Source organism: Nocardiopsis lambiniae, assembly GCF_031845465.1.
Classification (GTDB): Bacteria; Actinomycetota; Actinomycetes; order Streptosporangiales; family Streptosporangiaceae; genus Nocardiopsis; species Nocardiopsis lambiniae.
This window is the reverse complement of sequence record NZ_JAVREP010000032.1, coordinates 1-44485: the sequence shown is the minus strand read 5'-3', so window position 1 is coordinate 44485 and position 44485 is coordinate 1. Positions and strand designations below refer to the sequence as shown.

36 protein-coding genes are annotated in these 44485 nt (G+C 71.0%); 27 read left to right on the top strand and 9 right to left on the bottom strand.

Annotated features, from left to right (window positions below; translation table 11 throughout):
- Positions 1 to 179 precede the first annotated feature (179 nt).
- On the bottom strand, positions 180 to 3500 hold the full coding sequence (locus tag RM479_RS26670; protein WP_311514451.1) for a type ISP restriction/modification enzyme: 3321 nt from the start codon (positions 3498 to 3500) through the stop codon (positions 180 to 182).
- 705 nt (positions 3501 to 4205) lie between these two features.
- On the opposite strand from RM479_RS26670, the gene RM479_RS26665 reads away from it, so the two are divergent.
- The gene (locus RM479_RS26665; RefSeq protein ID WP_311514450.1) at positions 4206 to 4751 is read left to right on the top strand and encodes an NUDIX hydrolase; all 546 of its coding nucleotides are present in this window, start codon (positions 4206 to 4208) and stop codon (positions 4749 to 4751) included.
- Here the strand turns inward: RM479_RS26665 and RM479_RS26660 are convergent.
- The gene (locus tag RM479_RS26660) at positions 4728 to 5942 is read right to left on the bottom strand and encodes a helix-turn-helix transcriptional regulator (protein WP_311514449.1); all 1215 of its coding nucleotides are present in this window, start codon (positions 5940 to 5942) and stop codon (positions 4728 to 4730) included. The two genes, RM479_RS26665 and RM479_RS26660, sit on opposite strands and share 24 nt — an antisense overlap.
- 154 nt (positions 5943 to 6096) lie before the next feature.
- Here RM479_RS26660 and RM479_RS26655 point away from each other — a divergent pair, with 154 nt between their 5' ends.
- Positions 6097 to 7239: a radical SAM protein gene (locus RM479_RS26655; protein ID WP_311514448.1), complete on the top strand. Its 1143-nt coding sequence runs from the start codon at positions 6097 to 6099 to the stop codon at positions 7237 to 7239.
- A complete protein-coding gene (locus RM479_RS26650) occupies positions 7236 to 7778 on the top strand; it encodes a class IV adenylate cyclase (RefSeq protein ID WP_311514447.1) in 543 nt (180 codons plus the stop codon). Before RM479_RS26655 ends, RM479_RS26650 begins: the two co-directional genes overlap by 4 nt.
- Positions 7779 to 7832: 54 nt before the next feature.
- On the opposite strand, the gene RM479_RS26645 is transcribed toward RM479_RS26650, so the two are convergent.
- On the bottom strand, positions 7833 to 8021 hold the full coding sequence (locus tag RM479_RS26645) for a DUF397 domain-containing protein (protein ID WP_311514446.1): 189 nt from the start codon (positions 8019 to 8021) through the stop codon (positions 7833 to 7835).
- Positions 8018 to 8875: a helix-turn-helix domain-containing protein gene (locus tag RM479_RS26640; RefSeq protein ID WP_311514445.1), complete on the bottom strand. Its 858-nt coding sequence runs from the start codon at positions 8873 to 8875 to the stop codon at positions 8018 to 8020. Before RM479_RS26640 ends, RM479_RS26645 begins: the two co-directional genes overlap by 4 nt.
- A 210-nt stretch (positions 8876 to 9085) precedes the next feature.
- Here RM479_RS26640 and RM479_RS26635 point away from each other — a divergent pair, with 210 nt between their 5' ends.
- Positions 9086 to 9652: an ATP-binding protein gene (locus RM479_RS26635; RefSeq protein ID WP_311514444.1), complete on the top strand. Its 567-nt coding sequence runs from the start codon at positions 9086 to 9088 to the stop codon at positions 9650 to 9652.
- Between the two features lie 122 nt (positions 9653 to 9774).
- Entirely contained in the window at positions 9775 to 10149 is a 375-nt protein-coding gene (locus tag RM479_RS26630) for a hypothetical protein (protein WP_311514443.1), read from the top strand.
- Positions 10150 to 10460: 311 nt separating this feature from the next.
- Here RM479_RS26630 and RM479_RS26625 read toward each other — a convergent pair whose 3' ends face one another.
- Positions 10461 to 12239: a DUF262 domain-containing protein gene (locus tag RM479_RS26625; protein ID WP_311514442.1), complete on the bottom strand. Its 1779-nt coding sequence runs from the start codon at positions 12237 to 12239 to the stop codon at positions 10461 to 10463.
- Positions 12240 to 13138: 899 nt separating this feature from the next.
- Here RM479_RS26625 and RM479_RS26620 point away from each other — a divergent pair.
- Positions 13139 to 13621: a glutathione peroxidase gene (locus RM479_RS26620; protein WP_311514441.1), complete on the top strand. Its 483-nt coding sequence runs from the start codon at positions 13139 to 13141 to the stop codon at positions 13619 to 13621.
- A gap of 105 nt (positions 13622 to 13726) precedes the next feature.
- Here RM479_RS26620 and RM479_RS26615 read toward each other — a convergent pair whose 3' ends face one another.
- Positions 13727 to 15472: a helix-hairpin-helix domain-containing protein gene (locus tag RM479_RS26615; RefSeq protein ID WP_311514440.1), complete on the bottom strand. Its 1746-nt coding sequence runs from the start codon at positions 15470 to 15472 to the stop codon at positions 13727 to 13729.
- Between the two features lie 312 nt (positions 15473 to 15784).
- Positions 15785 to 16738 (bottom strand): aldo/keto reductase, encoded by a 954-nt coding sequence (locus RM479_RS26610; RefSeq protein WP_311514439.1) that lies wholly within the window; start codon positions 16736 to 16738, stop codon positions 15785 to 15787.
- Positions 16739 to 16969: 231 nt separating this feature from the next.
- On the opposite strand from RM479_RS26610, the gene RM479_RS26605 reads away from it, so the two are divergent.
- The 5 genes from RM479_RS26605 (at position 16970) to RM479_RS26585 (ending at position 20987) form a co-directional block, all read left to right on the top strand.
- Entirely contained in the window at positions 16970 to 17809 is an 840-nt protein-coding gene (locus RM479_RS26605; protein WP_311514438.1) for an undecaprenyl-diphosphate phosphatase, read from the top strand.
- Positions 17810 to 17922: 113 nt separating this feature from the next.
- Positions 17923 to 18666: an MSMEG_4193 family putative phosphomutase gene (locus RM479_RS26600; RefSeq protein WP_311514437.1), complete on the top strand. Its 744-nt coding sequence runs from the start codon at positions 17923 to 17925 to the stop codon at positions 18664 to 18666.
- A 10-nt stretch (positions 18667 to 18676) separates the two neighbouring features.
- Positions 18677 to 19255, top strand: a complete 579-nt coding sequence (locus RM479_RS26595) for a DUF3090 domain-containing protein (protein ID WP_311514436.1) — start codon at positions 18677 to 18679, stop codon at positions 19253 to 19255.
- 7 nt (positions 19256 to 19262) lie between these two features.
- Positions 19263 to 20027 carry an SCO1664 family protein gene (locus tag RM479_RS26590; RefSeq protein WP_311514435.1) on the top strand — a complete coding sequence of 255 codons (765 nt, stop codon included), beginning with the start codon at positions 19263 to 19265 and terminating at the stop codon, positions 20025 to 20027.
- 156 nt (positions 20028 to 20183) lie between these two features.
- Positions 20184 to 20987, top strand: coding sequence for an HAD-IIA family hydrolase (locus tag RM479_RS26585; protein ID WP_311514452.1), 804 nt, complete (start codon positions 20184 to 20186; stop codon positions 20985 to 20987).
- 66 nt (positions 20988 to 21053) lie between these two features.
- Here the strand turns inward: RM479_RS26585 and RM479_RS26580 are convergent, their stop codons facing one another.
- Positions 21054 to 21437 (bottom strand): RNA polymerase-binding protein RbpA, encoded by a 384-nt coding sequence (locus RM479_RS26580; RefSeq protein WP_274810931.1) that lies wholly within the window; start codon positions 21435 to 21437, stop codon positions 21054 to 21056.
- A 353-nt stretch (positions 21438 to 21790) separates the two neighbouring features.
- Between RM479_RS26580 and RM479_RS26575 the strand changes: the two genes are divergently transcribed.
- From RM479_RS26575 to RM479_RS26530, 10 genes are all read left to right on the top strand, one after another.
- The gene (locus RM479_RS26575) at positions 21791 to 22825 is read left to right on the top strand and encodes a hypothetical protein (protein ID WP_311514434.1); all 1035 of its coding nucleotides are present in this window, start codon (positions 21791 to 21793) and stop codon (positions 22823 to 22825) included.
- A gap of 328 nt (positions 22826 to 23153) precedes the next feature.
- The gene (locus RM479_RS26570) at positions 23154 to 24515 is read left to right on the top strand and encodes an ATP-binding protein (RefSeq protein WP_311514433.1); all 1362 of its coding nucleotides are present in this window, start codon (positions 23154 to 23156) and stop codon (positions 24513 to 24515) included.
- Positions 24515 to 24919, top strand: a complete 405-nt coding sequence (locus tag RM479_RS26565; RefSeq protein WP_274811056.1) for a roadblock/LC7 domain-containing protein — start codon at positions 24515 to 24517, stop codon at positions 24917 to 24919. Before RM479_RS26570 ends, RM479_RS26565 begins: the two co-directional genes overlap by 1 nt.
- Positions 24916 to 25275: a DUF742 domain-containing protein gene (locus tag RM479_RS26560; RefSeq protein WP_311514432.1), complete on the top strand. Its 360-nt coding sequence runs from the start codon at positions 24916 to 24918 to the stop codon at positions 25273 to 25275. The genes RM479_RS26565 and RM479_RS26560 overlap by 4 nt, the downstream gene beginning before the upstream one ends.
- Positions 25256 to 25864, top strand: a complete 609-nt coding sequence (locus tag RM479_RS26555) for a GTP-binding protein (protein WP_311514431.1) — start codon at positions 25256 to 25258, stop codon at positions 25862 to 25864. Before RM479_RS26560 ends, RM479_RS26555 begins: the two co-directional genes overlap by 20 nt.
- On the top strand, positions 25861 to 27078 hold the full coding sequence (locus tag RM479_RS26550) for a cytochrome P450 (protein ID WP_311514430.1): 1218 nt from the start codon (positions 25861 to 25863) through the stop codon (positions 27076 to 27078). The genes RM479_RS26555 and RM479_RS26550 overlap by 4 nt, the downstream gene beginning before the upstream one ends.
- 64 nt (positions 27079 to 27142) lie before the next feature.
- Positions 27143 to 28387, top strand: a complete 1245-nt coding sequence (locus RM479_RS26545) for a cytochrome P450 family protein (RefSeq protein ID WP_311514429.1) — start codon at positions 27143 to 27145, stop codon at positions 28385 to 28387.
- A 77-nt stretch (positions 28388 to 28464) separates the two neighbouring features.
- Positions 28465 to 29685, top strand: coding sequence for a cytochrome P450 (locus RM479_RS26540; RefSeq protein WP_311514428.1), 1221 nt, complete (start codon positions 28465 to 28467; stop codon positions 29683 to 29685).
- The gene (locus RM479_RS26535; protein WP_311514427.1) at positions 29685 to 30926 is read left to right on the top strand and encodes a cytochrome P450 family protein; all 1242 of its coding nucleotides are present in this window, start codon (positions 29685 to 29687) and stop codon (positions 30924 to 30926) included. The genes RM479_RS26540 and RM479_RS26535 overlap by 1 nt, the downstream gene beginning before the upstream one ends.
- A gap of 128 nt (positions 30927 to 31054) precedes the next feature.
- A complete protein-coding gene (locus tag RM479_RS26530) occupies positions 31055 to 31960 on the top strand; it encodes a hypothetical protein (RefSeq protein ID WP_311514426.1) in 906 nt (301 codons plus the stop codon).
- Between the two features lie 15 nt (positions 31961 to 31975).
- On the opposite strand, the gene RM479_RS26525 is transcribed toward RM479_RS26530, so the two are convergent.
- Positions 31976 to 33661, bottom strand: a complete 1686-nt coding sequence (locus tag RM479_RS26525) for an ATP-binding cassette domain-containing protein (RefSeq protein WP_311514425.1) — start codon at positions 33659 to 33661, stop codon at positions 31976 to 31978.
- A 313-nt stretch (positions 33662 to 33974) separates the two neighbouring features.
- On the opposite strand from RM479_RS26525, the gene RM479_RS26520 reads away from it, so the two are divergent.
- From RM479_RS26520 to RM479_RS26495, 6 genes are all read left to right on the top strand, one after another.
- Complete coding sequence (locus RM479_RS26520; protein WP_311514424.1) at positions 33975 to 35510, top strand: TIGR02677 family protein; 1536 nt, start codon at positions 33975 to 33977, stop codon at positions 35508 to 35510.
- A gap of 205 nt (positions 35511 to 35715) precedes the next feature.
- Positions 35716 to 37083 (top strand): DUF2398 family protein, encoded by a 1368-nt coding sequence (locus tag RM479_RS26515; protein WP_311514423.1) that lies wholly within the window; start codon positions 35716 to 35718, stop codon positions 37081 to 37083.
- Complete coding sequence (locus RM479_RS26510) at positions 37083 to 41315, top strand: TIGR02680 family protein (RefSeq protein WP_311514422.1); 4233 nt, start codon at positions 37083 to 37085, stop codon at positions 41313 to 41315. The genes RM479_RS26515 and RM479_RS26510 overlap by 1 nt, the downstream gene beginning before the upstream one ends.
- Positions 41316 to 41329: 14 nt before the next feature.
- A complete protein-coding gene (locus RM479_RS26505) occupies positions 41330 to 42589 on the top strand; it encodes a TIGR02679 family protein (protein ID WP_311514421.1) in 1260 nt (419 codons plus the stop codon).
- Positions 42590 to 42824: 235 nt separating this feature from the next.
- Positions 42825 to 43217 (top strand): hypothetical protein, encoded by a 393-nt coding sequence (locus tag RM479_RS26500; protein WP_311514420.1) that lies wholly within the window; start codon positions 42825 to 42827, stop codon positions 43215 to 43217.
- A gap of 103 nt (positions 43218 to 43320) precedes the next feature.
- Complete coding sequence (locus RM479_RS26495; RefSeq protein ID WP_311514419.1) at positions 43321 to 44271, top strand: bile acid:sodium symporter family protein; 951 nt, start codon at positions 43321 to 43323, stop codon at positions 44269 to 44271.
- Positions 44272 to 44485 lie beyond the last annotated feature (214 nt).

Below are 44485 nucleotides of genomic sequence, written 5' to 3'. Positions count from 1 at the left end.
ACGCAGATGGGGCAGGAGCGCGCGTAGGGGGACGTAGTCACACGAATCGACATCCTGACAGCCGGAGTCACTCTGTGTGGCGGCTTCACAGAGATTGGATCAGAGCCAAACACACTGGCCATTGACAATGGACCGGATGCCCCTATACGGCACATGGTCCTACCGGGACCGCCCCTGGGTCACATCAGGGTCTCCTGGCCTGCTTGTGTGTTGGGCCTGCTCGTGGCCAGGCTGTAGTTGGGTTTGCGGTCTCTGGTGGTCTGCGGGAACTTGACCCCTGTGGCCGCCAGTTCGCTTGCAGTGATCAGCGGACCGGAGAGTACCCGCTCCAGAAGAGCGGCCTGGGCCTCTTCCAGTTCGGTGACGCGGCGCAATGCGGTGAGCAACTCGTTGAACTCGGTGATCCACTCCCGCGGCCAGGTCTGAAGGTGCAGTTCATCGAGCGGGCTGGTCTTCTTCCCGCCCGGGTTGACCTTGCGGTAGGAGAACCAGTTCCTGATGACGTTCATCCCGCCCACGTCGTAGGCCCACATGCGTGCCGTGACCGGACCGAACGAGCCCTGGCCGACGTGAAGGATGCCTTCGCCGTCCGGGCTTTCGGTATAGGTGAGCTTGTCGGGCAGGCCCTCGCCCAGGGGGGTGAGGCTCCTGGGCCTGCGGGGGTCTGAGACGTCGAAGGTTATGTCTCCCTTGGACCGACCTGCGGCGGGGTCAGTGAAGGCTTCGCCGTAGGTGCAGGCCCAGACCAGCTCGCGCCCGATCCTGACGGCTTCGTGCCACACCTTGCCGTCAGCGGTCAGGGGGATGCGGACGCCGGGGGTGGTGAGCTCATCGGTGAAGCGCTGGGTGAAGGCTGGGTGGGAGCTGACGGCGGCGACGTAGGCGGCCAGGTCCCCAGCGGTAACGGGTGCTCCGAGCCTGTCGGCGAGACAGGCAAGGAGACGGGGGGCTGTGTTGTCTGCTCCGGAGGGATGCAGCAAGGGCAGGACTCGGCCGCCGCGGACGTTGAAGTGGTGCATGTCTGGGATGAGCGTGGAGAAGACCACCGCGGGACCGGAACTGATGGCCTGGGAGTGCTGTTCGTTGAGGAAGAGCTGATCAGGGGCCAGACGACCTCGCCACAGGTCAGGACTAGGCCCATGAAACAGCCGGTTGTCCGGAATGACCCACTGTCGGTCAAAGGAGCGGTAAGCCACACGGACTGGTTCGGCCACAGGCCCTTTCTCCTTCTCGATCGTTGACGAGTGGGCAGGAAAACCAGGAAGGGGGCCCACCACCGTTCCCAGCTTCCTGTCACGGCTTTCCTTGAAGAGCACGCGCTTCCTCTCCCTGTCCTTCTCGTCCACCAGATGCTGCCAGCGCTGTACCAGTAGCTGTGGGGAGGGGGCGTAGACCCAGGTCCGGTTCGGTTTCATCCCGGGCGCGGTCCAGCAGAACAGGTCGCCCAGGGCCGGGTAGTCGTCCCAGGCCGATTCTGCTGCGGGCAGGAAGGGCGCTTCCGCCTCGGTGCGCGTCCAACGCCAGGAGCCGTTCTCCAGGCTCAAGTTCGCGAGTTGGGTGTACTTGTCCTCCCTCCGTCCGGTGACCTCGGTGTAGCGGACCTGGGCCGGCACGTTGGGGTCGGTGTCGGCGCGGCGCACGAAGATCGCTATGGCCAGAGGATGCTGCACGCCTGGGAAAATCCGGGTGGGCACGTCCGGTCGCATCCCCTCGGGGGAGACGTTGATGACCCACCCCTGCGAGCACGTCTTCCTCAGGTAGCGGCGCATGCCCTTGAAACCGGGCCCCTTGAGGTAGCCGCTGGTGGTGATGAAGCAGATCACGCCGTGCCGGTCCTGGTCGTGGGCCTCGAAGACCTTCCAGGCAGCCCAGGCCCAGAAGTAGACGTAGAGGTTCTTCAGCACGTACTCCAGACGCCCGTTGCCCTCCTTGCGGAAGAGCTCCAAAGGGGCGGGGCCGGTGGCGTTCTTGGAGCCCGACTCCACCCAGCCGCCCAGATCTTCGGCGCGTTCACGGTAGGGCGGGTTGCCGATGACCACGGTGACGGGGGTGTCGGACTTGATCCGGTTGGCCTGCTTGTGGGACTTGGACAGTGCGGTCAGCCCCGGCAGAGCCACCGTCTCCTCATAGGGGTCATCCAGGGTGTTGGTCACGTGCAGGCGCAAACCCTCGGGGGGCAGTCGCGCCTGGTGGCTCTTGAGCAGGTCCACCGTGCGCATCTCAGCGACCGTGTAGGGGCCCATCTGCAGCTCGAAACCGATCAGGCGCCGGGCCAGGTCGCTGATGGAGGGGCCTACCGCCCCGGGTCCCTGGTCCTGGGCGGCCCGGCGTGCGGCGTGGTCGATGACGGAGTGCAGGTAAGTGCCGGTCCCCATCGCCGGGTCGACGGTGGTCACCGAGGGGGACAGGTAGCCTTCCGAAGCGCCCAGATGGGCGGTCAGTACCTCGTCGGTGAGGCGGACCATGGTCTGGACGACTTCGACGGGCGTGTAGTAGGAGCCCGATTCCTTACGCAGGTCGGGATCGTAGACGCCCAAGAAGGATTCGTACAGGTGCAGATAGGCATCGTCGCGGTTGTCCCAGATGGGTCCCCAGTCCACCGCGCCGATCACGCGGCGCAGCAGGTCCAGGGTGACCTGGAAGGTCTCCACGGCGCTTTCAGAGAGCAGTTTCAGCGCCTGGCTCATCAGCGAGTGGGCGCTCTTCTTTCCCAGCAAGAGGGCGATCTGGTGGGCGGGCAGCGCAGCGACGTCGATGCCTTCGGTGCGGGCCAGAAGCAGGGCGAAGGTCAGGGTCTGGGCGTAGCCGTCGGCGAAGACCGCGTCGGTGGCGCTGGGAAAGAGCAGGTTGCGCCAGCTCTTGGCGAGCAGGGAGAAGGGCTGGTCGTCGGGGTCGGAACCGGCTTCAACGGCTAGATGTTCGACGGCGAGTTGTTCTAGCACGGATTCGCGCAGAAGACGGCACAGCGGGGCCACGGCGTGAACCAGTTGGTCGGCGGTGGTGATGGGCGGCGGGCTCCAGCGGAGAAACTCGCGCAGGAGTGGTTCGGCGCTCAGGTCTTGGGGAGCCAGGTCTGCTCCGGCCGTATACAGGTCCGGGACGAAGGAAGCGCTGAGGGCCAATTCTCCGTGACGGTAGAGCCGCCAATGAGTGCCGTTGGTGTAGAGCAGGTTGGGCAGGTCCTGGAGCTGCTCCCACTGGCGTTTGTTGTGTCCGGTGAAGCGCTCCGGGGCCAGGCTCTCACCTGGCTTTTTAAGCTCGACGTGGCCGGTGATCGCCCCGTCGACGCGAATCGCGAAGTCGGGACGGGCCCGCGTCTGCTTCATGCGTGCTTCGTCGTGCGCGATGACTGGGAGTCCGAGTTGCCTGCCGACTGTCACCAGGAATCGCTCGCTGGGGCCGCGGATCGCCGCCTCCGGCTGACCTGCGCTTTCTTGCAGCTTCTGAGCACAATGCGTGCCGAACTCTGATACAGCATCCAGCAGCCACTTGGGCCCCACGCGCCACCTCGCTCACACACCATATTTGGTCATGAGCGGTCATTCTCTTATGAAACCAGAATTATGGCCATAGTGTGATTTTTTTGAAGTGGTAGGCATAAGGTCCTGATCTTCGTATTGGGTGTTATTTGTGACTATCTGATGGTGGTGCTCAGAGTGACATTTTGAGACTTGGGGTTATTCTCGCAGCTCATCGGCTGGTATGTCTTCGGTGAGCTTCGTGAACAGGTGGTGGAGGCAGAGCTTGAATCCCGTGACCTTCGGAGCGCCGCAGTAGCGACTGCCCGCCGGGGTCCCGTACTCGGTCTGCTCGTCGCATTGGCCTGGGCGTAGGTATCGGTGGGGTATGTTCCTGTGCTGCACTTCGGGAACAGGACCATCGACGAGTGCCTGTAGTTCCGCTTCGTTCATATCGTCTCTTCGTGTTGGTGTGCCTGGGGTCGGTGTGTACGGGGCAAAGCCTTCACCCGCCGATGTGGTGGGTGGTGCCAACTCTGTGTCGAGCCCGATGGTGGGGCCCGTGAAGGATGGTTGGCCAGGCCCATCCTCTATTTTCGTTCACCAGTACGACAAATGTGCGCTGTAACGTACCAATCGGCGTGTTTCGGTAGAACTTGGCTGTAGGTCACACGTCGCAACGCGCCTTCGCGGAACACCGTGGGCCCAGCCGTAAGCAGAGGTGCGTCATCGCGGTAGTTTCGGGGCATGGACGGGACCGAGGACGGCCGGGGCCACTGGGTAGTGCACGGTGAGTGCACACTTTATGACAGCCCGTGGGTGCGGTTAGGCAAGGCGGACATCACCACGCCCTCCGGGGACAGGTTCGAGCACCACACGGTCACGCTGCCCTCGGCCGCGGTGATCGCCATCCTGGACCGGTCCGGTGAGCACGTCCTGATGAGTTACCGGCACCGGTTCGTGCCCGATGTGTGGGGGTGGGAGTTGCCCGGTGGCCTCCTGGACCCCGAGGAGACACCGGAGCAGACGGCCGTGCGTGAGGCCTTGGAGGAGACCGGCCAGCGGGTCGGCTCGGTGGAGCACGTGGCCACCTTCGAGCCGATGATCGGCACGGTCCGCAGCCCCCACCATGTGTTCGTCGGCCGTTGCGCCGAGCTGGTAGCGGAGCCGACCGAGTTCGATGAGGGCGTCTACGAGTGGGTGCCTTTGGCCAAGGTCCGCAGCCTGATCTCCGAGGGGCGCATCCAGAGCTCAGGCACCCTCATCGCCCTACTCCACATTCTCGCCTCCTGAGGTTCTTCTCTGCGGGAGCAGGCGGGCCAACCGGGTCCGTTGGCGGACGGAGCCGGACTTGTCCGACAGCTCTGCGGCGCGTCGTGCCTGGCGGTGGGCCTGGGTGGTGTCGCCATGGGCGGCGTAGGCCAAGGCCAGATCGGTGCGCAGTCCGGCCTCGGCACGTCCGAGTTCCAGCGGGGCGATGCCGTCGAGCGCGCGGGTGAGGTCCTCGATCGCCTCATCGTGTCCGAGGTGTGCCAGGCAGTGCCCGCGCCAGCGGAGCAGGTGGGTGTGGTCCAGCATGAGGAATGGCAGGGAAGGGTCGTGGGGTTCTGGGGGTAGCAAGGAGAACGCGTGCTCCAGGGCCCGCTGAGTCTCGGCTTCGTGTCCCAGCGCGGCGTGCACCTCGCCTTCGGCGGCCCACAGCCACGAGGACAGCAGGGCGGGCAGTGACGTTCCCGATCTGTTGCGCGCGGCCCTGAGGGTGGCGAGGGCTTCGCGCTCACGTCCGCTGTCCAGGAGAACGTAGACCTGTTCGGCGCTCACATGCGCCAGGACGGTCGCATCGTCACTTTCCCGGGCTGCTGCCTTGGCGATCTCGTAGTAGCGCCAGGCGGTGGAGGCGCGCCCGGAGTCGAGGGCCTGCCACCCGGTCAGGGACGCGGCCTCCGCGAGGGCCTGGGCGAGGCCGCGTCGTACGGGGCCGGGGAGCGAGTGCCGCAGCAGGTCGTGCATCTGCCGGACATGCGCCTGGCTCTGGGCCAAGAGGTAGTGTGCCCCCAGTTTGCGGTCGATCAGGCGCAGGTTCTGCGTCTGGGCCTCGAAGAGCCCGATGAGCGACTGATCGACGGAGGCGATGTCCAAGCGCTCTCGCAGGGGCCCCGACAGATCGGAGTCGGCCGCGCTGGCCGCTGCCGGAGACCGGGGCGCCAGCCCGAACAGGATCCGTGCGTGGTCGGGCATGCCGAGGCCGTCGGCGATCCTTTCGATCAGCTGGAGCGAGCCGACCGTCCGCTTTCCGCTCAGGATCTCGCTCACCCGCCCCTGAGCGATGCCGGTCGCCGAGGCGATCCGGGTCTGACTCGCACCGTGCGCCTGAGCCAGTCGGAGCAGGCCGGGCACATCGCGGTCCCGCAGTAGCCGCTGCGTCTGCGGCCTCTCCCACGCCCATGCCGGAATGTCGATGTCCTCCCAGGATCGACCGGGCACGGCTTCCCCTTTTCCTTCGCGGGGCGGATCGGATGGGACCCCGATTATCCCGGGAGGGGATACCCGCAAGGGATGGGAGAGCCACTATCCGTGACGGAATCGTCGCTTGTGACACACGACCCCGCCCGATCCTGGCACCGTCACAGGAGCCCCCATGGATGCCCTCCCCGCCGCGAACCCGCTGCCGACCTTCATCGACACCGACACCACCCTGCGCGTCAAGATCCTCGACGCCTGCGGGATGACCTGCACGTTCTGCCACAACGAAGGAACCCCCGTCGTGGTCGACAACCGCAACCTCGGGCCCTTCCAGATCACCGGCAGCTCAGGGCGGACGTCGATCTACGCGGCCACCAACGGCGCCGCCTTCTTACCCGCGACCATCCCGCCCGACCGGGAGTTCGCCCGGACCCTGCGGCTCATGAACGAGTGCATGGGCTGTACCGAACTCCACCTCACCGGCGGCGAACCCACCCTCCATTCCCGCCTGCCGGACCTCGTCCGGCTGGCCGTCGACCAGGGATACCGGGTGTGCATGACCTCCAACGGTGAGAACGGCGCCAGGCAGATCCCCGCCTGCGCCGATGCCGGGCTCGACCGGGTCAACTTCTCGATCTTCGGCACCACACCCGAAGAACTCGCCCAGGTCCAGCACTCCCGGTTTCGGGACACCGCCAGGGCCGCGGCCAAGATCGACGCTTTGCGCGTCTCCATCCGGGCCTGCATCGACTACGAGGTCCGGGCCGGCGCCAACATCGTCGTCCTGGACCGGACGCACATCGACCGCGTTCACCGCCTCCTGGACACCTACGCCCCCGAAGTCTCCGTCCGCCTGCTCAACTCCCTCGACCACGGGCAAGCCTCCATCGACGCCATCAACGACGTCCTCGCCCAGCGCGGAGCCGTCGCGGAGTCACATCACCTCACCGCCGGGGCCTCCGGGTCCCGGACCGTCTACCGCATCGACGGCGGGAAACGCCGCGTCCACGTCAAGTGGATCCGCCCCGTACGCCCACCCGCCCTGTGCCGAGGGTGTCGGTTCAACAACGACACCGACTGCCAGGAGGGGTTCTACGGGCTGCGGCTCTACCGCGACCGCCAGGGCGCCTACCTGGTGGGTGTGTGTCTGCAACGCATGGACCTGTGCCAGCCGATCGGGGACTTCCTCGACGGCCCCTTGAGCACCGAGATCCTCCGCTTCCGCCGGACCGATCGTGACAGGCTGGACGCCGATCACCACCGCACCCCCACCGCCTTTGAGACGAACACACACCACGAAGGGAATCCGACGGCATGAGCGCGATCGAGTACGAGGCCAAGGTTCTGGACATCGACCCCGACCGGGTCACTCGGCTCATCCTCGACAAGGGCGGTGAGGACCTAGGTGAGGTGCTCCAGCGGCGCTACGTCTACGACATCGAACCCGGGGACGCCTCCCGGTGGGTGCGACTGCGCGACACCGGTGGCCGGGTGACGCTCGCGGTCAAGGAGATCGGTTCCGACGCCATCGACGGCACCCGGGAGACCGAGACCGAGGTCGGCGACTTCGAGACCGCCAACGCGCTGCTGGGCAAGCTGGGGTACACGCCCAAGGCGTACCAGGAGAACCGCAGGCACAGCTTCGCACTCGACGGGGCCAGGTTGGAGATCGACACCTGGCCGCGCATCCCGGCCTACCTGGAGATCGAGGCCGACAGCCGGGAGGAGGTCGTGCGGGTGGCGACGCTGCTGGGGTACTCCGAGGCGGAGCTGACGGGGGAGAACACCACGAAGGTGTACGCCCGTTACGGCATCGACCTGGCCACGATCACGGATCTCCGCTTTCGGGATGAGTGAGGGGCACAGGCGTGGTGCGCCCCGACGTTCTGGCGGCGGGGCGTGCCACGGTTGTCAGGTGCGCTGGTGGGAGAGCGAGGAGCGGAGGAAGGCGGCCCACTCGGGGGAGGGGAAGGGAAGATGGCCGTCGTCAGGGTTCTTGGAGTCCCGAACGGCGGCACCGGATGGCAGGTCGGCGACCTCGACGCAGTCCTGGTCCCGGCCGCTGTAGCTGCTCTTGCGGAAGTCGAGTCGGTGACTCATGTCTGCTCCTTCAGTGACGCGGCGATCTCGCCGATGAGCTCGGCCGATCGGGCTGTGGACAGGGATATGCCCTGGAGGTTGCCGAACGCCACGTTATATTCCTCTATCTCCTCGGGGCGTTCCAGGAAGAGGCCGGTGGTTGCGGTTCCCACGTACACGATCGGGGTGTCCCTGGGTTCGGGGAAGTCCAGGATGGTGAACGACCCCTCCATGCCCAGGTGTTCGCCCGCCTCGTAGGGCAGCACCTGGATGTCGATGTTGTGCCGCATGGCCAGGTGGCCCAGGTGTTCGAGCTGTTCCAGCATCACCTCACGGCCACCGACCAGGCGTCGCAGGGCGGCCTCGTCGATGACGGCGGTCATGCGCGGCGGCTTGACCCGGTTGAGGATGGCCTGCCGGTTCATGCGGGCCTCGACCGGGCGGGCCACCTCCTCCTCGCCGATGGCACGGCCCCCGCGGAAGACGGCGGCGGCGTAGCGCGGGGTCTGGAACAGGCCGGGGACGAGTTGGGCCTGGAAAGCGCGGATGGTCGCGGCTTCGGCCTCCCAGTCCGGGAGGGCGTGCTCGCCGAACACGTCCTTGTAGCGGGACCACCAGCCGCTCTGCTTGGACTGCCGTGCCAGTTCGTGCATGCCCTCGCGGGTCTGGGTGTCCACCTCGTAGAAGTCGGCGAGCGCGTCCAGGTCGGTGTGGCGCAGACGTCGGGCTTCGGCGGTCTCCATCCGGCCCAGGGTGGAACGGGGGACGCCAGAGCCCTTGGCCGCGGCTTCCAGGGTGAGTCCGGCTTTGTCGCGGAGGCTGCGCAGGACGTGTCCGAGGCGGCGTCGCCGGATGTTGGGGCTGTGCGAGGTCATGGGGGCATCCTAACCGGACATTATGGGAATCTCGTTTGATTCGCTTGACTTGTGGGATTCCCATTCTAGGGTGGATGGTGATCAGCCGAACACCGACTGTTCCTCGAAGCGAACGCTATGTCCCGCCCGCGTCTCCGTGCGCGACTTCGCGAAGGTCGACGGGCGGTCGGGGCCCTGTTCCCTCCACCCTGAGCAAGGAGTTGGTTCGTCATGCCCGAAACCGTCCACGACCCCCGCCTGCACCCGGCCCCGGTGGCCGGGACCGCGACGGTGCCCTTGGCCGCGTTTGTCCGGCCCGGCCACCGCCACTACTTCACCGGCACTTGCGAGCGCGCCCCCTACCGGCTGCGCCGCTACGCCTTCCCCGGCCTGGGCGAGGTGATGCCGCTGGTGCGCGCGTTCCTGGACACCTGCGCCGCCCACCGCGACCCCGACTACCGGTACCTGTTCACCCTGCTGGGGTCGGAACTGGCCGCCAACGCCGTGTGCCACTCGCTGTCCGGACGCCCGGGCGGCCACTACACGCTGCTGGTCCACCGCAACCGCCACGGCCTGCGCCTGACCTGCCGCGACCTGGGCGCCGCCACCGGCGAGGACACCCGCCTGGCTCCCGAGCGGCTCCCGGCGGAGGCCGAGACGGGGCGCGGTCTGGCCCTGGTCGACGCCCTGGCCACGGACTGGGGCGACAACGGCTACGCCCGCTATCGCACCGTGTGGTGCTACCTCGCCTACGACCTCCAGGGAAGCCGCTGGAAGGAGCCCGCCCCCGTGGCCTGACATCTCCACCCGGCCCCCACGACAAGGGGCCCGGTACGAAGACGGGCCCAGAAGGCGCGCCAACGCCTTCTGAGCCCTTGATCCCGAACTCCGATCTGCGACAACCAAGAAACCAGGATCCGATGCGCCACCCTATCCCGCGGCCGCGCCGCTGTGACGACACCCGGCCCGCTCCGCTCCTGCCGCTGCACCGGAGGCGGCCGCTCGTCGGACCGGTCTGCCCGGCCTGCGAGCACCCCTCCTGCCGGGCCCGCCGCGCCCAACGCCTGCCCCGCCTGGGCGGGCACCGCACCGAGTTCGCCCCCGAACACGCACGCGCCGCCGCCGTCCAGGCACGGCACCCCGACCTGATCGCCTACTACGGGGAGGCCACCGGGTCCTTCTGGGCCATCACCCCCACCGGCCTGCTGGAAGCACACGACACCGACGCCCTACTGCTCGCCGTGCGGCGGTACACGGCAGTCTCCGAACGGGTTCGGGTGCTGGTCCTCACCTGAAACGGTCGGTCATCCCGACCGTCGACGGGGCGGTGCCGCGCACGCGCGGTATCGCCCCGTTTGGTCGTGTCTGAAGGCTATTTGAGTACGGTTTGAGAGTCCCGTGAGAGTGATCTGATCACCACGGCCCACCCCCAGGCCCAGGGGGTCTTCGATGTCGCATCCCCGCCCCGCGCCGACTTCTTAAGAGAACAGAAAGCAGGAAGAAGGCAAGACCACTTCGGGAGGGTGTGCACGGGTGACGGGGACGACTACGAGCAGGCGTTGATGCGTTTGCTGCCGCGGATCACCGTCACGTGGCGGAACCGCCTCTACGCGGGAGCCTCCGGGCCCGGGATTGCGGGAGTCGCTCCGAGGGTGGAGATGAGGCGTTCGCGCATCCGCTGCTTGCGCTGCTCGAAGAACGCGGTGAATTCCTCCATGCCGAGCGGCAGACCGTCGAGGTCGTTCTCGGAGAGGTAGGTGGCTCGCTTTTCCTCGCTGGGGAACGCGGCCCCGATCCAGTCCCCGGGGAGGGTGTTCTGCTTCTCGATATTGGCGGTTCCCGCGAGGAGCTGGAGATTGGGCAGCAGGTTCACCGCTGCCAGGTAGTCGTCGATCCTGTCGAGAGGTATCCCGGCCGCGGCGAGCTTCTTCTTCGTGAAGCGGGACTTGGGAAAGATGTGATCCTCGTGGAACACCTTGCTCAGGTCCAGGCCCGGGTACAGCACAGACAACACGGAGAAGGTGCGCTGTCCGGCGTACTTGAGATTGAGCAGTTCGTCGATCTCACTGTTGTCGAAGGTGAGGCTCTTTCCGACCGCGGCCATCGCCTCCTCGACCGCGGCGACCGGGAAGGAGCCTGTGGTATTGGCGCTCAGCACGTCGCGGATACGGGTGAGCAGGGTGTCCAGCCCCGAACCCCAGACGCCGCGCTTGACGAGTGATCTAGTGACCCACCGCTGCAAGGCGAGCCGGTCGGCGGCGTCGGCGGTCGAGTCGAGGTAGGTGTCTTCCGCGCCCCGCAGGTGCAGGTAGTAGGCGATCGGTGTGATGACGCTGTTGGCGGTGAGGTTGCGTTCGTTGTAGCCGAACGTCTGGAGCAGCGTCGCCGCGCGAAGGAGCGCACTCCTGGTCTGGGGCCAGGCCGCCTCCACCTTCGCCATGTTGGCCTGGGTGAAGTTGGTGACCTTGAACTTCACGTCAACGGCGGCGATGGTCAACGCGGTCTTCAACACCGTGTCCTTGGAAAAGGAGAACTGCCGTCCGGCGTTGCCGTTGATCTCACCCACCAGTGAGCGGACCTCCTCGCGGGCGTCGAGCTCCTTCCACTGGTTCGTGGCCATCGACATCAGCAGGTCGGAGTAGGACAGGGTGGTGCCGCCGCTGTTGACCCGGACGAAGATCTCCAGCACCTTGTCGGGGTCCTGGTCGGTGACCAGGAAGTAGTTCATCGGCTTGTGCACTCGCACCGCCTCATAGAGGTCGTACAGCCGCTGGTACGCCTCGCTTGACGGGGGGATGCTCCGCCGCTCCAGTTCCTGCATGATCGCGGGTCCGCCATTGGCGAGGTCGAGCACCGCCCCGACACGGAACCACTTGTGCGGCTCGCCTTGCTCGGGTGCGGCGCCATCATCGGTCAGGAAGCGCAGATCGTACTTGGCCCCGAGCTCCTCGTCCTCGGGAGCGTCGACCAGGTTGAGATAAAGGCGCTTGACCGGGAACGCGTCGGGACTGTTCCACCAGGCGTACTTCTTCTTCTCCGCGAAGCTGCCGTACAGCGCGATGTTCAGGGAGGTGAGGCGCTGTTGCCCGTCGAGAACGGCTGTGGTGCCGCTGCCGTGAGGGAGGGTGGCCCTGTCGGCGTGGGGCTTGTCGCGCTCGTGGTAGTTCGTCAGGAACTCGTAGAAGGTGTACGTCTTCGCTGTCTCGGGGCTGACCTCCCACAGCAAGAATGAGCCGACGGGGTAGCCGCGCATCAAACTGTCGACGAGCTTGGTGATCTGATCGGCGCTCCAAACGAACTCGCGCTGGATCGCGGGCATCAGGTACTCGCGCTTGTGGACGGTGGTGAGCATCTCCTCGACGGTGCGGGCGGTCTGGAAGGACATCGGGACACCTCTTGTCGGCGGGGGGTCGTCCTGGTGGCCGTGGTGGCTGGGACCGGATGGCTGCGGCGTCGGCGGTGAACAAGGAGTTGTCCGGACCGTAGAAGCGTGGTTCCTGGTCGGATTCGTCTCTTGTACGGGCCAGGGGAGTGCTCCTGGCAGCCGAACGCGAAGACGGGCGGGCCCCATGCCTGCCGTAGGCCGCTCTCAGGCCGCGGTGGACAGCGGCTGCCCTGGAAAGATACCAGCGTGATCGGTGCCGCCTCGGCCTTCTTCGGCGCTTTTGCTGCTCTGCCCTGTTCCGGTGCCGAAGCGCTGTTGTTAGCGGCCGTCCTCGAACTCCGCCGACGGGACCGGTCCGATTTCGCTCTGTCGGCGGCGTTGGTCGAACCAGGCCACATACCCGGCCCTGCGACCTCGGTCTCGCCCGGGGCCCTCTACGGGTCGGGGCGCAGGCCGGTGTGGTGATTCCTTGCGAACCACAAGGTCCAGCGGGGGTGCCAACCGGGCGGTGAAGCGTGAGTGACGGGATGGGCGGTGCACACTCACCGGGCGGAGCTTCTGCCCCCGTGCACCCGCCGGTGCACCCCCGGGAACGCGAAAGCCCCTGACCACATTGCGTTTCCGCTGTTCAGGGGCTTTCGCCAGTGGGGTGAGTGACGGGACTTGAACCCGCTCAGCTCCAGCGACGCCGTGAGCAACTCCAGGATGTCGTGTTCGTCCTCGACTATCAGGACCCGGGCCCCTCGACCCCGGTGGGTGGGCGCGCCATCGGCCGCTCCTGCCCCGATCGTGCCGTGCGGCACGGTACGCCTCCCGGGCGAGAGGCCGGTGAGAACGCGCCGACGGGCTCTGACACTCTGGAGGCAGGCGCGAAAGGCAGGCCGACGAGAAGGAGAGACATGACGGTGCTGGACGACATCCCGGTGACATTGATCGACGGACGCGAGACGACGTTCGGGGAGTGGGCGGGCCGGGTCCGCCTGGTGGTGAACGTGGCCTCCCGCTGCGGGCTCACCCCCCAGTACGGGCAGTTGGAGGAGTTGCAGAAGACCTACGGCGAGCGCGGGTTCACCGTCCTGGGCTTCCCCAGCAACCAGTTCCTCCAAGAGTTCGGCGACGATGACAAGATCGCCGAGTACTGCTCGATGACCTGGGGCGTGACCTTCCCGATGATGAGCAAGACCAAGGTCAACGGCAAGGGCCGCCACCCCCTCTACGAAGAGCTCACCCGTACCCCCGACGCCGAGGGCAAGGCGGGCAAGGTCAAGTGGAACTTCGAGAAGTTCCTGGTCATGCCCGACGGCGAGGTCCACCGTTTCCGCCCCACGACGCCGCCCTCCGACCCGGCGATCGTCGACCTCATCGAGAAGCACCTCACCTAGGAGCGGTACCGGGTGTCCTCCCGCGCCCGCTCCTCCGGGTGCGGGAGGACCGGGTGGCCGGCGGTGTCCCGGACCCCGTTGGGGAGCCGCACGGTCGTCCCCGGCTCAGCCCTCGCGCAGGACGCGGACGAGGCGGGTGACGCGTTCGGGGGCGGTGGTCTCGCGCACGCCCGTCTCCAACGCGCCGTCGGTGGCGTCCACCAGGGACACGTGACGGACCGCCCGGGTCAGCACCGTGTACACCTGGGGTCGGGAGACCGGGACCCCGGGAGGGAACACCCCCACCACGGCCGGCCACCGGCCGCCGTGGGCGGCGGCCACGGTGAGCGCCCAGCCCGGGCGCAGCGCCGCCGGGTCGGTGACGGTGACCTTCGCGCCGCCGGTCAGCTCCACCTCGACCCCGCCCTCGACCGGGCCGCGCAGCACACCGGTGTCACCCGGACCGAACCCCGGCCCTTCGGCGACCAGCAGCACCGCGTCCCCCGGGTCGAACCCGCCCAGGGCGCCCGGACCCGGGTTCAGCCGCTCCTTGCAGGCGACGTTGAGCGCGCGGGCCCCGGCCGGCCCGTCCTCGCGGGCCGCGACCACGCGCACCTCCTCGGCCGGGACGCCCAACGCCCGGGGGATGGAGTCGGTCACCAGCTGCACGACCCGGTGGGCGGCCTCCTCCGCCGAGGCGGCCGGGACCCGCACCACCTCGCGGCCGGGCGCGTCCACGTGGGGGACCTCCCCCTCGGACACCGCCAGCGCCAGCGCGGCGATGGGCCCCGGGCCGGCCTCCTCCTCGGGGGAGGCGACCTCGGCGGTGTGCGCGGTACGGGAGCGGACGATGTCCTCCGCGACCCGGCCGGGGGTGGCGGACGGGGCCTGGCGGGGGTCGGCGAGCAGTACCAGGTGCGCGCCGTCGGAGCACAGCGAGGCGAGCGCCGCCGCGCGGGTCACGCCCACCGCCATCGACTCGCACAGCACGACCAGGCCCGAGGTCAGGGGTCCCTCCCGCACGGCGCCGGCGAGGGAGAGCACGCGCGTCCCGGGGTCCCCCTGACCGACCTCGGCCAGGTCGGCCGCCACGGCGGCGGCAGCCTGCGCGGTGGGCGCCACCACCGTGATCCCCACCTGGCTCTCGTCGGCGATCGCGGCCAGGCACGCCAGGGCGCGCGCCGTCTCGGCGCTGTCGCCGGGCCCGTGCCACAGCACCGTCACCGGGCGCAGGGCGACCGTGACCAGCGCCGCCCGGGTGTGCTCCGAGACGGTGAAACCGCCCTTGCCGCAGGCGGCGTCGACGGTCTCGGCCGCCGTGGCCGAGTCCATGATCGGGTCGTTGGCGGAGATCAACCGCACCAGCTGTTCTCCCAGCCGCTGCTCCGCGTGGCCGAGGTCCGTGAGCGCGTAGAACCGGTCGGGGTCGGGCAGGTCCGGCACCCCGTCCTCGGCGAAGTCGAAGTCGTCGTCGGAGTCGTCGGTGCTCTCGAACACCGCCACGGCGCCTCCGGCCACCGCGGCCTCCAAGGCCTGCGCGGGGGCGTTCACCCCCAGCCGCCCCACCAGTGAGGCCAGCCGTTTCTCCTCCACGGCGGTGTGCCCGCGCGCGGCGGCGGTGCGCAGCGTGTGCTCGGTCAGCGCGGCCGTCCGGCGCGGGTCGTCAGGGTGGGCCCGCTCACCCAGGGCCCGACGGGCGCAGAAATCGGTCTGTTCGACGGTCACCTGCGGCAACCGCAGCAGCAGCCACGGGTCGGCGGTGAGGTCGGTGGCGGCGGTCGGGCCCAAGGCGGCCAGCAACCGCGGGGCCAGGGCGCGCGGCGCGCCCATTCCGTCCAGGACGGCACTGACCTGTTCGACTGCCTCGGACACCTCGGCCGGTCCCCCTCGTTCGCGCGTGCGTCGTTCCCCGGCAGCCTATCGAGAGGTGACGACGTCCGGTGGCGGACCGTGGACGAGGTCCGCCAGGGGCGGGGGCGGCGGCGCGGGGCCGACCACCGCGCACGGCGGCGCACCGGTTCCGGCGCGGCCCGTCGGATGGCGCCGGCGGCCTGCCGGGCGGAGGCGCGGAACAGCGCTCGGCCGGCGCCGCCCGGGCGGGCTCCCCGGACCCGGAGCACGCGACGGACACGGGGTGGCCGGCGGGCCCGTCCTCGTCGCTCCGGGCCACGCTCGGCCACGGGGTCAGCGACCGCCCCCGGACGTCGCGTCGTCCAGGGCGTCCCGGATCTCCGAGGGCAGCTCCACGCCCTCCACGCCCAGGACCTCCTCCAACTGTGCCAGGGTGCGCGGCCCCACCACGGCCGCCGCCACCCCCTCCTGGTCGCGCGCCCAGCTCAGCGCCACCGCCAGGGGAGACACGCCCAGGCCCTCCGCGGCGGTGCACACCGACTCCACGACCCGCCGGCTGCGATCGTCCAGGTACGGCTCCACGTACGACGCCATGTGCGGGAAGGCCGCGCGCGAGTTCGCCGGTGTGCCGGTGCGGTACTTGGCGCTGAGCACCCCCCGACCCAATGGCGCCCACGCGATCAGGTGTGCCTCCGCGGCGGTCGCGGCCGGCAACAGATCCCGGTCCGGACCCCGGTTGAGCAGTGAGTACTCCGCGCCCACACTCACCAGCGGCACCCGCCCCGGCCTGGCCCGCTGCCAGGTCGCCAACGTCGCGAACTGCCACGCGTCCAGGTTGCCGGTCCCCACGTAGCGGGCCTTGCCGGCGGTCACCGCGGCCTCCATCGCCGCCAGGGTCTCCTCCGGCGGCGTCACCGGATCGAACACGTGCAGTTGCCACAGGTCCACGTAGTCGGTCTGCAACCTGCGCAGCGACGCGTCCAGGGAGGCCAGCAGGTGCCGGCGCGAGGCGTCCACCGGTCGGTAGCCCTCGGGGGTGTGCCCGCTCTTGGTGGCCACCACCATGTCCTCGCGGCGCACCGAGGAGCGCAGCAGCCGCCCCAGGATCCGCTCGCTCTGCCCGCCGGTGTAGATGTCCGCGGTGTCCACGAGCGTGCCGCCCGCGTCCGCGAACGCGGTGAGCTGCTGCCCGGCCTCCTCCTCGGAGGTGTCCTTGCCCCAGGTCATCGTGCCGAGGGCGGTGCGGGACACCCAGAGTCCCGATCTGCCCACCTGTCGCTGTTCCATGCGGCGGAGAGTACCGTGTTCATGCGAAGTCGTCCCGACGTACATCCTCACGGCGTATCCTCGTCGAAGCCCTGACCGGGGACGTTCACCACGCCGTCAGTGCGGCCCGGACCGGTTCCATCCGGCCGGGACGCGATCCCCGAGGCCCCCGCCCCCGGTCCTCAGAGGGAGATCCCCAGCGGTGCTCCGGCGCCCCCTCCGCGCCGGACCTTCACGAAAGCCCGAAACCGAGTGTCCATCTTCGAGGCGGTCGTTCTCGGCCTCATCCAGGGACTCACCGAGTTCCTGCCCGTGTCCTCCAGCGCCCACCTGCGCGTGTTCGCGGCCTTCTTCCAATGGCCCGACCCCGGCGCGGCCTTCACCGCCGTCAGCCAGATCGGCACCGAACTCGCGGTGGTGGTCTACTTCCGGAAGAGGATCTGGGCGGTCACCTCCACCTGGTCGCGCTCCCTGGTCGACCGCGACCTGCGCGGTGACATCAACGCCCGCATGGGCTGGTACATCATCCTGGCCACCATCCCCATCGGCGTCCTGGGCCTGCTCCTGGAAGACCAGATCGACAGCACCTTCCGGGATCTGCGCCTCATCGCGCTGACCCTCATCGTCTTCGGCCTCATCCTGGGCGCGGTGGACCACTTCGCCCGCCGCGAGCGCGAACTGGAGGACCTCACCCTGGGGCGCGGCATCGCGTTCGGCCTGTTCCAGACGCTGGCCCTGATCCCGGGCGTCTCCCGGTCGGGCGCCACCATCACCGGTGGCCGGCTGCTGGGCTTCACCCGCCCGGCCGCCGCCGAGTTCGCGTTCCTCATCGCCCTGCCCGCGGTGTTCGCCTCCGGCCTGTACAAGATGCTCGACATCGGCGGCGGCGAGTACGCCGGCTGGGGCGCCACCATCGTCGGCACCATCGTGGCGTTCGTGGTCGGCTACGTCGTCATCGCCTGGTTGATGAGGTTCATCTCCACGCACAGCTTCATGCCGTTCGTGTACTACCGCGTCGCGCTCGGTGTCCTGATCCTCGTGCTCGTCTTCTCCGGCGTCCTGGACCCGCAGGGCGGCGCCGGGGTCGGCTGACCCCCTCGCCCCGTCACGGGCCGGCCCCTCCCGGGGGCCGGCCCGTGCGCGTTCCGGCCGCCGCGCGGGAGAGGACGTGGGCGGTGCGGGCGACACCGCTCTAGGCTGGGGCCATGGCGACACCACCATCCCAGGACACCCTTCCACAGGCGGTCACCCTCATCCTCGTCCGGCACGGGATGACCGACGCCACCGGGCCCCGACTGGCCGGTCGCGCCCCGGGGGTCCACCTCAACGACACCGGTCGCGCCCAGGCCGCCCACCTGGCCGTTCGGCTGTCCGGGGTGCGTCCCGCCGCCCTGCTCTCCAGCCCGCTGGAACGCTGCCGGGAGACCGCCGAGGCCGTCGCCGAGGTCCTCGGCGTCCCCATCACCACCGACGACCGGCTCATCGAGTGCGACTACGGCTCATGGACCGGCCGGGCCCTGACCGACCTGGCCCACGAGCCCCTGTGGCGGGTCGTGCAGGACCATCCGGCCGCCGTCCGCTTCCCCGGCGGAGAGGCGCTGGCCGCCGCCTCCGCGCGCGCGGTCGAGGCCGTCCGCGACTGGAACTCCCGGTTGCTGCTCACCCCCGCCGACGCGCCCCCGGTGTACGTGGTGTGCAGCCATGGCGACATCATCAAGGCCATCGTCGCCGACGCCCTGGGCCTGCACCTGGACCTGTTCCAACGACTGCGGGTGGACCCCTGCTCGGTCACCTCCATCACCTACACGCGCACCCGCCCCTTCCTCAACGTCCTCAACGACACGGGGAAGGGCCCCGGCCCCGTCCTGCCCACCTCCGCCGAGGCCACCGGAGACGCGGCGGTGGGCGGTGGAGCCGGTGCCGAACACAGCGTCACCGACATCCCTTAAGGTTCTAGGCATGCCCGTCTTTCAGTTCAATCCGCCGGAGCGGTTCATCACCGGGACCGTGGGCCAGCCGGGAGAGCGCACCTTCTTCCTCCAAGCGGTGGGGGAGGGCCGCATCACCAGCGTCGTCCTTGAGAAGGCACAGGTCGAGGCGCTGGCGACCCGAATCGAGGAGCTACTGGAAGAGGTGCACCGACGCTTCGGCGCGCCCCCGGGGGATACGACCGTCCCCGAGGACGACGGCCCCCTCGAACAGCCCATCGAGCAGGACTTCCGCGTCGGCACCCTGGCCCTGGCCTGGGACGCCGAGGCCGCCCGCGTCATCGTGGAGGCCCAGGAGATCGACGAGGGCGCCGGCGAGGACCTCGTCGACGACGAGAACGAACTCGAAGTGTTCACCGAGGAGGGGCCGCCGCACCGCGACGTCCTGCGCGTCTACCTCACACCCGGGGAGGCCCGGGCCTTCGCCGGCCGGGCCCTGAAGGTGGTCGCCGCCGGTCGGCCCGACTGTCCGCTGTGCGGTCGCCCCCTGGACCCGGCCGGGCACATCTGCGTACGCCAGAACGGCTACCGCCCCGACCGTCTGGTCTGATCCGGCCTTGACGCACGACGACACCGCCATCGAGGGACCCTTCGAGGGGCTGACCCCCGCCGAGGGACTCGACCTGCTGCGCACCGGTGGGATCACCGTCGAGGGGCGGCTCACCGCCGCCTCCAACGCCACCCTGTACTGCACCGTTTCCGACGGATCCCGTTCGGCGGCCTGCGTGTACAAACCCGTGGCCGGGGAGCGGCCCCTGTGGGACTTCCCCGACGGCACCCTGGCCGGCCGGGAGGTCGCCGCCCACGCCGTCTCCGAGGCGCTGGGCTGGGCCGTCGTCCCGCCCACCGTCCACCGCGACGGGCCCTTCGGCGAGGGCATGGCCCAGCTGTGGGTGCACGGCGACACCACCGTGGACCTGGTCGCCCTGTCCCGGGAGACCGACAACGCGGCCCTGCGCCGTATGGCCGTCTTCGACGCGGTCATCAACAACTCCGATCGCAAGATCGGCCACCTGCTGCCCACCCCGCAGGGACATCTGTACGGCTGCGATCACGGGGTGTCCTTCGCCGAGGACTACAAACTGCGCACGGTGCTGTGGCAGTGGCAGGGGTCGCCGCTGCCCGACGAGGCGATGGCCGGGCTGGAGAGGCTGCGCGACCTGATGGCCGACCCGGACAGCACGGTCGCCCGTGAACTGGACCGCCACCTCACCGGCCCGGAGGTCTACGCGGTGCACGCCCGGGTCGACCTGCTCATCGGGCACCGCATCCACCCCTACCCGGCCCCGGACTGGCCGGCGGTGCCCTGGCCGCCCGTGTGACCCCGCCGTCCCGGTCCGGCCACCGGCCGAGTCGCGCAGGCGGCCCGGGAGCGCCTCGGCGCGGTGCCGGTCGGGGAGGGCCCGCAGGTCCCCCGGTGTGAGGAGTATCGACTACCCGGGAGTAGGAATGGCGTGTTCCGCCTCGTTGTGGGCACAATGGGGCACGTGAGCAACGAATGGAACTACCTTTTCGACATGGACGGCGTTCTCGTCCGTGAGGAGCACCTCGTCCCGGGCGCCGACGAGCTCATCTCCGAGCTGCGCGAGCACGGCACCCCGTTCATGGTGTTGACCAACAACTCCATCTACACCCCGCGCGACCTACGGGCCCGGTTGCTCAACACGGGACTGGACATCCCCGAGGAGTCCATCTGGACCTCGGCCCTGGCGACCGCCCAGTTCCTCCAGACCCAGCGCCCCAACGGGTCGGCCTACGTGGTGGGCGAGTCCGGTCTGACCACCGCGCTGCACAACGTCGGCTACGTCATGACCGAGCGGAACCCCGACTACGTGGTGCTGGGGGAGACCCGGACCTACAGCTTCGAGGCCATCACCCGGGCGATCCGCCTGGTCCGCGCCGGGGCCCGGTTCATCGCCACCAACCCGGACGAGACCGGCCCCAGCGCGGAGGGGCCGCTGCCCGCCACCGGCGCGGTCGCGGCGCTCATCGAGAAGGCCACCGGTCGGCGCCCCTACTTCGTGGGCAAGCCCAACCCGCTCATGATGCGCTCGGCCCTGCGCCGGATCGGCGCCCACTCGGAGAACACGCTGATGGTCGGCGACCGGATGGACACCGACGTGCTCAGCGGACTGGAGGCCGGCCTGCAAACGGTCCTGGTGCTGTCGGGCATCTCCGATCGGGACACCGCCGAGCAGTTCCCCTACCGCCCCACGCGGGTCATCGAGTCGGTCAAGGAGCTGGTGGGCTCCACCCACGACCCGTTCGGCCACTTGGGGTAGGGGTCCGGAGACGACGAAGGGGCGGTGGACACGGATCGTGTCCACCGCCCCCCGATGCGCGCGGCGTCAGGCGCTCTGCCGCTGCTTGGCGATCTCCTCCACCTTCGCCGCCTCCTCGCGACGGCGGGCGCGGAGCACTTCCAGACGCTCGGCGAGGACCTCTTCCAGGTCCTCCATGCTCCGGCGCTCCAGCAGCATGTCCCAGTGGGTGCGCGTCGGCTTGGCGGTCTTGGGCTCCTCGCCGGAGCCGTCGCGGCGCAGGGCCCGGTCGCCGCAGAAGCGGCACTCCCACTCCACGGGGATCTCGGCCTCGGTCGCGAAGGTGACCGAGAAGCGGTGACCCCGGGTGCAGTCGTAGGTGACCTCCTGCCGCGGAGCCAGGTCGGTGTTGCGGTCGTTCTCGTAGCTCGTCGCCCCGAGTCGGGTGCCGCGCAGTGCTCGCTCGGCCATCGTGTGGGTGCCTCCCAGGCGCTTGTGCGGTCTCGCGGGGTGTAACACGCGCGTATACGTCAAGATTCCCCTGCGTCCGTGCTCGAACCACGGGACGGATCCCCGCGGGCCCGACGGATCGCCGTGGAGCCGACCGACGCGATGCCGTGCGTGTGACCTGTGGCACTCCTTCCCTCTCTCCTCCGGGCGCACACCCCGGGGTCGGCACGGAGTGTGGAAAAACCTTCCGGTGACGTTCCGTATCCGATCGATGAAGACTGATCCCTTTTTGGGTACATGATCGCTTTTAGCATGTTTCGTTATTGATATGAAAAACGTGAAGAAGGTGGTGTCATGTCCGGTATAACTTCTCTGTGGTTCTACTGAAGCTCCTTGAGAAGAGCGTTGAGAAAATCGCGGAACGCCAGGTCAAGAAGGCGGGTATCACCTTCGGTGACATCTGGCGCGATCAGGATCTGGCCGCGGCGCTGCCCGCCGTCCGCGCGGGCGATCTCGCCAAGGCCCGCGAACTCCTGGACATCGACGACCCCCCTCGGGCGGATCTGCGCCTGCACGTGCTCTCCGACGCGTGCCTCCCCCACCTGTCCGCCCTGGAGGACCGTTACGGCGACGACGACCCCCTCCTTCTCCTGCTGGGCGGGACCACCCGCCTCAAGGCCTCCTGGGAGGCCCGTGGCTCGGGCTGGGCCTCCGGGGTGGGAGAGGACCGCTTCCGTCGCTTCTTCGAACTCCTCGAACCGGCGGTCCGGCCCCTGACCCGGGCGGCCGAACTCGCTCCCGAGGACCCCCGCCCCTGGAACAACCTCCAGTGGTACGGCCTGGGCATGCAGGTCCGTCGAGAGGAGCTCGACCGCGTCTGGCTGGAGCTGTGCGCCCGGGACTCCTGGCATCACCGCGGCCGCTACTCCCGGCTCCAGGTCCTGTGCGAGAAGTGGCAGGGCTCCCACGAGGAGATGTTCGCCTTCGCCCGGGAGAACGCCTCCCTGTCCGGCCCCGGCGACGCGTGCCTGGGGTTGCTGCCCGCGGCCCACAAGGAGCACATCATGCTGCTCATCAGCGGCAGCGACGAGTTCCAGACCTACGGCGACGTCAAGGGTTTCGTCGAGGCGTACCTCTCCGACCCCGGCATCCGCGGCGAACTGACGCAGGCCGCCGACCAGTGGCTGGCGGGGGACGTCACCTCCGACCCCGAACACGCGAACGTCGCGCACCTGTTCGGCGCCTTCCTCTACTACGCGGGCGACATCGAGCGGGCCGCCCGCGCCCTGGCCCACGCCGGACGCGTGATCCCCGAGACCTCGCTCTGGGGGCACGTCTCCGCCTGGCCGGCGTCCGACTACCGTGACGCCCTGAAGAAGTGCGGCCTGCTCGACGGTCCCTCCTCCTGACCCTCCACCGGCGTCCGACCGGCCACCGCCCCCGGTCGGACGCCGCCCGGCCCCGGCAGCGTCACTCGCGGAACACCGTTCCCGCAGTTCAGCGCGGTTCCCCAGGAGGGCGAAAAGCGGATCGGGCTCGGTGCATTCACCTGTTCGCCGTTCCGCAATACCCTTTGTGTGAATCTGGTGATATGTTGACTCGCTGTGCGTCGAAAAGAACGCGTTGCGGAAAAGCGTCCCTTCTCGTATTCGGTGCGCGCCTGACCCCCCACCCCTTCGGTCCGACCGGTGTGGCCACCGGAACGACCAGGGGATATTCCGCAGTCGGACGTGAGACATGACTACCACCACCCCCCGAGACGCGGGCTCCCCGCCGCTCTCATCACCCCGCTGGGCCCACCTCCCGGCGGTGCTGCTCGTCCTCTGGGGCGGGACCCTCCTGGTGTTCCCCGACGCACGGCACCCCTGGGCCCTGGGCGTCGGTGCCCTCGCCCTTCTCCTGGTCCTGGTCCTCGCCCTGTTCCTGGACCGGCGCGACCGCGCGGTCCGCGTCCTGCGCGCCGAACTCGACGAGCTGCGCGTCAGCACCGAGTCCCTGGCCCGCGATCACCTGCCGCGCCTGGTCGAGCGTCTGCGCGAGGGCGACTCCGCCGAGACCGCCCTGCACCGCATCCCGCTGCCCGAGGACACCGCCCGGCGGAACGTCGTCCGTGCCGTCGCCGTCGAGATCGCCACCGCCGAACGCCGCCGGTCGGCCGCCATGGTCGCCTGCGCCACCGCCGCCGGACGCATGCAGGCCCTCACCACCACGATGCTCGCCGACCTGCGGCGCATGCAGGAGCGGTACGGCGACGGGGACACCGACTCCGGGATCCTGGGCGACCTCATGCACCTGGACCACAGCACGGCCCAGGCCGGGCGCATCGCCGACAGCATCGCCGTCCTCACCGGGGCCCGCTCGGGTCGCCGCTGGAGCCGGGCCATCGGCGTCGAGAGCATCCTGCGCGGAGCCATGGCCCGCATCGGCGCCTACCGGCGGGTGCGCCTGCACAACGTGCCCCGTCAGGCCATCGCCGGATTCGCCGCGGAGGGCGTCATCCACGCCGTCGCCGAACTCCTCGACAACGCCGCCAAGTTCTCCCCGCCCACCTCCGAGGTCCACGTCCACGTGGAGGAGGTCCAGGCCGGCATCGCGATCATGATCGAGGACAGCGGCCTGGTCATGGGTGAGGAGGCGCTGCGCCGCGCCCGCGAGGGCGTCTCCGGCGACGCCGACATCACCACCATCTCCGGCAGTCGCCTGGGCCTGTCCGTGGTCGGCCGCATCGCCCGCCGCTACGACCTGTCGGTCTCCTTCCGCTCCTCATCGCGCGGCGGTACCGCCGTCGTCCTGCTGCTCCCGAACAAGCTCATCAAGCCCCTGCCCACGGCACCCGTCCCGGCCGCGCGGCCGGGACCGGTCGCCGCGGCCGACTCGGAACCCGTCCGGGCCGCTGCCCCGGACAACGCTCCGGACAACGCCACCGACCCGGACACCGGCCTGCCCCAACGCCGCCGGGGGCAGACCCTGGCGGCGGCCCAGGCCACCGCGCCCCGCCCCGTCGAGGACAGCGGACCGCCCACCTCGCCCCGCGGCTTCGGGGCGTTCCGTGCGGCGGTGCGCGGCCAGGACCAGAACGGAACACCGAAGGACGCATGATGGACCTCGCACGATCGACCTGGCTGCTCGAAGGACTCCTGGAGCGCACACCGGGCACCCGGCACGCCCTCGTGCTCTCCCGTGACGGCCTCAAGTTGTGCCATACCCCGAGCCTGAAAGCCGACAGCGCCGACCATCTCGCCGCCATCGCCGCCGGGGTGCAGAGCCTGGCCCACAGCGCCTCGGTGGAGTTCGGCAACGGCGGCGGCGGTGTCCGTCAGGCCATGGCCGAGTTCTACGGTGGACTGCTGTTCATCGTCGAGGCCGGTGCCGGCGCCCACCTGGCCGTCATCACCTCCGACGAGGCCGACCCCGGACTGGTCGGCCACAACATGAACGAACTGGTCGAGCAGCTGGGCGAGCACCTGTCCACCCCGCCCCGGGCCACCACCGGAACGGTATGACCCGCTCCCACCGCCACGAGACGCCCGACCGCCTCTACGTCATCACCTCCGGGCGCAGCGACGGTGCCGACGAGTCCCTGGACGCGGTCACCCTCGTCGTCGCCGAGAGCGAACCCACCCCCGACATGCAGTCCGAGCACGCCGCGATCCTGCGGACGTGCCGCGGACCCATGGCGGTGGTGGAGGTCTCCGCGCACCTCGGCCTCCCCTTGACGGTGACCCGCATCCTGCTCACCGACCTGCTGGACACCGGACGGATCACGGCGCGCCACCCCCGGCCCGCCCCCTCGCCCGCCCATCCCCTCGCCTCCCCGGACGTGTTGGAGAAGGTCCTCGTTGCACTCCACAACCTCTGAACCCACCGCGGACCCGGTCCGGCCCCTGCCCCCGACCGTCGACCAGGCCCTGAAGATCGCCGTCGTCGGCGGGTTCGGGGTCGGCAAGACCACCCTGGTGCGCTCGGTCAGCGAGATCCGCCCCCTCAACACCGAGGAGACGATGACCCGGGCCGGCGACGGCATCGACGACCTGAACGGTGTGGAGGACAAGCACACCACCACCGTCGCCTTCGACTTCGGTCGCATCACCCTGGACGCCACCTCGGTCCTGTACCTGTTCGGAGCCCCCGGCCAGCAGCGCTTCTGGTTCCTGTGGGACCGCCTGTTCAGCGGGGCCCTGGGCGCGGTCGTCCTGGTCGACACCCGCCGACTGGGCGACTCCTTCTACGCGATCGACCACCTGGAGGCCCAGCGCACCCCGTTCGTCGTCGCCCACAACGACTTCGGCGAGGGCGACCACCGACTGGAGGACATCCGCGCCGCCCTGGACCTGGACCCCGCGGTGCCCCTGCTGCGCTGCGACGCCCGCGACCGGACCTCCGCCAAGGGCGTCCTCATCGCCCTGATCGAACACGTCCGCTCCCTGGTCGCCGAGGCCGCCCGATGAGCACGGAACCCGTCGTCCTCCACGGCCCCGACATCGGCGCGGGCGGCGGTGGTCTCTACGACCGCCTGCGCTGCGAACACGGTCCCGTCATCCCGGTGCTCCTGGAGGGGGACGTCCCCGCCTGGCTGGTCATCGGCTACCGCGAACTCCAGGACGTGCTCACCCGTCCGGACACGTTCGCCCGCGATTCGCGCCGCTGGAACGCCTGGGACCGGGTCCCCCCGGACTGGCCCCTCATGCCCCTGGTGATGCCGATGCCCACGGTGCTCAACGCCGAGGGTGACGAGCACCGGCGCCGCGCCGGCGCGATCGCCGAGGCCCTGGCCGCCATCGACCAGCACGAACTGCGCACCGTGACCACCCGCTTCGCCGACCGCCTCATCGACGGTTTCTGCGCCGCGGGCTCCGCCGACCTGCGCGCCGCCTACTCCTCCCGCCTGCCCGCCCTGGTCCTGGCCTGGGCGTACGGCCTGGAGGAGGAGCACGGCGGCGCCCTGGCCACGGTCATGACCACCATGCTCGACGGCGGGCCGGACTCCATGGCCGCCCAGGGCACCCTCCTGGCGGAGATGACCGCCCTGGTCGCCGCACGCCGGGCCGCACCCGGGCCGGATGTCGTCTCCCACCTCATCGGCCATCGGGAGGAGTTCACCGACGAGGAGCTGATCCCCGAACTCATCGTGCTGCTGGGCGGCGGCCACCAGCCCACGGGGGAGTGGATCGGCAACGCGCTGCGGCTGATGCTCACCGACGACCGTTTCGGCGCCTCCCTGTCCGGTTCCCGCCTCAGCGTCTCCGAAGCACTCAACGAGGTGCTGTGGGAGGACACCCCCACCCAGATCTACGCGGGCCGGTTCGCCGCCCACGACGTGGACCTGGGCGGGCGCCGCGTCCGTACCGGAGACCTGATCCTGCTCGGCCTGGCCGGGGCCAACCGCGACCCTGCCCTGCACCGCGCCCCCGGCGGACACCAGGCCAACCGTTCCCACCTGTCCTTCTCCCACGGAGACCACCGGTGCCCCCACTCGGCCAGGGAGATGGCCGAGATCATCGCGGTCACCGCCGTCGAGGTCCTCCTGGACCGCCTGCCCGATCTCGAACTGTCCGTCCCGGCCGGAGAACTCCGCTGGCGACCCTCACCGTGGATGCGCGGGGTCACCGGCCTGCCGGTCGTCTTCTCCTCCGCGCCTCCGCTCCACCTCCCTCCCCTCTGAGCCCGGGGCGCCCTCCCCGCGACCGCGGCGCCCCCTACCCCCGCACCCTCGACGAGGAGTCTGCATGCCCTGCCCCGTGCCCCACGGTTCCCCCGCCGCCGTGGTCCTGGACCCCTACGTGACCGACCTGCGCGCCGAACGGGAGACCCTCCACGCCGCGGGTCCCCTGACCCGGGTGGAACTGCCCGGCGGCGTGAACGCCTGGTCGGTCACCCACCACGAAGAGGCCCGCGCCCTGCTCACCGACCCCCGGCTGGTCAAGGACATCGCCCACTGGGCGGACTTCCAGGAGGGCCGGATCCCCCACACCTGGCCGCTGCTGAGCACCATCCCGCCCACCCCCACCAACCTGCTGGGCACCGACGGCGCCGAGCACAGGCGCCTGCGCCTGCTCACCGCGAAGGCGTTCTCCGCCCGCCGCGTCGAGCGGCTGCGCCCCCGCGTCGAGGAGATCACCCGCGGACTCCTCGACTCCCTGGAGCCCCGGGCCGACGCGCCGCTCGACCTCAAGGCCGAGTTCGCCTTCAAGCTCCCCATGAGCGTCATCGGCGAACTGTACGGCGTGCCCGAGGACGAGCACGGCGTTCTGCGCGACCTGTACGTGAAGTTCTTCAGCTCGGTCACCGCGCCCGAGGAGTTCCTGGAGACCTACGCGACCCTGGAGCGCTACTACGACGACATGATCGCCGCCAAGCGCGCGAACCCCGGTGACGACCTCACCACCGCACTGCTCGACACGGGCGAGGACGGCGACTCCCTCAGCGACCTGGAGGTGCGCGGCACCCTCCAGGTGGTGGTGGCCGCCGGCCACGAGACCACCGTCAACCTGCTGTGCAACGCGGTGCGCGCCCTGCTCGCCCACCCCGACCAGTTCGAGCTGGTGAGGAAGGGCGAGGTCGACTGGGACGCCGTGGTGGAGGAGACCCTGCGCTTCGACCCGCCCACCTCCAACTTCATCTTCCGGTTCGCCACCGAGGACGTCGAGGTCGGCGGGGTCGTCATCGCCAAGGGCGAGGCCCTGATGACCTCCTACGGGGCGATCGGCCTCGACCGCGCCGAGCACGGCGAGGACCCCCGCCCCGACACCTTCGACCTCACCCGCTCCCAGGGCCGCCACATGTCCTTCGGATACGGCCCGCACGTGTGCCCCGGAGCGCCGCTGGCCCGCATGGAGGGGCGGATCGCCCTCCCGATGCTCTTCGATCGCTTCCCCGACCTGCGACTGGCCGTCCCCGACGGGGAACTGGGCCATCACCCCTCGATCGTGGTCAACAGCCTCAAGGAACTCCCCGTTCTCCTGCGCCCCTGATCCGGCGATCGGGCCGCCCCGCCGGGGCGGCCCGCCCCGTTCGTCGTAACCGCCCCCCAGAACACGTGAGGTGCCCGGTGGACACCACGACCCCGGTCCGGCTCTACGATCCCGCCTTCAACGCCGACCCCCAAGGCTTCTACCGGAAGATGCGCGCCGCGCACGGACCGGTCGTGCCCGTCCTCATGGACGGGGACGTCCCGGCCTGGCTGGTCATCGGCTACCGCGAACTGCACCGCGTCCTGGGCGACTCCGACACGTTCGCCCGCGACCCCCGCCGCTGGAACTCCTGGGAGAAGGTGCCCCCGGACTGGCCCCTGCTGCCGGTGCTCGCCCCCCTGCCCAACCTCCTCTCCGCGGAGGGGGAGGACCACCGGCGGCGCACCCGCGCCGTCAACGAGGCCATCAACGGAGCGGACCCGCACGAGCTGCGCACGCTCATCTCCCGCATCGCCGACCGCCTCATCGACGGGTTCTGCGGTGCGGGAGAGGTCGACCTGCGCTCCCGGTACTCCGAGCGCATCCCCGCCCTGGTGCTGTGCCGGATGTTCGGCCTGGACGACGCCACCGGCGACGCCGTCACCTCCGACATGAACACCGTGTTCAACGCCGGTGCCGACGCCGTCGCCGCCCACGGGCGCATCGTCGCCGTGTTCACCGGGCTGATCGCCGCCCGACGGGCCGACCCCGGCCCCGACATCGTCTCCCGGATGATCGACCACGCCGTCGGGTACGGCGACGAGGACCTCAACGCCGAACTCATCGCGATCCTGGGCGGCGGCCACCAGACCACTGGTGAGTGGATCGGCAACGCCCTGCGGTCGATGCTCACCGACGACCGTTTCGGCGCCTCCCTGTTCGGTGCCCGCAGCAGTGCCCGCGAGGCCCTCGTGGAGGTCCTGTGGGAGGACTCGCCCTCCCAGATGAACGCGGGCCGCTTCGCCGCCCACGACGTGGAACTGGGCGGGAACCTCATCCGCCGGGGCGACCTGCTCCTGCTCGGCTACGCCGCCGCCAACAACGACCTCCGGCTGCGGGCCGAGGCACCCGAGGCCGGCCACGGCGTCAACCACGCCCACCTGTCCTTCTCCCACGGAGAGCACAGCTGCCCCCACGCCGCCCGCGGACTCGCCGAGACGATGGCGGTCACCGCCATCGAGGTGCTCCTCGACCGGTTGCCCGACATCGAGCTCTCCGTCCCCGCCGAGGAGGTCCGCTGGCGGCCCTCCCCCTGGGTCCGGGGCGTCGTCGCGCTCCCGGTCACCTTCACCCCCGCAACCCCCCAAGGAGTGCTCTGATGTCCTGCCCCCACCAGGCGGCCGACGGCGTCCCCCTCATCCACGCCGTTCCCGACGACGTCCAGGCCGACCGCGAGCGCCTGTACCGGGCGGGCCCCGTCACCCGGGTGGAGCTGCCCGGCGGTGTGCGGGCCTGGGCGACCACCCACCACGAGGTGAGCAAGGCCACGCTCAACGACCCGCGGTTCCGCAAGAGCGTCGACCACTGGGCCGACTACCAGGAGGGCCGGGTCCCCGAGGGGTGGCCGCTGCTGGGCACCATCCCCACCGACAACACCAACATGCTGGCTCTGGACGGCGCGGCCCACCGGCGGCTGCGACAGCTCACCGCCGGCCCGTTCTCCGCGCGCCGGGTCGAGCGGCTGCGCCCGCGCATCGAGCGCATCACCCGCCTGGCGCTGGACGCCCTGGAGCCCAGGGCGTCCGAGACGCTGGACCTGAAGTCGGAGTTCACCTTCCGGGTGCCGATGGCCGTCATCGGTGAGCTGTACGGGGTGTCCGAGGCCGAGTACGAGAACCTGGGCGAGATGTACGCCAAGCTGTTCTCCGGCACCACGGAGGAGGGCGAGCACCTTCGGATCTACGGCACCCTCTTCCAGTACTTCGGCGAGCTGGTCGCCCGCAAGCGCGCGACCCTCGACGAACACGACGACTTCACCGCCGACCTCATCCGTGCGAGCGAGGACGGTGACGGTCTCGACGACACGGAGATCGTCCTCACCCTGCTGACGGTGGTGGCGGCCGGGCACGAGACCACCGTCAACCTCCTCACCAACGTGGTGCGCGCCCTGCTCGCGCACCCCGAGCAGTTGGAGCGGCTGCGCGGGGGCGAGGTCACCTGGGAGGCGGTCGTGGAGGAGACGCTGCGCTACGACCCGCCCAACAACCTCATGATGTTCCGGTTCGCCACCGAGGACGTCGAGATCGGGGGACGGACCATCCAGAAGGGCGAGGCGCTGCTCACCCACTACGGGGCGGCCTCGCGCGACCGCGCGGAGTTCGGCGAGGACCCGGAGGTGTTCGACCCCGACCGGGAGAAGGGGCGGCACATCTCCTTCGGGTACGGCCCGCACATCTGCCCGGGAGCGCCCCTGTCGCGTCTGGAGGCGGGGATCATCCTGCCGATGCTCTTCGAGCGCTTCCCGGACCTCGGGCTCGCCGTACCGGACGAGGAGCTCGAAGTCGCCTCGGCCCTGTCGGTCAACAGCCTCAAGGCGTTCCCGGTCGTGCTGCGTCCGTGAGACGGTGGGGCCGTCCACGTGACGGCCCCATCGCTCCGTGTGAACTCCTTGCCTTCGCAAAAGCCCCTTTTTACGACATAAGGCCATAAGCTCCCCGCGTCGTGTGTTCTCGACGAAGAGGGGCGGACATGGTCGCGACGAGGTTCCTCACCCTGCCCCTCGCCCTCCTCCTCGCCGGCTGCGGCGGCGGTGCCGAGAGCATCGATCCCACCGACGGCGGCACCCGGGAACCCGGGATCACCGATGCCCCGGCCGCTCCGCCGAGCCCGGAGGGGGAGGTCGTCCCGCAGGCCCCCGCGGTCACGCCCTCGCCCACCGGGGAACCCGCGCCGCCGCCCTCCGCTCCGGCCACCGACGCCACCGAGCCCGCCACCGGCGAACCCCCCGCCGAGACCGTCACGGGTTACCTGGAGGCGCTCGCCGCCACCGACGACCCGGACCGCGTGCGCGAAGGGCTCCACCTGACCGTGGAGGGCTCCGCCGCCCACCAACTCCTCCTGCACACCTCCTCCATCGCCCAGGCCTGGAGCGACGGGGGCGTTGCCGCCCCTCCGACCTCGCTCAACCGCACCGACGACGGCGCCGAGCTGTGCCCGGCCCTGGGCAACGACCCCGACTGCGGCGAGTACACCGGATTCACCGGCCGCGACACGCTGATCACCGGTCTGCGCATCAACGGCTCCGACCCCGGGCCGTCCCTCATCGTGGGCGAGGACGTCACCGCCGACTCCGAGGGGGTCAACGCGACCCTCATCACCGCCTACCGCTCCGTCGTCGACCACGTCCTCGTGGTGACGGTGGAGTTCGAGGCCGCCGAGGACCTCTCCCTCGACCTGGAGGGGACCGCCTACCGGGCGGAGGACGGGAGCGAGCAGCGCGTGGAGGACGCGGCGGGCCGACGCGAACTCGACGCCGAGACCGCCACGCACGCCGTCTTCCACCTGCCCGACGCCCTCCCGGGCGGAGAACTGGTCGTCGGCGGCTGCCTGGCGGAGTGCTCCGCCCTCGTCGACCTCCGACTCCCGGTCCGTTGAACCCGAGGGGTTCCCTCACCTGGCGCGCCGCACCCGACCATCGTCCCATACCGGTTCATCGGCCTCGTAGACCCGCCCGTCCGACCCGAACACCACGAACCGGTCGAACCCCCTGGCGAACCACCGGTCGTGCGTCACCGCCAGGATCGTCCCCTCGTAGGCGTCCAACGCCGCCTCCAACGCCTCCGCCGACACCACGTCCAGGTTGTCCGTCGGCTCGTCGAGCAGCAGCATCGTCGCCCCCGACAGCTCCAGCAACAGGATCTGGAACCGCGCCTGCTGACCACCCGACAACGTGTCGAAGGTCTGCTCCGCCGACCGGGCCAGCTCGTAGCGGTCCAGCGCCCGTCCGGCCTCGTCCCGGGGCACGCCCTTCCGGCTCCCCTCGCCCCGGTGCAGGATGTCCAGCATCGTCCTCCCCGCGAACTCCGGGTGCTCGTGGGTCTGCGCGAACCACCCCGGCAGCACCCGAGCCCCCAACCGGGCCCGTCCCGTGTGCGGAACCGGCGCCACCTTCGCCCGCTCCTCCTCCGACAGCGGCGTCTCCTCCGGATCGGACCCGCCCCCGGCCAGCAGCCGCAGGAAGTGCGACTTGCCCGACCCGTTGGAGCCGAGCACCGCCACCCGCTCCCCGTAGTGCACCTCCAGGTCGAACGGGCGCATCAACCCCGTCAACCCCAGACCCGCGCACACCAGGGCGCGCTTTCCGGTGCGCCCGCCGCGCAGCCGTATCCGCAGGTTCCGGTCCCGGGGCAGCTTCTCCGGCGGCCCCTCCTCCTCGAACCGGCGCAGCCGGGTCTGCGCCGACTGGTACCGCGACGCCATGTCGGAGTTGTACGCCGCCTTCTGCTTGTACATCACGACCAGCGCCCTGAGCTTGGCGTGCTCGTCGTCCCACCGCCTGCGCAGCTCGTCCAACCGCGCGAACCGCTCCCGACGCGCCTCGTGGTAGGTCCCGAACGCGCCGCCGTGCGTCCACGCCGTGTTCCCCGCCGCCCCCAACTCCAGGGTGACCATCCGGTCGGGCACCCGGCTCAGCAACTCCCGGTCGTGGGAGACCAGCAGCACCGTCTTGGGGGTGGCCAGGATCGCCTCCTCCAACCAGCGCTTGCCGGGCACGTCCAGATAGTTGTCGGGCTCATCGAGCAGCAGCAACGGCGCCGGTCCCCGCAGCAGGGCCTCCAGCACCAACCGTTTCTGCTCACCGCCCGACAGGGTGCGCACCTCGCGCCACCGGCACCGCTCGTAGGGGACACCCAGCGCCGCCGTGCAGCACCGGTCCCACACCACCTCGGCCTCGTACCCGCCGGCGTCCCCGTACCGGGCGATCGCATCCGCGTAGCGCATCTGCGTCTTCTCGCCGTCGTCGACCATCATCGCGGCCTCGGCCGCCTCCAGGTCGGAGTGCGCCGCGCGCACCGGCGCCGGTGACACCGACACCAGCAGTTCGTGCACCGTGGTCCCATCGCGCACGTGCCCGACGAACTGGTCCATCACCGCCAGATCGCCGTCCAGGGTGACCGCGCCGGACCGCGGGCGCACCTCACCGCGCACGATCCGCAGCAGGGTGCTCTTGCCCGACCCGTTCGCGCCGATCAGAGCGGTGGTCGAACCCTCACCGACCCGGAAGGAGACCTCGTCCAGCAGCACCCTCCCGTCGGGCAGGGTGTGACCGATCCGGTTGACGTCGATGTGGCCCACGGCCGTGACTCCTCCGGGGATCGGCGACAGGGCCCGGCGCCCGTCCCCGGTCCGGCCGCACCCCGGCAGGCTGTCACGCGCCCGAGCACACGGGCAACCGGTTTTCCACCGCCCGTACACCTTTGAAACCCCAGGTCACGACCGCCCAGAGAGCGCTTGTCCACAGGTTCCCCCGCTCCGGGACGGAACGCCGTCACACGCTGCGATAATGGCCAATGCCCGGCGGCCGGGCGGGGGCGATTCCGACCGCGCGGGGCGACCGCCGTCGCGCGGTCGCGACGACGTACGGGAACACGGGAACGGGGAACCACGGGTGGCCGAGCGCAGCGCTCTCGACCTGGACGCGCTCACGATCAGCGACCGCTTCCAGCTGTTCAACTTCACCCGGCGCGACGACCACGTGACCTACCTGTGGATCCTGCGCGCCCTGGACCGGCTGCGCGAGGTCCACCGGGTACAGGCCGGCGCCGAGGACCTCGCCGCCACCCTGCGCGAACTCGCCGCCGTCCACGACGGGGCGCCCTCCCCGGACGCCGCCGACCTGCGCAACCGCCTCGACGAGCTGTACGCCGACCGGGTCGTGCACCGCTTCGACGACGCCTCCCGCGCCGGCAACCTCGCCCGTTACCGCAACCGCCAGTCCGTCTACCAGTTCAGCGAACTCGGTTACCGGGCCTACCGGGCGGTCGAAAGCGTCCTCAACGCCCGCAGCGAGGACGTCAACCTGTCCCGCCTGGTCTTCTCCGACGTCCTGGAGGACCTGCGCGCACTGGCCGACGCCAACCTCACCGGCCGCGCCGAACAGGTCTACCGTCGGCTGTCCCGCCTGGACTCGGTGATGGAGGACATGGGCCGCCGCTCCGCCCAGTTCCACGTCACCCTGGGTGAGATCCTGCGTTCCACCGACGCGTCCCCGGACACGTTCCTCAAGTACAAGAACGCCCTACTCGTCCACATGACCGAGTTCATGGCCGAACTCGATCGCTACCAGCCCCGCCTGGAGCGGGCGGTGCGCGAGGTGGAGGACACCGGCCTGACCACGCTGCTGGCCCGTGCCGCCGACACCGACGAACGCCTGTTCATGGACCGCGAGGAGCGCCTCGACGACTGGCGTCGGCGTTGGGCGGCACTGCGCGCCTGGTTCACCACCGAGGGCGGCGCGCCCACCCGCGCCGCCGAACTGCACGCCGCCACCCGCTCGGCGACCTCGGGGGTCATCGCGCTGCTGCGCCAGCTCACCGAGGCCAGACGCGGCGGCGTCAACCGCGCCACCCAGCTCCGCCACCTGGCGCAGTGGGTGTTCGACACCCCCGATGACGGGGCCGCGCACGCCCTCATGGGCGCCGCGTTCAACGTCCGCTCCGCCCGCCACCTGGGCGTCGCCCACGAGGACGACGAGCAGATCTCCCCGAACACCACCTGGTGGGACGCCCCCGGCGTGGAGGTGTCGGTGACACTGTTCCGCAGCGGCAAGGCGCCCACCGCGGGGGTGCCCAAGCCGGTGCGCCGCAACCCCGGCGCCCGCGCCGAACTGCGCCGCCGCCAGGCCGCCGACCGCGCCGCCGACCGGCAGGCCGCCGCCCGGCTGGCCGAGGAGGGCGCCCACGACCGGGTCCTGGACGAGGTCGACACCCGGGTGCTGCTGCGCCTGATCACCCGCGCCCTCGAATCGCGCGCCGTCGTCGCCGGCCGGCTGTCGTCGGCCACCGGCACCGACGAGGGAACCCTGGTGCGCCTGGTCCCCAGCGACACCGGCAGCACCGTCCGCACCACACGGGGCCTGCTCCACCTGCCCGGCATGCGCCTGGAACTCGCCCCCCGCGCCCGTATCCGCGGAGCCGCCCGATGAGCCCCGCGCACCCCGTCGCCTCCGCGCACGAAGGCGACCCCCGGCCGGTGCGGGGGTGTCCCACGGCCGTCCGTCCGATGCGCGGGCGTTCCACCGCCGCCCGAGCGGTGTGGAGACGTTCCACCGCCGTCCGTCTCCCGGCCTCCGCCGGACGGCGCCGATCCTCGGTGCCCCTCCACCCGATCCGTGTCCCCGGGGAGGGCCGATGAGCCGACGACGCCGCCCCGCGCACCGGATCGACCCCGCCGACCTGGGCTCCTACCAGCAGGCGATGCGCCGGGTCCTCACCTGCGACCTCATCACCCGCTCGCGCCCCCGGCCCGGTGTGCTCTCCCACGTCCTGCGCTGGGCCGACGAACTCTCCGACGACCTGCGCGAGCTGTTCGGCCACACCCTCATCGCCACCACCGAACACGTCCGCCTGGTCCGCGACCTCGACGTCCTCGACCCCACCCAGCGCCAGGTCTTCGCCCGCGCCGGCCGTCCCTTCGATCGACGCCGCCTGGCCTACCTGTGCCTGCTGCTCGCCTCCTTCCAGCGCTCCCAGGTCGAGGTGAGCCTGGCCGACCTCATCCGCCACTTCGCCCCCTCCGCCAACGCCATCGAGGGCCTGGGTTACGACCCCACCGACGGCACCCACAAGGCCGCCCTCGTCGACGTGTGCTCCTGGCTCGTCGACCACGGCGCCCTGCACGTCTCCGACGGCTCCCTGGAGGCGTGGGCCGGCGGCCACGGCCAGGCCGACGCCCTCTTCGACATCGACCACGAGATCTGCGAGGTGCTGTTCCGCCCCTCGCGCCCCGTCCAGCACGTCACCGGTGTCGCCGGCCTGCTCGCCCACCACCCCGACGAGCCCACCCGCGAACAGACCGCCCGCCGCGCCCGCCGACTCCTCGTCGAACACCCCGTCGTCCACTACGCCGACGTCACCCCCGACGTCGCCGACGCCCTGCGGGTCCCCGGCGTCGCCGAGGAGGTCGCCCACCTCACCGGACTGACCGTCGAACGCCGATCCGAGGGCGTCCTGCTCGCCGACTCCGGCGGCCTGTTCACCGACCGCCCCTTCCCCGGGCGCGGCAGCGCCGTCAACCGCACCGCCGGGCTCCTGCTGGCCAAGATCGCCGACCGCATGGAGACCGCCCGGGCGGCCCTCACGCACCTGCCCCTGCCCGCCGCCCCGACCGCCCACGCCGACCTCATCACCCGCGTCGACTCCGCGCTGCCCCGCGATGGTGTGGTCGAGGCCCTGGCCTGGACCGCCCCCGCCCCCGCCACCGCGCCCCCCGAACCGGCCACGGCCCCGCTCATCGAACAGGGTCGCCTGGAGGCGATGGTCGACGACCTGTTCGCCGAGTTCGGCGCCGCCTCCTTCACCGCCGCCTGGCAGCGCGACCCCCGCGGCCTGCTCGACGCCGCCCTCGAACTGCTCACCGACCTGTCCCTGCTGCGCCCCGTCCCCGGCGGCGTCCTCGTCCTGCCCGCCGCCCTGCGCTACCGCAACATCCAGGGCGCGCTCCCACAGCGTCCCGACACCGGCATGCTGCCCCTGGGCCTCGAACCGGAAGGAACCTGATGTCCCACGACCGCTTCAAGCCCACCCGGGCCGGGGTGATCAACGTCTGGGACTACCTCGACGAGGAGTTCACCTTCGCCGACGGACGCCTGGTCCTGCGCGGCCACAACGGTTCCGGCAAGACCAAGGCCCTGGAGGTGCTGTTCCCGTTCGTCCTGGACGGCCACACCGACCCGCGCCGCCTGGACCCCTTCAGCGGCCAGAACCGCACCATGAAGTCCAACCTCCTCTACCGCGGCCAGGACGCCGAGTACGGGTTCGTGTGGATGGAGTTCGCCCGCCCCGGCGAGGGCCCCCGCCCCGAGACCGTCACCCTCGTCATCGGCCTGCGCGCCCAACAGCACCGCGACGGCGTCGCCACCTCCTTCTTCGTCACCGACAAGCGCCTGGGCGTCGACTTCGGCCTGCTGGCGACCGACAACCGCCCCCTCACCGAACGTCAGCTCAAGGCCGCCCTGGGCGAAGGCTCCCACCACACCTCCGCCGCCGACTACCGGGCCGCCGTCGACGCCCGCCTGTTCGGTCTCGGCGACCGCTATGTCCAACTCCTCGACCTGCTCCTGGCCCTGCGCCGCCCCCTGCTCGCCAAGGACCTGGACCCCGAGAAGGTCTCCGACACCCTCACCGCCGGGCTCAGCCCCATCGACGAGGAACTCATCGACCAGGCCGCCCGCGACTTCGCCAACCTCTCCGCGGTCCAGCGCCGCTTCGACGACGCCACCACCGCCCACACCGCCGTCGAGGCCTTCACCACCTCCTACACCGCCTACCTAACCGCGCACGCCCGCCACCGGTCGGCCGGCATCGCCACCGCCCTGAACCGCGCCGAGGAGCACGTCACCACCCTCGCCGGGCACACCGGCGCGCTGACCACCGCCACCGCCGAGACCGAACACCTCACCGCCGAGGTCCGCCGCGTCGAGGAGGAGGTGAACGGCCTGGAGGCGGTGCGCAAGGGCCTGGAGGAGAGCGAGGCCCTGCGCGACGCCCGCGCCCTGGAGATCGAACTGCGGCACAACGACCGCATCGGTCGCGACCTCACCGAGGAGGCGCGCCGCCTCCAGCGCCAGAGCGAGGAGATCGACCACCTGACGGCCGAGGCCCGAGGCGTCGGCCTGCACATCGACCGCCAACGGGCCGCCATCGCCGACCTGGTCGCCGAGGTCCGGGAGAGCGCGGACCGGGCCGGCGTCACCGTCGACGGCGAGGGCCCCGCCGACACCGACCTCACCACCGCCCGAGCCCGCGCCGCCGCCCGCGAGGCCGACGTCCACGAGATCCGCGCGCACCTGACCGAACTGCACCGCGTCGAGGCCGAACGCGCCCGCGCCGACGCCGACGCCGCCCGCACCGGGACCGACCTCGACGACGCCGAGGCGGCGTGCGCCCGCGCCGAGGCCGGGCTCGCCGACGTCCGCGCCCAGGTCACCGACGCCCTGCGCGCCTGGGCCCACCGCTGGACCGACGGCCCCGACGGCGTCTGCGCCCCCGCCGACGCCGACACCCTCATCGGCGTCCTGGACACCTGCGGCGAGCCCGGCGCACCCACCCTTCCCGAGGTGTTCACCGAGATCACCGACCCGGCGCGCACCGAGGCGATCCGCCACGAACACCGTCTCACCGCCGACCACGAAGCCCTGACCGCCGACCTCGCCGACGTGCGCGCCGAACACGCCGAGATCGCCGCGGAACGCGATGACGCGCCACCCGCCGACCGCGCCCGCACGGCCTCCCGCGAGGGCCGCCCCGGGGCTCCGCTGTGGCGCCTGGTCCGCTTCGCCGATCACCTCGACCCCGCGCACGCCGCCGCCGTCGAGGGCGCCCTGGACGCCGCCGGACTGCTCACCGCCTGGGTCCACCCCGACCCCGACCTCACCCGTGCCGCCCTCGCCGACGGCACCTCCGACGCCTACCTGCTCCCCGCCCCGGCCGGGCACGCCCCGCGGACCCTCGCCGACGTCCTCCTCGCCGAGGAACAGCACCACGTCCCCACCCGGACCATCGACGCCCTGCTCGCCTCCGTCGCCCTCCTCGATCCCGCCGACGTCCCCACCACCGGCACCCCCCACGTCACCCTCGACTCCCGCTTCGGCCACGGCGTCCTGGTCGGCGCGGGCCCCAAGGCCGCCCCCGAGTTCATCGGCGCCACCAACCGGGCCGCGCGCCGCCGCGAACGCCTCGCCGCACTCGACGCCCGCGTCGAGGCGCTCACCGCCGACCTCGCCGACCTCGGGCGCCGCCTCGACCGGGCCGCCGACCGGGTCAAGGTGTTCGCCATCGCCCGGGGCGACCTCCCCGAGGTCACCCCCGTCGCCCGCGCCGTCAAGACCGTCGAACACCACGCCACCCTCGTCGCGGGCGCCCGCACCGCACGCGCACAGGCCCGCCTGCGCCTGGACTCGGCCACCGCCGACGTCGACGCCCACCGCACGCGGCTGCGCGCGGTCGCCGCCGAACGCTCCATGCCCACCGCCCCCGCCGACGTGGACGCCGTGGCCGCCGCCCTCGACGTGTTCCGGGCCGCCCACCGCACCCTGCACGAGACCCGGGCCGACATCGCCCGCACCGAACACGACCTCACCGAGCGCACCTCCACCATCGGCCGTCTCACCGAGGAACACCGGAGCGGCACCCGGGCCCACGAGGAGCGCACCGCCGAACACGCCGAGACCCTTCTGCGCCTCCAGACCCGCAGGGACGGTATCGACGCCTCCGCCCAGGAGATCATCGACCGGCTGCGCCGCACCGAGGACGACCTCGTGCACGGCCGCTCCGTCCTGACCGACCTGCGCGAACGGGCCGCCGCCGCCCGGGACGGCGTCGTCCGCGCCGAGGCCGGCATCGAGAGCGGTCGCTCCTCGCTCCTGCTCGCACTGGAGTCGGTGCTCGATCACTGCGCCGGGCTGACCCCCCTCACCCGACCCGGGCCGCGCGTCCTCCTGGGCGTCGACGGCGACCACGCCTGGCCGGCCCCGACCCTGTGGCCCGACGCCCAGGAGGCCGCCGACCGGATCACCGCCGCCGTCACAGCCGGGGGCGACCCCACCGGGACGCTGCGCGCCGTCCTGCCCCCGGGGGTCCCCGCGACACTGGACGCCTTCGCCGAGAGCGTCGGCACCGCCCCCGTCACCGACACCGCCCTCAAGACCGCGGCCACCCGCATGTCCGAGGCGCTGCGCGTGTTCACCGACACCCTCGCCACCACCGTCGACGGCTACCGGGTCGACCACGAGGCCGACCCGGGCGGGATCATCACCGTCCACGTTGGGGACGAGACCGGACGCAACCCGCTGCCCGCCTTCGCCCGCACCATCGCCGAACGCGTCGAGGAACAGGACGCCCTGCTCCGCCGGGAGGAACGCGGCGTCCTGGAGGACGAACTCCTCTCCGCCATCGCCCAGCAGATCCACGAACGCGTCCGCACCGCACGCGACCTGGTCCGCAGCATGGACGCCGACACCCGGTCGCGCCCCATGACCTCCGGTACCCGGATCGGCATCCGGTGGACCCGCGCCGACCACCTCACCGACCGACGCCGCGCCGTCGCCGACCTCCTGCGCCGCGACTCCGTCGGCCTGGGCCAGGGCGGCCTGACCGAATTGCGCGGCCTGCTGCGCGAACTGATCCGCGAGTACCACGCCGCCCACCCGCGCGCCACCTACAAGCAGGTCCTGGCCGCCGTCCTCGACTACCGCGAGTGGTACCGGTTCGAGCTGCGCAAGTCCGTCCCCGGCCAGGACGAGGCCCGGCTCACCAAGGCCAAGCACGAGGAGATGTCCGGCGGTGAGAAGTCCGCCGCCATCCACCTGCCCCTGTTCGCCGCCGCCAACGCCCTGTACTCCTCCGCCCGCGCCACCTGCCCGCGCCTCATCGCCCTGGACGAGGCGTTCGCCGGCATCGACGACCGCTACAAGCCCGAACTCATGGGCCTCACCGTCACCTTCGACCTCGACGTGTTCATGACCGGGCACGACCTGTGGGTGCACTACGACAGCGTCCCCATGGCCGCCCACTACGACATGCACCACGACAAGGCCTCCCACACCGTCTCCGCCATGTTCATGCTGTGGGACGGCGCCCAGGTCGTCGACGCCGACGCCGGGTTCTCCGGCAACGACGCCCTGTCCTCCCACCTGCTCGGCATCACCCCGAGCCGGTTCGTCCCCCTGGCCACCGAGGGCACGCTGCCCGTGGCGGTCGACGACGCCCCCGAGGCCCTCGACCCCGTCTGATCCGAAGGACCCCCATGTCGCCCCACCCCCTGGGCCGTCCCGATTACGCCCGCCTCCTGGAGTCGGCCCGGCGCACCCTGGAACGGCGCAACGCCGAACTCGGAGGCAGGGCCACGGTCCCCGCCCCCACCGACGCCGAGTGCGCCGCCGTCAGCGGCCTCCTCGGCAGCGATCACCTCCCCGGCGCCAAGAGCATCGTCGTGTCACTGGACCGCCTGGACACGAGCGTGCGTCGTGCCACCGGGCAAGGGCTCATCGAGATCCTGGAGACCATCGGCCCACCCCTGCGCCGTCCCCGCGACGAGGAGGGGGAGCGGCGACGGCTCCGTGAGGAGATCCTCGCCCCCGCCCGCGACAGCCCCCTCAACGACGCCGACTGGTACCGGACCTGGCTGGAGCGGATCTCCGGGAACGGCACGGTCACCAAACTCGTGAACCGGGGCGACACGGATCGGCTGTGCCGGGCCGTGCGGATCCTGGAGGTCGTCGACGCCCGCACCGACACCGCGCCACCGCTGCCCCTGCCGTCCCTGGCGGCCACGGCCACCGGCGACACCAAGGCCCTGGAGCACCGCACCCCGCTGGCCACCCTCGTCCTGAGCGCTCTCGCCGAGCGCACCGGCCTGCCCCGGACCGACACGGCCGAGGCGACCCGCGCCCTGTGGGAGGCCCACGGTGTCGTCGGCGACGACCTCGCCAGCCGTGTCCTGGTCCTGGGCCTGCCCGCCGAGGGAGCCGGACTGGGGGAGTGGCTCACCGACGCCGCCGCCCGGGGCGTTCCCTTCCAGGTCACCCTGCACCAGCTCGTCACCCTGCCGATCACGGTGACCGCCCCGGTCGTGTTCGTCTGCGAGAACCCCGCGGTTCTGCGCCGCGCCGCCGACGGGCTCGGCGCGGCCTGCGCCCCGCTGCTGTGCACCGAGGGCTGGCCCTCGGCGGCCTTCCACCGCCTGGCCGCCGCCATTCGCGCCGGCGGGGGCCGACTGCGCTACCACGGCGACTTCGACGCCGCCGGAATCGCGATGGCCCGGTACGCGATCGACCGCCACGGCGCCTCCCCGTGGCGCATGTCGGCCGCCGACTACACCGCCCATGTGGACGACGCGTTCCCCGCCCTCACCGGCGCCGGGCCCACCCCCTGGGATCCGGAACTCGCCCGGGCCATGACCCGACACGGACGGGCCGTCCACGAGGAGTCCGTCGACGACGACCTCCTCCGGGACCTGGTCCGGGATCCGGCACCGGCTTTGCCCGCGCCGGAGGATGCGACGTGACCCCACCGGGCATGAGTCCCTGAGCGCGGAGTACAGGGAAGGCGGGCGCATGGACGGACACCCACCCCCGGAGGGGGGACCCGGAGCGGGTCGGCCGCCACGCTGGGCCTCGCCGCCGCCCGTCACCCCCTCGGCCCCCGGTCCGGGCTGGAGCGTCCCGCCGCCGCCCGGCGGACCGGTACCGGTCGGGGGACCGGGCGGGGTCCCGGCCTCGCCCCTTCCCCCCGCCAGGGGCGTGCCCCCGCTGCTCACCCTCGTCATCGGACTCCTGAGCGGTGTGCTCCTGGGCGTGGGCGCCACCCTCCTGTTCACCTCCCTGGACCTGCGCCCACGTCCCTTCGAGGCGGCCCTGGACACGTGCGGCCTCACCGATCACCCCGACGCCCAGGTCGGTGACGAGGGGCGCTCCCTGTTCCTCCAGCACCAGGGCGCCACCGACGTCACCGGTCTCACCGACGACGAACTCGACTGCGTCCTCACCGAACTGGACGCCCCCGACAGCCTCTTCGTCGAGATGGGCCAGACCCGTGCCCTGGACGGCCGCCAGCGCCTGGAATGGGACGGCATCGAGGCGACCTGGAGTTACCACCCCGACGACGGACTGGACACCCAGCTGGTCGCCCACTGACCCCCGAGGACTACCCTGACGTGGCGGTGTCGACCCCGACCGGGGCGGCGACCGCCCGGGGGACGTCCCGTCCACCCCGGGGAGCACACTGGGAAGCGAACCGATGACCCTCATCAAGAACATCGCCGACTTCACCGGCCGATGGTTCGCCCTGCTCGTCCTCGGCGGGGCCGTGCTCGGCCTCCTCCTGCCGGGACAGACCGCGCACATCGCCCCGTACACGCCGCTCCTGCTCGGCGTGATCATGTTCGGGATGGGCCTCACCATGCGCCCGTCCGACTTCGCGATCGTCGCCCGCCACCCCAGGGCCGTCCTTCTGGGCGTACTGGTGCAGTACACGGTCATGCCGACCCTGGCCTGGGGCATCGCCCACCTGCTCGACCTGCCGCCGATGCTCGCCGTCGGCATGATCCTGGTCGGCGCCGCCCCCGGCGGCACCGCCTCCAACGTCATCGTCTACCTGGCCCGCGGAGACGTCGCCCTCTCGGTCGCGATGACCTCCGTCTCCACGATGCTCGCCCCGTTCCTGACCCCCCTCCTGGTCCTGACCCTGGCGAACTCGACCCTCCCGGTCCCCGCCGGCGCCCTGTTCCTGTCGATCCTCCAGATCGTCCTGGGCCCCGTCATCGCCGGCCTCCTCCTGCGCATGGCCGTGCCCGCCCTGGTCGAACGCCTCCTGCCGGCGATGCCCCTGGTCTCGGTCTCGGGCATCGTCATCGTCGTCGCCGGCATCGTGGGGGCCAACGCCGACGCGGTGCTGGGCACCGGCCTGCTCGTGGCGCTCGCCGTCATCCTGCACAACACGTGCGGTCTGGGCCTGGGCTACCTGGTCGCCGTGATCGGCCGTCTGCCCGACACCGCCCGCCGAGCGGTCGCCATCGAGGTGGGGATGCAGAACTCCGGCCTGGCCGTCGCCCTGGCAACCGCCCACTTCTCCCCGCTCGCCGCCCTGCCGGGGGCGCTGTTCTCCGTCTGGCACAACATGTCGGGTTCGGTCCTGGCCACCTACTGGGCCCGCCGCGCGCCGAGGAACGCCCCGGTCCCGTCGCCGTGATCACAACCGCCTACCCGGGCACGATCACGACCACACCTGTACTCGATGTCCTCAACCGGACAGTATTCTCCGGGTGATCACCTAACGTCGGAGAGTGATGCTTGGCAGGCTGGTGCCCATGCCTCGCATCCTCTCCGGCCTTCTCGCCCTGTCCCTGACCACGACCGGCGCCCACGTCCCCCTCACCCCGGGCCCCCCCCCCCCCCCCCCCCCC

Excerpts from the sequence above, each read along its gene's own strand:
- RM479_RS26665 (WP_311514450.1), top strand. The coding sequence starts at position 4,206 with ATGGACGGGACCGAGGACGGCCGGGGCCACTGGGTAGTGCACGGTGAG.
- RM479_RS26655 (WP_311514448.1), top strand. The coding sequence starts at position 6,097 with ATGGATGCCCTCCCCGCCGCGAACCCGCTGCCGACCTTCATCGACACC.
- RM479_RS26650 (WP_311514447.1), top strand. The coding sequence starts at position 7,236 with ATGAGCGCGATCGAGTACGAGGCCAAGGTTCTGGACATCGACCCCGAC.
- RM479_RS26645 (WP_311514446.1), bottom strand. The coding sequence starts at position 8,021 with ATGAGTCACCGACTCGACTTCCGCAAGAGCAGCTACAGCGGCCGGGAC.
- RM479_RS26640 (WP_311514445.1), bottom strand. The coding sequence starts at position 8,875 with ATGACCTCGCACAGCCCCAACATCCGGCGACGCCGCCTCGGACACGTC.
- RM479_RS26635 (WP_311514444.1), top strand. The coding sequence starts at position 9,086 with ATGCCCGAAACCGTCCACGACCCCCGCCTGCACCCGGCCCCGGTGGCC.
- RM479_RS26630 (WP_311514443.1), top strand. The coding sequence starts at position 9,775 with ATGCGCCACCCTATCCCGCGGCCGCGCCGCTGTGACGACACCCGGCCC.
- RM479_RS26625 (WP_311514442.1), bottom strand. The coding sequence starts at position 12,239 with ATGTCCTTCCAGACCGCCCGCACCGTCGAGGAGATGCTCACCACCGTC.
- RM479_RS26620 (WP_311514441.1), top strand. The coding sequence starts at position 13,139 with ATGACGGTGCTGGACGACATCCCGGTGACATTGATCGACGGACGCGAG.
- RM479_RS26610 (WP_311514439.1), bottom strand. The coding sequence starts at position 16,738 with ATGGAACAGCGACAGGTGGGCAGATCGGGACTCTGGGTGTCCCGCACC.
- RM479_RS26600 (WP_311514437.1), top strand. The coding sequence starts at position 17,923 with ATGGCGACACCACCATCCCAGGACACCCTTCCACAGGCGGTCACCCTC.
- RM479_RS26595 (WP_311514436.1), top strand. The coding sequence starts at position 18,677 with ATGCCCGTCTTTCAGTTCAATCCGCCGGAGCGGTTCATCACCGGGACC.
- RM479_RS26585 (WP_311514452.1), top strand. The coding sequence starts at position 20,184 with ATGGGGCACGTGAGCAACGAATGGAACTACCTTTTCGACATGGACGGC.
- RM479_RS26580 (WP_274810931.1), bottom strand. The coding sequence starts at position 21,437 with ATGGCCGAGCGAGCACTGCGCGGCACCCGACTCGGGGCGACGAGCTAC.
- RM479_RS26570 (WP_311514433.1), top strand. The coding sequence starts at position 23,154 with ATGACTACCACCACCCCCCGAGACGCGGGCTCCCCGCCGCTCTCATCA.
- RM479_RS26565 (WP_274811056.1), top strand. The coding sequence starts at position 24,515 with ATGGACCTCGCACGATCGACCTGGCTGCTCGAAGGACTCCTGGAGCGC.
- RM479_RS26560 (WP_311514432.1), top strand. The coding sequence starts at position 24,916 with ATGACCCGCTCCCACCGCCACGAGACGCCCGACCGCCTCTACGTCATC.
- RM479_RS26550 (WP_311514430.1), top strand. The coding sequence starts at position 25,861 with ATGAGCACGGAACCCGTCGTCCTCCACGGCCCCGACATCGGCGCGGGC.
- RM479_RS26545 (WP_311514429.1), top strand. The coding sequence starts at position 27,143 with ATGCCCTGCCCCGTGCCCCACGGTTCCCCCGCCGCCGTGGTCCTGGAC.
- RM479_RS26535 (WP_311514427.1), top strand. The coding sequence starts at position 29,685 with ATGTCCTGCCCCCACCAGGCGGCCGACGGCGTCCCCCTCATCCACGCC.
- RM479_RS26530 (WP_311514426.1), top strand. The coding sequence starts at position 31,055 with ATGGTCGCGACGAGGTTCCTCACCCTGCCCCTCGCCCTCCTCCTCGCC.
- RM479_RS26515 (WP_311514423.1), top strand. The coding sequence starts at position 35,716 with ATGAGCCGACGACGCCGCCCCGCGCACCGGATCGACCCCGCCGACCTG.
- RM479_RS26510 (WP_311514422.1), top strand. The coding sequence starts at position 37,083 with ATGTCCCACGACCGCTTCAAGCCCACCCGGGCCGGGGTGATCAACGTC.
- RM479_RS26505 (WP_311514421.1), top strand. The coding sequence starts at position 41,330 with ATGTCGCCCCACCCCCTGGGCCGTCCCGATTACGCCCGCCTCCTGGAG.
- RM479_RS26495 (WP_311514419.1), top strand. The coding sequence starts at position 43,321 with ATGACCCTCATCAAGAACATCGCCGACTTCACCGGCCGATGGTTCGCC.